We start from the raw sequence: 53444 nt of genomic DNA, 5'->3' as shown, positions 1-53444 counted from the left end.
AAAGGTCAGATACTCTCGCAGGGAGACGGGAATGCGGGCGGCGCGCAGGTTTTCGAAGAAGGGCAGAAACATCGACAGGCTCAGATCAGGAAACGGTCGAGCGCTATGGTAAGGATCAGCCCAAGGATGGCAAAGGCGATTCCGTAGCCGACGGCATATTGCGCTACGTCAGCTTTCGATCCATTGCGTTTTGCGGCGGTCCTGCCGCCCAGAAAGGCTCCGATCAGAGCCAATACGATTACGATCATGCCGGTTTACCCGCCCAGTTGCTGCCTTGGGTTCAGCGCTGCAACCTCCTGCATTCTGGCGCGCACCGCCCAATCCGAGCCGAACCCGTATCGCGCCCAACCCAGACTGTCCAGCCTGACATCGGCGGCCTTGTCGCGCTGGCCCTGCAGGTCCAGCGCCTCGGCGTCGAGCAGCATCAGGGTCGAGAGCAGGGCGGCGTTCTCGGCCCGTCGGGCCACCTGCAATTGTGGGCGGATCTGCTGGCGGGCCTCATCGGGTTGGCCGTTGGCCAGCGCATAGGCCGCCGTCTGGGTCACCACATAGGCGGCCTGCAAATCGGTCCCCGGCGTTTGCGACAGATAATAGAGCGCGCTGCGGTAATGTTGCTGGGCGGTCTCGGGGTCGCCGGATTGCACCATACGCCCAAGAATGTAATGGCTGAAGGCGCGGCGATGATCGGTCCAGCCCTGTTGCTGCGCGATGCGAGTCGCCTCTTTCGCGGCTTTGCGGCGTTGGGTCTGGGTTGCGCCCGGACCAAGGGCGGTCTGGGTCGCGTTGATCCAGCTACGCGGGGTCTTCGAGACCGGGCGCGCGGCCACGCGCACACCGCGCGGGTTCTGCCGCGCCAGGATGCCGGGCAGGGCCTTGGCAACCTCGTCCCGGGTCATGCCATTGCGCAACGCCGGGTCATAGCCGGTACGCAGGATCAGCATGTCGAACCCGGTCAGCACCGTATGCACATTGTCGTCGTTGAAGACCGAGTCGGGCAACCGATAGAGGTCATTGAGCGGACCGATGGCTTGCGCCAGTTCCTCATGCAGGCAGTCGCGCACTTCTTGCGGGCTGACATCATTGGGGATGAAAATGCCCAGTTCGCGGCGCTCGCTCAGCAGCGCCCAGTTGGTTTCCGGCTTGCGGCGCTTGTGGCGGAAATCGGCCAGGCTGGAGACATTGGGCACCACGAAACAGGCGGCTTGGGGCAGGGCGCGGCGAATCTCGTCGCGGCTGACCGCCTCGATGGTGATGTTCGCGTTACTGTCAGTGACCTGACGGATGTTGATCCCGGCCTCGCTTCGCAACCGTCCCAGCAACTGCGACAGGTCGTTCTGTAGATTTGGAGGTGGCGCGCCGGTCACGCGCAGGGTGATCGGCTGTTCGAAGCGGGTGAAGGCGGGCAATTCGCGCCCGCTTTCCAGCTCGAAATGCAGCGCCAGAAAATCGGCCGCGATATTGGCGTTGGAGCGGACCGGCGCACGGGCGCTGGTCGCGGCGAAGGATTTCATCGGCGGCAGCGGGCTTTGCGACAGCTGCGCCCGGGTCGGCATGTCCCGGACCGAGGATGCGGCGCATCCGGCCAGAACCATAACAACGGGAAACATAAAACGATTGAACATAATTACCTTTGGTACTTGATAAATGGCGTCACGTCGCCAATCCGATCATACAACCTTCTTGCAGTTTCGTTAAAGTCTTGTGTCAGCCAGTAGACCGACGGGCATCCGCGCGCGTCAGCCGCGGCATAAACCGCCTCGATCAGGGCGCGGCCGATGCCGGTTCCGCGGGTCTCGGGGCGCGCATAAAGATCCTGTAGGTAACAGACCTCTTCGATCTTCCAAGCATGGCGATGAAACAGGTAATGGGTCAGCCCGACCAGCCGCCCGTCCTGCTCGGCCACCAGGCACGAGAAATCTGCGGGGTCATCCCCCAGCAGACGGTCGAACGTGACCTCATAGACCTCGGGCGCAACCGAGGACTCGTAAAACTCCAGATAGGCTGTCCACAGGTCAGCCCATTCCGGCTTGTCGCCGGGCCGCAAGGCACGGATCGCCATTGTTGACGCCATCTTACTTCTGCCCCCACTCAGAAGTTAACGATTGAACCAGTTGACCCTCAATCTGACGCAAGGTCAATCGGCGCGAAGGGAGATTCGCGCCTGACGGGAGTTTGCCGAAAACTAGGGAAACAATCGCTTAAAATCCGGGCATTCGTTTCCCAAAAAGGACGCGGGCGCAGGAATTATCGCTGCCCGCGCGCCATGAAGGCCAGCCGCTCGAACAGATGCACATCCTGCTCGTTCTTCAGCAGTGCGCCATGCAGCTTTGGCAGGGCATTGGCACTGTCGCGCTTGAGGTCCTCGGGCGTCAGGTCTTCGGCGAGCAGCAGCTTGAGCCAGTCCAGCACCTCGGAGGTCGACGGTTTCTTCTTCAGCCCGGCGGTGTCACGGATTTCGTAGAACTGGGTCAGCGCGGTGGTCAGCAGCGCCTCTTTGATGCCGGGGTGATGGACCTCGACGATCTTGCGCATCGTGGTCTCGTCCGGGAAGCGGATGTAGTGGAAGAAGCAGCGGCGCAGGAAAGCGTCGGGCAATTCCTTTTCATTGTTCGATGTGATGATGACGATCGGACGCTGACGCGCCTTGATGGTCGCGCCGGTCTCGTAGACATGGAACTCCATCTTGTCGAGTTCCTGGAGCAGGTCGTTGGGAAACTCGATGTCGGCCTTGTCGATCTCGTCGATCAACAGAACGGTTTTCTGTTCCGTTTCAAACGCCTGCCAGAGCTTGCCCTTCTTGATGTAGTTGCCCACGTCATGCACGCGCTCGTCGCCCAGTTGGCTGTCGCGCAACCGGCTGACCGCGTCATATTCATACAGTCCCTGCTGCGCACGGGTGGTGGATTTGACATTCCATTCGATCATGTCGAGCCCCAGCGCACCGGCCACCTGCCGGGCCAGTTCGGTCTTGCCGGTGCCCGGCTCGCCCTTGACCAGCAGCGGGCGTTCCAGCGTCACGGCGGCATTCACCGCGATGGTCAGATCGTCGGTCGCGACATATTCGGCTGTCCCTTCGAAACGTGTGGTCATCGCTGTGGCCTCCAGACCGGGAAAGATGTTGAACTGGCATGCGCAGAAAAACGCCCCTTGGCCCTAGCGAGGCAAAGGGCGATTTGCAAGCAGCGGCGCGGATTTGCTACGCTGCGTGACACGGTTCGAGGCACCCGTCGGCGGGGGTGTCGAACCGTCGCGAACCGCTCACCAACCTTTCGCCTGTCCGCGCCTCGGGGATTGGTCGCCGTCCAGTGTTTTTTTGTCCCGGATTGTGACTAATTTCACAGAAAAACAACGCTTTGAAATGTATCATTTCGAATACAACACGTCCCAAGAATTGGGGGCGTTGAAACAGCTTTGACTAGTGACAATCTTCTGCGTGTCGGATAAACGCTGCGTCAGAAGGGGCGCCAATGGTCTTGGATAGAAATACATGACGGACATAGTTGGCCACACCGAGGGAGCCAAGATGAAACAGGAAGTGTTTCTGCCGGAGGATTACCGTCCGGCGGAGGATGAACCATTTATGAATGAGCGCCAGCTCGAGTACTTCCGCCGCAAGCTGAACAACTGGAAAAATGAACTGCTGGCGGGCAGCCGCGACACTATTGAGGGACTGCAGGACAATACCCGCAACATCCCCGATGTCGCAGACAGGGCAAGCGAAGAAACCGACCGTGCGCTGGAGCTGCGCACCCGTGACAGGCAGCGCAAGCTGGTCGCCAAGATCGATTCGGCGCTGCGCCGCATCGACGAGGGGGAATACGGATATTGCGAAGTCACCGGCGATCCGATCTCGCTGCGCCGTCTGGACGCGCGCCCGATCGCCACGATGAGCCTTGAGTCGCAGGAACGTCACGAGCGGCGCGAAAAGGTCCACCGCGACGACTAACCGCGCCTGACACGACCACTATCCAAGCGCCGGGGCCTGTCGCCCCGGCGTTTTTGCGTTAAACGGTCGACATGAGTATTTGCGATAAGAAAATCGTCGTTGTGGGCGCCGGGATTGGCGGGCTTGCCGCCGCGCTGGCGCTGCGGCAGCGCGGTGCGGATGTGACGGTGCTGGAACAGGCTGCCGCAATATCCGAAGTGGGCGCGGGCCTGCAAATCTCGCCCAATGGTGTGGCGGTGCTGAACGCGCTCGGTCTGGCTGACGCCCTGAGCGCGGCGGCGGTCCGGGCGCACGCGGTGTCGCTGCGGGATTATCGCAGACCGGGTGAGGTCTTGCGGCTGGACCTCGGCACATACGCGCCAGATCTGAACTATTGTTTCTTGCACCGCGCGGATCTGGTTTCGCTGCTGGCCGATGCGGTGCGGGCCAGCGGTGTGCCCATCCGCTTGCTGCAACAGGTCGATTCGGCTGACCTGAACAGACCCGCGACCCTGCATATGAGCAACGGGTCCCGCGTTCGCGCAGATCTTGTGGTTGGGGCAGACGGGTTGCACTCGCGTCTTCGCAGCCAACTCAACCGGTCCGATCAGCCGTTCTTTACCGGCCAGGTGGCCTGGCGCGCCACGGTTCCCAACAGCATTGATCTGCCGCCCGAGGCGCAGCTTTACATGGGGCCGGGGAGACATCTGGTCTGCTATCCCCTGCGCGATGGCTGTCTCGTCAATATCGTCGCGGTGCAGGAGCGCAAGAACTGGACCGCCGAAGGCTGGCACCATCAGGACCGGCCCGAGAACCTCCGGCGCGCCTTCGCGGATTTCCGGGGCATCCCCAGCGCGCTGCTCGATCAGGTCTCCGAGGTCAATCTCTGGGGGCTGTTCCGGCACAAGGTTGCGCAGCACTGGCATGGTCCCAACGCGGCCCTCCTTGGCGACGCGGCACATCCGACCCTGCCATTTCTGGCGCAGGGGGCCAATATGGCGCTCGAAGACGCCTGGGTTCTGGGCGCTGAACTGGCGCGCGCGGACAGTATCGAAAGCGGGCTGGCGCGTTATCAGGCGCGGCGGCATGCGCGGGCAACCCGGGTGATCGCAGCGGCCAGTGGCAATGCGTGGAAATACCACCTGCGCTTTCCGCCATTGCGCGGGGCGGCGCATCTGGCGCTGCGCCTGTCAGGCCGGGTCGCGCCGGCGCGCATGGTGGGGCAGTTCGACTGGCTCTACCGCCACGACGTGACGCAAGAGCCTGCCGCCTGAGCGGCCTCAATTGTCGAGCGTCACCCAGACCGGAACGTGATCCGAGGGCTTTTCATGGCCCCGGATCGCCGCATCGATCTGGCAATCACTCATCAGGTCCGCCGCCTGCGGGCTGAGCAGGAAATGGTCGATGCGAATGCCGTCATTGCGGTTCCAGGCACCGGCCTGATAATCCCAGAAGGAATAGTGCTCCGGCCCGCGCGTGCGCGCACGGAACGCCTCGGTAAAGCCCAGATTCAGGATGCGCCGATACGCAGCCCTGCTTTCGGGACGAAACAGCGCATCCTCGCGCCAGGCGTCCGGTCTCCTGGCATCCTCGGCCTGCGGGATGATGTTGTAATCACCCGCCATCAGCGCCGGAATTTCCTCGGCCAGCAAGGCCTGCGCCCTGGCATGAAACCGCTCCATCCAGGCCAGCTTGTAGTCGTATTTCGGCCCCGGCACCGGGTTGCCATTGGGCAGGTATAGCCCGCAGATGCGCAGCGCCTGTTTGCCCACCACCGTGGCCTCGATCCAGCGCGCCTGTTCGTCACTGTCATCGCCGGGCAGGCCCCGGCTGACATCCTCAAGCGGCAGTTTCGACAGGATCGCCACGCCGTTGAAGCTTTTCTGCCCATGGGTTTCGACGTTGTAGCCCCGCTCTTCGAATAACTCGCGCGGGAAGTTTTCGTCGATCGACTTGATCTCCTGCAACAATACGACATCGGGTTGAGCGTCATCCAGCCATCGGGGCAGAGCCTCGGCCCGCGCCTTGATGCCGTTGATATTGAACGTGGCGATTTTCATGGGCGGCACTCCGGATCATTTCCCGATCTATCGCCCAGAACCGAGAGCGTCGCAAGGCGAACAACCCCCGTCCTTCTTCTGTTCAAAAATACCTCGGGGGAGTCGCGGCATGCCGCGACGGGGGCAGCGCCCCCGAATCTTCTACATCGAAAAACTGGTGCCGCATCCGCAGGAGGCGGTTGCATTGGGGTTTTCGATCACGAAGCGCGCACCGATCAGTTCTTCGGAGAAGTCGATCACCGCGTTTTCCAGAAACGGCAGTGAAACGGAATCCACCACAACTTTCTCGCCGCGCCCTTCCAGCACCAGATCGTCATCCGCTGGCGCGTCCAGGGCGATGTCGTATTGAAATCCCGAGCATCCTCCGCCTTCGACCGCGACGCGCAGCGCTTGGCCCTGATCGGCGGCACCGATCTCGGCGAGGCGCGCAAAGGCGCGGTCAGTGACTTTGGGCGGCAGGTTCATCAGGCCAACTCCGGCGGTTTTCTTCTTGGGCGATCACCAATATAGAAAGCCTTGACGCAGGCGACAAGGACAGGACGCATGGAACGGGCAGGTTTCGCCTCGGACCCGGCAAAGGCGCGGGGCAGGCTGGTTGCGGAAGAGGAAAGCAGTTTTCGCTCGTGCTTCCAGCGTGATCGCGACCGGATCATCCACGCCAGCGCCTTTCGGCGGCTGAAACACAAGACACAGGTCTTTGTCGAACATGAGGGCGACAATTACCGCACGCGGCTGACCCATACGATTGAAGTGGCGCAGGTGGCGCGCACCATTGCCGGAACGCTCGGGCTGAATACGGAACTGACCGAGGCGGTGGCGTTGGCCCATGATCTGGGCCACACACCCTTTGGCCACACCGGAGAGGACGCGCTGCACGCGCTGATGGCGCCTTATGGCGGGTTCGACCACAACGCGCAGGCGATCCGGATCGTGACCCGGCTGGAACGGCATTATGCGGCGTTTGACGGGTTGAACCTGACCTGGGAAACCCTTGAAGCCATTGCGAAACATAACGGTCCTGTGTTGGGCGAACTCCCTTGGGCGCTGGCCGAATGCAACGCGGCGTTCGATCTGGAGCTTCACACACATGCCAGCGCCGAGGCGCAGGTGGCGGCCTTGGCCGACGATGTCGCGTATAACAATCACGACCTGCATGACGGGCTGCGCGCCGGGCTCTTTGCGGATGCAGACATTGCATCGCTTCCGATCATAGGGGCCTGTTACGCCGAGGTGGACCAGCTTTGGCCGGGGTTGGAGGCCAAGCGCCGCCGCCATGAGGCGCTGCGCCGGGTGTTTGGGGTGATGGTATCGGATGTGATCGAAACCTCGCAGACGCTGCTGGCAGCGAGCGGTGCTGCTTGCGTCGAGGATATTCGCGCGCTGGATCATCCCGTGATTGCCTTTTCCGATGCGTTGTGGCGCGATCTGAAAGAGATCCGGGCCTTCCTGTTCACGCGGATGTACCGCGCACCCAGCGTCATGAAGAAACGCGCGGAAGTCTCGGAAATCGTGGAGGAACTCTTTCCGATCTATCTGAATGATCCGCATCAGATGCCCAAGGGTTGGCACGCGGAGATCGACGCTGCGCCGAATGAGACGGCACTGGCGCGGATCGTGTCGGATTATGTCTCGGGCATGACCGACCGTTTTGCGGTACAGGATCACGCACGACTGACCGGGGCTGATCCGGCGCGACTGTAACCTATTCGATCCCGATATAGGACACGGCCCAGACCTGCAGGTTGCCCAGTTCTTCTGCCATTGCCGGGTCTTCGACAGCGGGAAAGATCACCACCGATGGGCCGTATCCGCCCAGAGCCAGCGGTTTCTGGTCAGCATGGGTGGCCAGGATCGGCTCGAACCGTTCGATCTGTTGCCAAGGGATTTCAGCGCGATACCCATCCAGCGCGACGGGAACGGCGGTTTTTCCGGTTGCCCCGGCCTGTGCCATGACATCAGCCAGACGCGGGCCGCTCATGGCGCGGTCGACCTCCTGACCGGGAGGACCAAAGGGCACGGTCAGCTCCTTTTGCTGTAGCGCACCAAGGGCTGCGGCGTCAAAGCCCATGCCGTTGGCATAGGTGATCTCAAGATAGCCGAAGAGACCGCCGTCTTTTTCACCGCGCGCGGGTAGATTGGATGTGCCCAGATCGCCGCCCAGCGTCACCAGAACCGGCCCCTGCGCCTGTGCCATCAAGGGCAGGCAGAGCGCCAGAGCCAGTATGATCATGCGTTTCATCGCAAAACTCCCTGTGGTATTTCGGCAGGCTACAGGGTTGCAGGGCGAATCCAAGCGGGGATCGCCCGCATTGACCTTGGCGGCTTGCGTGGTAAACCGCCCGCAACCAAGAGGACGCCCGTCATGAACCTATTCTCCGAAATCCGCAGCCTTGTGCTGGACGCGCTGACGCAGATGCAGGCCGAGGGCGCGCTGCCCGGCGATCTGAGCTTTGACAACGTGGCGGTTGAACCACCGCGCGATGCGGCGCATGGCGACATGGCGACCAACGCGGCGATGGTTCTGGCGAAACCGGCCAGGATGAAGCCACGCGACATTGCCGAAGCGCTTGCCGCAAAACTGGCGGCGGACGCGCGGATCACCAGCGCCGAGGTGGCCGGGCCGGGGTTCCTTAACATGCGGCTGGCGCCCGTCGTCTGGCAGTCGGTGCTGGCGGCGGTTCTGCAAGGCGGCACCGATTTTGGCAAATCCGCCATGGGGCAGGGCCAAAAGATCAATGTGGAATATGTTTCGGCCAACCCGACCGGACCGCTGCATGTGGGCCATACCCGGGGCGCGGTGTTTGGCGATGCGCTGGCCGGTTTGCTGGATTACGCAGGCTATGACGTCACCCGCGAATATTACATCAACGATGGCGGCGCGCAGGTCGATGTGCTGGCCCGGTCGGTTTACCTGCGCTACCTCGAAGCACATGGCGAAGCGGTTGAATTTCCCGATGGCACCTATCCGGGCGAGTATCTGGTCGAGGTCGGCCAGGCGCTGAAGGAAAAGGTGGGCGACGCTTATGTTGGCAAGGACGAGCAATTCTGGCTCGCTGAAATCCGCGAATATGCCACCGAAGCGATGATGGACCTGATCCGCGCCGATCTGGCGCAGCTTGGTGTTGTAATGGACCGGTTTTTCTCGGAAAAATCGCTCTATGGCACGGGGCGGATCGAAGAGGCGCTGGCCAGTCTCGACGCCAAGGGGTTGATCTATGAAGGCGTGCTGGAGCCGCCCAAGGGAAAGAAGCCCGAGGACTGGGAGCCGCGCGAACAGACGCTGTTCAAATCGACCGAACATGGCGATGACGTGGACCGGCCGGTCAAGAAATCGGACGGTAGCTGGACCTATTTTGCGCCCGATATCGCCTATCACTATGACAAGGTGACACGCGGATATGACGCGTTGATCGACGTGTTCGGCGCCGACCATGGCGGCTATGTCAAACGGATGAAGGCGGCTGTGTCGGCGCTGAGCGAGGGGCAGGTGTCGCTCGATATCAAGCTGTGCCAACTGGTGAAACTGTGGAAGAATGGCGAGCCGTTCAAGATGTCCAAGCGGGCCGGGAATTTTGTCACCCTGCGCGATGTGGTCGATCAGGTCGGACCGGATGTGACCCGCTTCGTGATGCTGACCCGCAAGAACGACGCGCCGCTGGATTTCGATTTCGACAAGGTGCTGGAGCAGAGCCGCGAGAACCCGGTTTTCTACGTGCAATACGCCCATGCCCGTGTGATGAGCGTGCTGCGCCGCGCCGCCGAGGCGGGTGTGGCGGCCGATGATGCGACCCTGACGGGGGCGGATCTGAGCAAGATCTCGCATGAGGCTGAACTGACGGTTGCCAGGAAACTGGCCGAATGGCCACGGCTGGTCGAGATCGCCGCGCGCACCAATGAGCCGCACAGGATCGCCTTCTATCTCTATGAATTGGCCGGGGATTTCCATGCGCTCTGGAATCGCGGAAACGAATTGCACGAGCTGCGGTTCCTCCAGGATGGCGATGTTGCCACAAGCCAGTCCAAAATCGCGCTGGCGCGCGCTGTTTCCGTTGTGATTTCAGCGGGTCTCGGTATTCTTGGCGTCACACCGGTGCAGGAGATGCGGTAACTCAAGCCGCCCGAACCGCCGGCCAAAGACGACCTGAGGCAGAAACAAGATATCCTTGAACGCAAAAGGCTATGCGTGACGGGCAGTGAGGCGGAAATGGCGAGTTTTGATGGTGGCGGGCAGTATGACCCGCAGGGCCCCCGGTATGACCAATATGGTCAGGAAATCCACTATGACGACTATCCCGAGACCGGCATGGATACGGTCGGGCCGACGCTGGGTGGCAGGCTGAGCTGGATGGCCAGCATGCTGGGGGCGGTTGGGTCGCTGGCGCTGGTTGTGGGGATCGGCGTCTGGGGCGTGAAACTGGTGGTGCGCGATGTGAGCGGGGTGCCGGTGGTGCGCGCCATCGAAGGGCCGATGCGCATTCAGCCTGAGAACCCCGGCGGACAACGTGCAGATCATCAGGGACTGGCGGTGAACAACGTGGCCGCACGTGGCACCGCCGCGCCGCCGCCCGACCGTCTGGTTCTGGCCCCGCGCCCGGTCGATCTGGCCGAAGAGGATGGCCCGATGGGCGAGATCAATCCGAGCCAGGAAGAAGTTGAAACAGCCAGGCCGGTGACCGACGGCGCCGTTGCCGCCTTCAAGCAGGGCAGCGTTGACGCGCTGGTGGCCGAATTGACCAAGGATGTGCAGCCGATGGTGCATAACGCGGTTCTGACCGGCGATGCGCCCAACGAACAACTGGCGGCTATCACGCAGCCCGATCCGCTGCCTGCCATTGACCCCGCCGATCTGGTGGCGCAACTGCCTGATCCGGACCTGCTTGAGGCACCGGGCGTCAGGCGCTCGCCACGACCCATCATGCGGCCCGCGCGCGCGGTCCCCTCGGGCAAAGTGATCAAGGCCAGCCTCAACGATGCGATCAACGCTGCGGTAGAAAGCGCTGCCGGGCTGGAGGTTAACGCCTCTGAAATTCCCGCCGGGACGCGGCTGGCGCAGCTTGGGGCCTTTGAATCACCTGAAATCGCGCGGTCCGAATGGGATCGGCTGTCGGGGCAGTTCTCGGATTACATGTCGGACAAACAGCGTGTGGTGCAGAAGGCGACCAGCAACGGGCGCACCTTCTATCGGTTGCGCGCCATGGGCTTCAGCGACATGAGCGATGCGCGCCGGTTCTGTGCCACTCTGGGCGCGGAACGGGTCGATTGCATCCCGGTCACCATCAGGTGAGGTTCGGCGCCACCATTCAGGATGCCGAAGGGCTGCGGCTGACGGCGGAGGAAAAGGCGCTGTTCCGGGATACAAACCCGTTTGGGTTTATCCTGTTTGGGCGCAACATCGACAGCGCCGGTCAGGTCCGCGCGCTCTGCGGTGATTTTCGCGAGGCGGTGGGGCGCGATTGCCTTATCACAATCGATCAGGAGGGCGGCCGCGTGCAGCGGCTGCGCCCGCCTTTGGCGCGCGACTGGCTGCCGCCGCTGGACGAGGTGGCGCAGGCGGGTGCGCAGGCGGACCGCGCGATGTATCTGCGCTATCGCCTGATTGCGCAGGAGTTGCGCGCGCTTGGCATTGACAGCAACTGCGCACCGACGCTGGATCTGGCCTTTTCGGACACCCATCCGTTTCTGCGCAACCGGCTCTATGATGGCGACCCGGCGCAGGTGGCGCGCATCGGGCGCGCGGTGGCAAACGGGTTGCTGGAGGGCGGCGTCTTGCCGGTGATGAAACATATGCCGGGGCATGGCCGCGCCACGCTGGATACCCATCACGAATTGCCGACGGTGTCGATTGATACCGATCTGTTGGACGATAGCGATTTTGCACCGTTCCGGGCGCTGAACGATCTGCCGATGGGGATGACCGCGCATCTGGTCTTTGACCGGGTCGGGCCGGACCCGGCCACCGTGTCCGCGCCGCTGGTCACGTTGATCCGCTCGCAGATCGGCTTTGACGGGCTGTTGATGACCGATGATATCTCGATGAAGGCGCTTAGCGGCAGCGTGGCTGACAAGGCCACAAGCGCCATCGCCGCCGGATGTGATGTGGTTCTGCATTGCAACGGAACGTTTGAGGACCGCGCCGCCGTGGCCGAGGCCGCTGGCGAGATGAGTTCCGTGGCGCAAACCCGCGCCGAGCGGGCCATGGCGCAGCGCCACGATCCGCAGCCGCTTGACATCGAGGCCGCCGAGGCGGAACACTCCCGCCTCATTGGCGGGCAGGGCTATGGTGGATAATCTCAGTTCCGAAGATCCGATTTCAGTTGCCGAACGGCTGGCCGCCGAGGCGCTGATCATTGATGTGGACGGGTTCGAAGGCCCGCTCGATGTGCTGCTGACCCTGTCGCGCACGCAAAAGGTCGATTTGCGTAAAATTTCGGTGCTGGAACTGGCGCGTCAATATCTGACGTTTGTTGAGCGCGCCAAGGAGCTGCGCATCGAACTGGCGGCCGATTATCTGGTCATGGCGGCCTGGCTGGCCTTCCTCAAATCCCGCCTGCTGTTACCCCCCGACCCTGAGGATGAGGGGCCATCGGGCGAGGAACTGGCCGCGCATCTGGCGTTTCAGTTGGAACGCTTGCAGGCGATGCGCGATGTGGCCGCGCGGCTGATGGCGCGCGATCAGCTGGGGCGCGATTTCTTCCGGCGCGGGCAGGGCGAGGATGTGACGCGGCTCAGGACCGTGACCTATTCGGCGACGCTGCTGGACCTGATGCAGGGTTATGCCCGCATCCGCACCCGTGACGAATTCCGCCCCTTTGTAATGGACCGCGAGTCGGTCTTTACCATGGAACAGGCGCTGGACCGGATGCGCGGGTTGATCGGGTTCGCCGGTAGCTGGACCGAGATGGCCAGCTATCTGCCTGAGGGCTGGGAAATGGACCCGATGCGCCGCCGCTCTGCCACCGCCTCGACCTTTGCCGCCTCTCTGGAACTGGTAAAGGAAGGCCATCTGGAAATTCGCCAGAGTGACACATTCGCGCCGATCCATCTGCGCAAGAGGACTGAGACACGTGACTGACGACCCCCGGGACGCCCCCGCCGAGAGCCTGTTTGACGCGCCGCCCATGGCGGAACAGGAACGCATGGTCGAGGCGGTGCTATTTGCCAGCCCCGATCCGGTCAGCGTGCGCGATCTGGAAACCCGCATGCCCCATGGCAGCGACGCCGCCCAGGCGCTGGAGCTGCTGCGCAAACGCTATGAGGGGCGCGGCGTGCGCGTGGTGCAGGTGGGCGAGGCCTGGGTCATTCGCACCGCGCCCGATCTGGGTTTTCTGATGCAGAAGGAAACGGTCGAGACCCGCAAACTCAGCCGGGCCGCGATCGAGACATTGGCGATCATCGCCTATCACCAGCCCTGCACCCGGGCCGAGATCGAGGAAATCCGCGGCGTGTCGGTGTCGCGTGGGACCATCGACCAGTTGCTGGAGATGGAGTGGATTCGTCTGGGCCGCCGCCGCATGACGCCGGGCCGCCCGGTGACCTTTGTGGTCACGCCGGAATTCCTTGATCATTTCGGGCTGGAAAGCGCCCGCGATCTGCCGGGTCTGAAGGAACTGCGCGCCGCCGGCCTGCTTGAAAACCGACCGCCGCCGGGTGCAATGCCGGTTGGCGAGGGAGCCGACGAGAGCGAGACCGACGAGGATCAGTCCGAGCTGTTCGAGGAAGAGTGATGGCTCAGGCCCTCAAAACGGCGCAATTCCGGGCTATCTATCCGGATGAGGCAAGGTGAGGAGGCAGTGACAATGAAAGTCGAGAGATTGCTGAACATGATCATCCGCAGAGTGATGCAGCGGGTGGTGTTCCGGGGCGTGGATGCCGGGATTGATGCGATGGCAAAAAAGGGCAAACGCCCCGGCGCGCAAGAAGATGGACCGCCCAATGCGCAAGCCACGCGGCAGCAAAAACAAACGGCCCGCAAGGCACAGCGCGCGGCGCGCATGGCGTCGCGTATCTCAAAGCTGTGATTTGTTAATGGCTTAGGCGGTGGGTTTGAAGTGTTTCGACAGTTTCAGACCCTGACCCTGATAATTCGAACTGATGCCCGCGCCATAGAGTTGCGAGGGCGTCTCACCCATGCGCTCATAAACCAGCCGTCCGACGACCTGCCCGTGCTCCAGCACGAAGGGCGCCTCGTGACAGCGCACTTCCAGCACCCCGCGCGAGCCTGATCCGCCTGCGGCAGCATGGCCGAAACCGGGATCGAAAAACCCGGCATAATGCACCCGGAACTCGCCCACCATCGCAAGATAAGGCGCCATTTCGGCGGCGTAGTCGGGCGGGATATGCACCGCCTCGCGACTCACCAGAATGTAGAACGCGCCGGGGTCGAGGATGATGCGGCCATCGCTGCTGCGCACTTCCTCCCAATACTCCGCAGGGTCATAAAAGCCGATCCGGTCCAGATCGATGACCCCGGTATGGGGCTTGGCGCGGTAGCCGACCAGATCGGTGTCGGGCAGCCGCAGATCGACCGAAAAGCCCAACCCGTCCTGAATCACCACCTCGCCATCGACCAGAGGGGAGTCGGCGTGCAGGGATTTGAGCTGTTCATCGCTCAGGACCGCCTGTCCGGTGCGAAAGCGAATCTGGTTGAGCCGCATGCCGGGCCGGACCAGTACCGAAAACGAACGCGGGCAGATCTCGGCATAAAGCGGGCCGCTATAGCCTGCGGGCACCCGGTCGAACTCGGCCCCGCCATCGGTGATGGTGCGGGTCAGCAAATCGAGCCGCCCCGTCGAGCTTTTGGCGTTGGCCACGGCGCTGATATCGGCGGGCAGGGCCAGCGATTCCATCAGCGGTACCAGATAGACGCAGCCCTTTTCCAGCACTGCACCGTGGCTCAGGTCGATCCGGTGCATCTCAAACTCGCTCAGACGCTCTGCCACGGAACGTCCCTCGCCAGCGAGGAACGAGGCGCGGACGCGGTAAGCCACTGTTCCCAGTCGCAGATCAAGGCTGGCTGGCTGAATCTGCCCTTCGGGCATCGGCGTGGGCGCGATGATTTCGCCTGCGGCGATCATGGCTTCGATTTGTTGGTTCGGGCAAACACCGGTCATGCAAAACTGCTCCATTCCCATTGGGGCCGGAGTGCAGTCTTGCAGCGAGGGTATGAATTGGTCGGGCTAGCAGGACTCGAACCTGCGACCTTCCGTCCCCCAGACGGACGCGCTACCAGGCTGCGCCATAGCCCGACTTTGGAGTGTTCATATAGGTTTTGCGGGCAGGGGCAAGGGGAAATCATTGCCTTTTTCTTATCCGTCTCAGCGCGACGCCTGCCGGTCGATCCAGCCTTGCAAATCCCGTGCGATCGCCGCTGCGGCGGGCAAGTGAACGGGGTTGATCCGGGCGACGCGCGCAAGGCGCGACAACGGTCCCGGCGCACAGGACAGCGCGTCTTCAAGGGACGGGTCGGGGCGGTCGATGATCCGTGGTGCGGGGGCAGGGGTGGCGGCAGCGGGATGCGATTCGCGGCTTTCCGACACCGGGCTCTCTGGCACCACCTCCGGAGCGGGGGTCGGCGGCAGGTCCATGTCGATCTGGGCCGGGTGCTGCGCCTCGGGCGCAGGTTTCTCGAACCGGATCACATTCGCGCTGTCGCCCACATCGTCTGCCGCAGCTTCGTCGAGGCCTTGCGAGAACCCCTGCACATGGGCGACACCCTGTTCGCGCAGCAGTTTCTGAACGCCCTTGATGGTCATTCCATCATCATGCAACAGATGCTTGATCCCGCCCAGCAGAAGCATGTCGGCGGGCCTGTAGTAGCGCCGTCCACCGGCGCGTTTGACCGGTTTCACATGGGTGAACTTGCTTTCCCAAAATCGCAGCACATGGGCTTGCACGCCCAACCAGTCCGCAACTTCACTGATGGTGCGAAACGCGTCACGAGACTTTGCCATAAGCAGGGGGTCCTAGGTTGAGCGGTTGCCGTTGGCGACCCGGTCTTTCATCAGATGCGAGGGGCGGAAGGTCAGCACGCGGCGCGGCTGGATCGGAACCTCTTCGCCGGTCTTCGGATTGCGGCCGATCCGGGCTGACTTGTCCCGAACGCTGAACGTGCCGAAGGACGAGATTTTGACCTGCTCACCGCGCACCAGTGCGTCCGACATGTGATTGAGAAGGCTCTCGACCAATTGCGCGCTTTCGTTGCGCGACAGCCCGACTTCGCGGAAAACGGCTTCGCTCAGGTCCATTCTTGTCAGAGTCTTGTCGCCCATGTTGATCCCCTTGTTGTTGCGCGAGCATAGGGTGCAGGGATTTTCCCTGTCAATATCAATGAATTTCAATCGTTTGGCTTGGCTGGTTTGTGCCGGATCACCAGCGCAGGACAACAGCCCCCCAGGCCAGACCGCCGCCGATGGCCTCGGTCACGATCAGATCGCCCTCTTTGATCTGACCACGGGCCTTGCCCACGGACATGGCCAGCGGGATCGAGGCGGCGGATGTGTTGCCGTGATCCTTCAGGGTGACGATCACATTCTCCATCGGCACGCCCATCTTCTTGGCTGTTCCTTGGATGATGCGGATATTGGCCTGATGCGGCACGATCCAGTCCACATCCTTGCCCTCGAATCCGGCCTTCTCAAGCGCGGTTTCCGCAGCAGAGGTCAGCTTTTCGATGGCGTGGCGGAAGACCTGGTTGCCCTGCATGCGCAGATGGCCGGTTGATTGGGTCGACACGCCGCCATCCACGTAAAGCAGGTCCTTGAAACGGCCATCCGAATTCAGATCAACCGCGTGAATGCCCCGGTCGCTCGTGCCGCCGGGCTGGTCCTGATACTCCAGCACGATGGCACCGGCCCCGTCTCCGAACAGCACGCAGGTCGAGCGGTCGGTCCAGTCCATGATCCGCGAGAATGTCTCGGCGCCGATCACCAGCACGCGCTTGGCCTGACCGGCCTGGATCAGCGCGGTGGCATTGCAGAGCGCATAGATGAAACCGGCACAGACCGCCTGCAGATCAAAGGCAAAGCCGTGGCGCATCCCAAGCTTGGACTGCACCATTGTGGCGGCAGACGGAAAGGTCAGGTCCGGGGTCGAGGTGGCGACGATGATCGCGTCGATATCGTCTGGGGTGAGGCCGGCATCGTCCAGAGCCGCGCGGGCGGCGGCGGTTGCCAGATCCGAGGTGTTCTCGCCCTCGGCGGCAAAGTGACGCCGCTCGATGCCGGAGCGGGCGCGGATCCACTCATCCGAGGTGTCCAGCGTCGCTTCGAATTCGGCGTTGGGCACGATGCGCTCGGGCAAATAGTGTCCGATGCCTTTGACGACTGCACGGCCTGTCATGGGTCACCTGTTGTTTGTTGTTATGAGTCTGGCGCCTCGTTGGCGTGAGCGACATCTTGAGTAAGCTCGCCAGTGGATGCAACCCGTGCCGCCAGTTTTTCCGTAAACCCGGACTGCGCCAGGGTGAACGCCAGCTTGATCGCCGCTGAAACGCCGGTGTCATCGGCCGAGCCGTGCGATTTGATGACCGTGCCGTTCAGCCCGAGGAACACGCCACCGTTCACGCGGCGCGGATCGATGCGTTTTTTCAGGCGGTTGAGCGAGGTGATCGCCAGAACCGAGGCCAGCCGCGACAGCATCGAGTATTTGAACGCCTCGCGCAGCAGCCCGCCCACCATGCTGGCGGTGCCTTCGCCGGTCTTGATCGCCACATTGCCGGTGAACCCGTCGGTCACGATCACATCTGCGGCATTGCCGGTGATGTCGCTGCCTTCGACAAAGCCGGCGAAGTCGAAATTGGACCGCTCGGCAAATTCGGAAATCAGCGCATGCGCCTCTTTCAGTTCGGCGCGGCCTTTATGTTCTTCGGTGCCCACGTTCAGCAAGCCGATGCGCGGGCGAGGAAGCTCCATGCCGTTGCGGGCATAAGAAGCACCCATCAACGCATATTGCAGCAGATCGCGGGCATCGGCACGAATATCTGCCCCCACATCCAGCATCACGTTGAACCCCTGCGGGTTGCTGGAGGGGAAGAGGATCGCGATCGCCGGCCGGTTCACGCCCGGCAGCTTGCGCAGCCGAATCATGCTGAGCGCCATCAGCGCGCCGGTATTGCCGCAGGACACCGCCCCGGCAGCCTCGCCATTGCGTACCGATTCCAGCGCCGACCACATCGAGGTCTGCTTGCCGCTGCGGACAACCTGGCTGGGCTTGTCGTCCATGGTGACCACATCGCGGGCATCACGAAATTCGACGCGACCGTCCAGGCCGCGCCGTTTCGCAACTAACTTGCGTAATGTGTCTTCCGGGCCGTGCAGGATGAACCCGATTTCGGGGTTCTTTTCCGCAGACTTGGCGATTCCCGCCACAACGACCGAAGGACCGGCATCGCCGCCCATCGCATCAACCGAGATGATGATCCGCCCCGTTGCTGGTCCAGGGGGTGATCCGGTTTGATCGGGCTGTGCCGTCATGCCTCAGTCAGCGACCATTCAGGCCGCGTCTTCGTCCAGATCGATCTCGTCGGCCTGAGCGACAACCTCGCGGTCGTCATAGTGGCCGCAGGACGGGCACACGTGATGCGGACGGCGCAATTCGCCGCAATTGCCACATTCGTTGGGGTTTGCAGCAACCAGCGCATCATGCGCGCGGCGATTGTTGCGGCGCGATTTGGATACTTTGTTCTGTTGGACAGCCATTGTCTCAACCTTTGTCTCGCTAAGGGCCGCGGTCAATGCCGGAGGGCCGGTTATAGTCTACGTTTCTTGTGGCGTGACGCGCGTTTAGGGCGTTGCCCCCGCATTGTCCAACCATAAATCCGATGAGCGCGCGAAAATACTGCGAATCTCGCCATGTTCAAGCGGTTTTTCTGGTCGCCTCCTATGACATGTCAAAGCTGCATTGTCATTGGTCTTTTTTCAGCGCGTCACGTAATTCGGCCAGCCCGGAAAAGGGTTTGACATCCGCGTCGGTCAGAGGTGCCTTGCCCGGTTCGGTAAAGACCATTTCACCGGTTTCGGCACCTTTGCTGCGCGGGTAAAGCGGCAGCGCCAGCGCCAGCGACTCGATCATGATCCGCTGCAGGTCCAATTCGGCGGGCAATGGCTCGGTTTCGTCATCTTCGGGCATCTCCACTTCCGAGGCGTCGGGTTCCTGCCAGTCGGTCAGGAACATCCGGCGCACAGGTGTATCGATGCGGGTGGTCACCGGCTCCAGCGTGGCGATGCAGGGCTGCACCACCGTTGCACCCAGCTTGGCCGTGAGGCGCCAGTCCTTGTGACCTTGCGCGGCAATTTCGCCCGAGAATTCCAGCTTGCGCAGGCCCAGCAGATCCAGATCCGCCGCGATCCGGGACAGGTCCGGCGCGGGTGGGCGCAGCTTGAATTGGGTCGGGCTGTTCTGGGGCAGGTCGGCGACCCGCAACACATCCTCTTTCGACATAACGGGACTTTCGTTGGTTGAACCACTTGGCCGGTTTATGTAATCGGGATAGAAGGCGCGCACAGCCAAGGCAAGGGGGCCGGGATGATTGAAGCTGCAAAGCTGCCAGGACAGAGCATGTCCCGCATCGCAATGATGGGGGTTTTCGTGCTGTGCCTGTCCGCCTGTGCCGAGATCTATCGCAATCATGGCTATGTCCCGCCTGCCGAAGACCTGTCGAAGGTGACTGTTGGCGTCGACACGCGCGACAGCGTGATCGAAGCGATCGGCGCACCGACCGCATCCGGCGTGCTGGAGGACAGCGGCTATTATTACGTGCAGACCCGATTCCGTCATTACGGCGCGCGCGCGCCTCAGATCGTCTCGCGCGAGTTGGTGGCGATCAGTTTCGACCGGTCCGGCGTGGTGCGAAACATCGAGCGCTTTGGCCTTGAGAAGGGCCAGGTCGTGACATTGCAGCGCCGGGTGACCGAATCGAGCCTTGAGGACAAGACGTTCCTGCGGCAGCTGCTGGGCAATCTGGGCAATTTCGATCCGGGCACGCTTCTTCCGACAGAGGAATAGTCTGGCACCCGTCAAACTGCCGTCATACTCTGTATGCTAGTGAGCCACCGAACAGGATATCGTGCAGCACGACGGAGGGCGCGTTCATGGCGCAGGTGATGCTGAGCAACGGGCGCTACCGGGCGCGGCTTGCGACGGGCGAGGACGATATCGCCGCTGCGCAGCTGCTGCGGACACAGGCCTTTGCCACCGAAACCACCGATTGCGATGTTTTTGATGGTCTCTGCCAGCACGTACTGGTCGAGGACATGCGCGCCGGAAATCATCTGGTCTGCTGTTTCCGGCTCTTCGACATGCAGGGCGGGAGTGAGATCGGGCGCAGCTATTCGGCGCAGTTCTACGATTTGGCGGCGCTGACCGCGTTCGAGGGGCGGATGGTCGAAATGGGCCGGTTCTGTGTCGACCCGGACTACAATGACCCCGATATCCTGCGCACCGCCTGGGGCGCGATGACCGCTTATGTGGACACACACAGCGTCGAGATGCTGTTTGGTTGCTCGTCCTTCGCGGGCACCGAGACCGAAGCCTATCTGGATGCTTTCGCGGTGTTGAAACACCGTCATCTGGCCCCCAAACGCTGGTTGCCGCGAGTCAAGGCGCCCGATGTGTTCCGCTTTGCCGCCCGGCTGCGCCGCAAACCCGATTCGAAAAAGGCGATGCTGCGCATGCCGCCTTTGCTGCGCACCTATCTGGCGATGGGGGGGTGGGTCAGCGATCATGCGGTGGTGGACCGGCAGATGAACACGCTGCATGTGTTCACCGGGCTTGAGATCGGTGCGATCCCCCCGGCACGCAAACGGTTGCTGCGGATGATTGTTGGCTGAACCTGCTTAAATGGCACAACAGGACGCAGGCCGTTGACGCGCTGAGCCAGCCGGTTTAGCTGGCGGGTCATGGCACGTATCCCTTTATTGCAGATGTCCGGTATCTCGCTGACTTTCGGTGGCGATCCGGTGTTTTCCGGCCTCGATCTTGTGGTGCAGCCGGGCGACCGGGTGGCGCTGGTCGGGCGCAACGGCTCGGGCAAATCCACCCTGATGAAGGTGATGGCCGGGCTGGTCGAGGCCGATGCGGGCGAGATCACCATCCCGCCCGGCAAATCCGTAGGTTATATGGAGCAGGACCCGGACATGGCTGGGTTCGCGACGCTGGGCGATTATGCCTCAAGCGGTCTGGAGCCGGGCGAGCTCTACAAGGTCGAGCGTGCGGGCGAGGGCCTGAAGTTCGACCCCGACCGCCCCGTCGAGACCGCCTCAGGCGGCGAGCGGCGTCGTGCGGCACTGGCCAAGCTGATGGCCGAGGCCCCCGACCTGATGCTGCTGGACGAGCCGACCAACCATCTCGACATTCAGGCCATTGGCTGGCTGGAACGGGAGTTGTCCAGCACTCGCGCGGGCTTTGTCCTGATCTCGCATGACCGGGCGTTTTTGCGTGCACTGACCCGCGCAACCCTCTGGATTGACAGGGGAATGGTGCGGCGGCAGGAAAAGGGATTCGAGGCGTTTGAGGTCTGGCGCGACAAGGTCTGGGAAGAAGAGGACAGCGCGCGCCACAAGATGGACCGGCTGATCAAATCCGAAGCCCGCTGGGCGGTTGAAGGCATTAGCGCACGGCGCACGCGCAATCAGGGCCGGGTGCGCGCTCTGCAGGCCCTACGCGCGGAACGTTCGGCGCAGATACGCCGTCAGGGCGCGGCGGCGATGGCGCTGGAGGCCGGGCCGAAATCGGGCCGCAAGGTGATCGAGGCGCAGGGCATCGCCAAAAGCTTCGATGGTCAGCCCATTCTGCGTGACTTCGACCTGCTGGTGCAGCGCGGCGATCGGGTTGCCTTTGTCGGCCCCAACGGGGTGGGCAAGACCACGCTGCTGAACATGCTGCTGAGGCAGGTCGCGCCCGATGCGGGACAGGTCAGGCTGGGCACCAATCTCGAGGTCGCCGTCTTCGACCAGACCCGCGCCCAACTCGATCCTGACATGACGCTCTGGGACAGCTTGACCGGTGATCCGTCGATGCGGGTCTCGGGCAAGGCCGACCAGGTGATGGTGCGCGGCACGCCGAAACATGTGGTGGGCTACCTGAAAGAGTTTCTTTTTGACGACCGTCAGGCCCGCGCGCCGGTGCGTTCGCTGTCGGGAGGGGAAAAGGCGCGGCTGTTGCTGGCCAAGCTGATGGCGCAAAGCTCGAATGTGCTGGTGCTGGACGAGCCGACCAACGATCTGGATGTGGAAACGCTCGATCTGCTGCAGGAACTGCTGGATGATTATGACGGCACCGTGCTGCTGGTCAGCCATGATCGCGACTTTCTGGACCGGGTCGCCACCACCACCATCGCCATGGAGGGAGACGGGCGCGCCACCGCTTATGCGGGCGGGTGGAGCGATTATCAGGCCCAGCGCGCACCCGACGTGCCTTCCGCCGGTGACGCACCCAAAAGCGCGAAACCCAAGCCCAAGGCGGCACCGAAACCCAAATCGGGTCTGTCCTTTGCGGAAAAACACCGGCTGGAAAACCTGCCCGCCGAGATCGAGCGACTGGAGGCCGAGATCGGCAAGCTGGAAGAACTGTTAGCGGACCCCGAGCTATACACCCGCGAGCCGGTCAAGTTTCAAAAAGCCACGCAAGCCCTTGTGGAACGTCAGGAAAAGCTCTCTGCCGCCGAAGAGGAATGGCTGTTGTTGGAGGAAAAGGCTGAAGCCGGTTAAAGCGGATTCGCCGGGTTGCCGACCACGGTTGTGCCGGGCGCCACGTCTTTGGTGACCACGCTGCCCGCGCCGACGATGGCGTTTTCGCCAATGGTTACGCCGGGTATGATGATTGCGCCACCACCGATCCAGACATTGTCGCCCAGCGTGACGGGCAGGGCGATCTCCATCCCCTTGGCCCGCTCGACCGGGTCTTTTGCATGTTGTGCGCAATAGATCTGTACCGCCGGTCCCAGCATCGTGCCCGCTCCGATGGTCACCGGTGCCGAATCGAGGATGACGCAACCCGCGTTCAGATAAGACAGATCGCCCAGCGACAGGTTGATCCCGTAGGAACAGTGAAACGGCGCCTCGATCAGGCAATTCTGCCCGATATGACCAAGCAAATCAGCCAGTTGCGGACCCATGTGCCCTCGGGCATCGGGTGGCATGGTGTTGTGCTGATGCACCGCGTTGCGGGCGCGCTGGCGCATCACCTCCAACGCGTCATCGAGGCAGCTATACCAGTCTCCTGCAAGCATCTTGTCTTTCTGGGACAGTTCTTTCCGGGACATGAGCTCAGCGTTAGCGCATCCGCAAGGCTCCGTCGAGGCGGATGACCTCGCCGTTGAGATAGCCCATCTCGACGATGAACCCCGCCATCCGACCGAACTCTGCCGGATCGCCCAGCCGGGCCGGATTGGGAACATCCGCGGCCAGTTGCTGCTGCACGTCTTCCGGCAGGCCTGCCAGCATCGGCGTCATGAAAATGCCCGGCGCAATGGCCATCACCCGGATGCCCGAAGGCGCCAGATCACGCGCCATCGGCAGGGTCATCCCCACAATCCCGCCCTTTGACGCCGCATAAGCCGCTTGCCCCTTCTGCCCGTCAAAGGCGGCAATCGAGGCGGTGTTGATGATCACCCCGCGCGCGCCGTCGGGTTCGGGGTCGTTCCGGGCCATTTCGGCGGCGGCCAGGCGAGACACGTTGAATGAGCCGACGAGGTTGATATCGATGGTCTGCTGGAACGCATCCAACCCATGCGGGCCGTCCTTGCCTACGGTTTTCATGCCCACCGCGATGCCCGCGCAGTTCACGCAGGCGGTGATCTGTCCCATCTGCTCCATTGCGTGGGCGACCGCCGCCGCCACCGAGGCCTCGTCCGTCACATCGGTCTGTACGAAATGCCCGCCGATCTCTTCTGCGACGCGCGGACCGCGTTCGCCATCCCGGTCAAGAAGCGTGACCTGCGCGCCGTGCTTGGCGAAGTGGCGCGCGGTGGCCTCTCCCAATCCCGAGGCACCTCCGGTCACGATCGCGGCTGTATCGGTGATTTGCATGGCAACGCTCCATTATTTGAACACGTGTTCAAATAGCCGGGACACCGGTGTTCTGTCCAGTGTTGGATCGTGCCTGTTTCAGACGACCGACAGGCAGGAACATTTGGACAGCTTCCCGATCCGCTGCGTGGTGCTGCCCTGAACCAGCGCCTGCAAGTTGCCCAGCCCGCGCCGACCGGTGATGATCAGGTCCGCCCCCGCGCGTTCGGCACATTTCACGATCTGCTCGGCCGGATCACCGCGATTGGCATGGGTCTCGACGATCTCGATGCCATTTTCTGCGGCGATCGCCTTGCCCGCATTCATGATCTTGTCTGCGGCTTGTTTGACCTCACCCTCGGTCGGCATGGTTGTCACCGCGTGATAGCCCATCGTCGCCCCAAGGGCGAAGGCGACTGTCTGTGGCTGCGGGGTGTGGACCAGAATGATCCGGGCACTGAATTTTTCGGCAAGCTCGCAGGCCACGCGCATGGCGCGCTCCGATGGGTCCGATCCGTCGAGGCCGACAACGATTTTCTCAAACATGGGCTCCCTCCGATTGTATCCGTGTCACGATGATGGGGCAGGCGCGTCGCCCGCCCCATGACATGGATCAACAGAAAGGGGCGCTGCGCCGCGTCAGCCGTCCAATTGCACCAATGCGTGGCGTTTCTTGCCCGCGCTCAGTTTGATCGGCGCGGCCAGAGCGCCCGCGTCGATCATCAGCCCGGCATCGGTCAGCGGCGCATCGTCCAGCTTGGCGCCGTTTTCGGCAATCAGGCGCTTGGCCTCTTTGCCGGATTTGGCCAGACCGGATTTCACGATCAACTGCACGATCGACATGCCGTCGCCCAGATCAGCCGCGCTCAGCGTCAGTGTGGGCAGGTCGCCGCCGACGCCGCCCTTTTCGAACACCTCGCGGGCGGTGGCTTCGGCCTTGGTTGCGGCCTCGGAACCGTGCAGCAGCGTGGTGATTTCATTGGCCAGACGGATCTTGGCCTCATTGATCTCGGACCCTGCCAGCGCGCCCAGCCGGTTGCACTCGTCAACGGGCAACTCGGTATAAAGCTTCAGGAACCGGCCCACATCGGCGTCGGTGGTGTTGCGCCAGAACTGCCAGAACTCGTAAGACGACAGCATGTCGCCATTCAGCCAGATCGCGCCCGATTGCGATTTGCCCATCTTCTTGCCGTCGCTGGTGGTCAGCAGCGGTGAGGTCAGGCCGAACACCTCGCCCTCGATCACCCGGCGGGTCAGGTCGATGCCGTTGACAATATTGCCCCACTGATCGCTGCCGCCCATCTGCAACACGCAGCCATAGCGCCGGTTCAGTTCCAGAAAGTCATAGGCCTGCAGGATCATGTAGTTGAATTCGAGGAAAGAGAGCGACTGCTCGCGATCGAGCCGCGATTTCACCGATTCGAAGCTGAGCATCCGGTTGACCGAGAAATGCCGCCCGATATCGCGCAGGAAATCGAGATAGTTCAGATCGTCCAGCCATTCCTCGTTGTTCAGCATCAACGCCGCGTTTTCGGCGCCGCTGTCATAGTCGATATAGGCCGAGAATACTTTTTTGATCCCGGCGATATTGGCGTCGATCTGTTCGGGGCCCAGCAGCGGGCGTTCATCGGAGCGGAAAGACGGATCGCCCACCTTGGTGGTACCGCCGCCCATCAGCGTGATCGGCTTGTGCCCGGTCTTTTGCAGCCAGCGCAGCATCATGATCTGGATCAGCGAGCCCACATGCAGGGACTTGGCGGTGGCGTCAAAGCCGATATACCCGGGCTGGCACCCTTTGCTCAGTGCCTCATCAAGGCCCTGATAATCGGTGCAGTCGGCGAGAAAGCCGCGCTCCATCATCGTGGCGATGAAATCCGATTTGGGGTGATAGGTCATGGCTTGCCTCGGGGTTGAATTGCGAGGCAGGTTATAGGCGGCAGGAATGAGAAGGAAAAGGCCATGAATAGGGCCATTGCGCAGGCAGGCACGGTAAAGGCGCTGGGGGCGATGTCGGGAACCTCGCTGGACGGGGTGGATACCGCCGTGATCGAAACCGACGGGCTGACGATCTCGGGCTTTGGTGAGACCGGGTATCGGGCCTATTGTGATGCCGACCGCGCGGTGTTGCGCGCCGGGCTGGGCCAGTGGCACGGCGCAGAGGTCGAGGCGGCTGGCGATCTGGTGACCGAAGCGCATCGTGCGGCCCTGTCGGGGCATGAGGGGATCGATCTGATCGGCTTTCATGGCCAGACGCTCAGCCACGAGCCGCATGGTCGCGGCACCTTGCAGGTGGGCGATGGCGCGGTGCTGGCGCAGGCGCTGGGAACGCCCGTGGTCTGGGATTTCCGCTCGGACGACATCCGCCTTGGTGGCGAGGGCGCACCGCTGGCGCCGTTTTTCCATTTCGCCTGCGCCAAATGGGCCGGTCTGAGCGAGCCGCTGTGTTTTCTCAATCTGGGCGGGGTGGGCAACCTGACCTATATCGATCCCGGTTTCGACCGCCCCGAGGCCCCCGGCGCATTGCTGGCCTTTGATACAGGTCCGGCCAACGCGCCGATTGATGATCTGGTACAGGCGCGGCTGGGACTGTCGATGGATCGCGATGGTGCCCTTGCGCGCAAGGGCAGTGTGGAAACCGGCGCGCTGGAGCTGTTCCTGGCCGAGCCGTATTTTGCAAAGATGCCACCCAAATCTCTGGACCGGAATGATTTTTCCGAGATGATCGAACTGGTGCGCGAGTTGAGCGATGCCGATGCGGTGGCCACGCTGACCGGCATGTGCGCCGCCGGTGTTGCGCAAGGGGTCGAGCATTGCCCGGTGCCTCCGTCGCGGCTTCTGGTCACTGGCGGTGGGCGGAACAATCCGGTGCTGATGCAGATGCTGCAGGTCTCGCTCGATTGTCCGGTGGAGCCGGTTGAAACCATCGGTCTGAACGGTGACATGCTCGAGGCGCAGGCCTTTGGTTATCTCGCCGTTCGCGTCGCGCGCGGCCTGCCGACCAGTTGTCCGGGCACCACCGGCGTCAGCGCGCTTGTGGGCGGCGGGGTTGTGAGCATTCCCGTGCCCGCATGATTGGGGCCGGGGGAGCGCTGCCTCCATCGCCTTTGGGGTATGTTCAGCCTGATGAAGGATGGATCGGGTCGTGGTTCATCGCGCGCGCATAGGTGGTGGCGAACCCGGAGTAGCCCTCAGAGGTCGATTTCAGATATGCCCGTGTCAGGGTGTGGAATTCCGGCAGTTTGTGGAAGGGCACGTTGGGAAAGGCGTGATGTTCGGCGTGGTAGGGCATGTTCCAGGCCAGGAATCGCACGGCGCGGGTGGTGAAAGTTGTGCGCGAGTTTTCCAGCATATCGGCAACCGGCGGGCACAGCCCGTGTTCGGCCAAAAGATAGAGCCGCAGGAAAGGCTGGCCGATCAGCACAGGAAGGATCCAGACCCAGAACAGGGCAGGCGTGACCAGCAGGCTGAGCGCGGCCAGTGCGTAAATCCCCAGCAGAAAGCGCGCCTCGCGCTGCATCACGGCGTATTGGCGTTGCGGCAGGTAAGGCGCGTCGAAGCGACCAAAGGCGTTCCGGACCAGCACCTGCGCCATCGCGCGCCAGTAGAACCAGCCGCTCAGATAGGCCAGCAGGCTTGGCCAGCTATCGGGGCGCGGTTTGCCTGCAAGCTCGGGGTCGCGTTTGGGGTCATTGGTCCATTTGTGATGGGCGAGGTGAAAATAGCGGAACCAGATGAAGGGCAGGGCGATCGGCAGCGCGCAGGCATGGCCCACGACCTCGTTGAGCCAGCGGGTTTTGAACGGAGTCTGGTGGGTGCATTCATGGCTGAGCGTGAACAGGAACACCAAAAACAGCCCCTGCGGCAGGATCAGCAGCGGCCAGAGCGGTACCAGCAGAAGGATGCCGATGGTGCCGACGGCAAGCGCCAACCCGTAGACCCCCAGATGCCGCAGCCCGGCACTGTCGGATCGCGCCATTAGGGCGAATTTTGTCTCGGCCGGGAGGGCGGCGATCAGGGTGCGGTGATCCATGTGATCAGCCTATCCGAGGCGTCACCTGCGTCAAGCGCGCGGGATATCGAAACCGGGCGCGGCCAGTTCGAATCCTTCGAACTGGAATCCGGGCGAGACGGTGCAACTGACCAAAGTGTAATCACCGGTCGAGCGCGCTGCCTGCCAATGGCCCTTGGGCACGATCAGCTGTGGCTGGCCTGTGCTCAGATCGGGCGAGAGCAGGTGCTCGGTGGCCGGGCCCGTCTCATCCGGGCTGAGCGACAGGATCAGCGGCGCTCCGCCGTGGTAGAGCCAGATCTCGGTGGCATCGACCCGGTGCCAGTGGCTGCGCTCATCTGCCTTGAGCAGGAAATAGATGCAGGTGCCGGTGGCGCGTCCGGGGTTGGCTGCGCGCCAGGTCTCGCGGAACCAGCCGCCCTCGGGATGGTGCTGCAACCCCAGATGGGCGATGATCTCGTCTGCGGTCATGATGGGTCCTCCGATTTGCGCTGCCCTGCGTATGGGGCAGGGCAGAAGCCTCTGGCAATCCCCGGGCGCGCGCATATGTTCAGCCCATGACATTCACAATCCCGTTCGACAACAGCTATGCCCGCCTGCCAGAGGCGTTTTTTACACGGCAGGACCCGCAACCGGTGGCGGCGCCGCATCTGTTGGCGTTCAACGAGGATCTGGCCCGGCTGATGGCGATCACCCCGGGCGAAGTGGACGAGATGGCGCAGGTTTTTGCCGGCAACGACATCCCCGACGGGGCCACACCGCTGTCGCAGCTCTATTCCGGCCACCAGTTCGGCACTTACAACCCGCAGCTGGGCGACGGGCGCGCCGTATTGCTGGGCGAGACGGTGGGCACGGACGGGGTGCGGCGGGACATCCAGCTCAAGGGATCGGGGCGCACGCCTTATTCGCGGGGCGGTGACGGGCGCGCGTGGCTGGGCCCGGTGTTGCGGGAATATGTGGTCTCGGAGGCGATGCATGCGCTTGGCATCCCCACCACACGGGCACTGGCTGCGGTCGAGACCGGCGAGCAGGTGTTTCGTGAAAGCCCCTTGCCCGGCGCGGTTCTGACGCGCGTGGCGTCAAGCCATCTGCGGGTGGGCACGTTTCAGGTCTTTGCCGCGCGCGGCCAGACCGAAAACCTCAGGCAGCTGACCCGGTATGCAATCGAGCGCCACTACCCGCAGGCCGACGGGCCGATGGGCCTGTTGCGGGCCGTCAGCGAGGCTCAGGCGCGGCTGATCGCGCAGTGGATGTCGGTGGGTTTCATCCATGGGGTGATGAACACCGACAATTGCTCGATCGCCGGAGAGACCATCGACTATGGACCTTGCGCCTTCATGGACAGCTACCATCCCAACACGGTCTACAGCTCGATTGACCGGATGGGGCGCTATGCCTATGCGAATCAGGCCGACATCGCGGTCTGGAACATGGCGCAATTCGCCACCGCGCTGATCCAGCAGATGACCAGCCGCGACGCAGGCGTCGAAGAGGCGACCGAGATCGTGCATGCCATGCCCGGCCTGATCCAGACCGCGTGGCTGACCCGGTTCGGCGCCAAGCTGGGGCTGGCGCAGGCCGAAGAGGGCGATCAGGCCCTGATCGGCGATCTGCTGACCTGCATGGTCGAGGGGCAGGCCGATTTCACCAACACATTCCGGGCGCTTGGAACCGTTGCCGCGCGCGACCAGTTTCTAGACCCGCAGGCCTTCGATGCGTGGGAGGCTGGCTGGAAGGACCGCGCCGCGCGGGAGGAGGATGCCTTGGCAACGCTGCACGCCGCCAACCCCTCCGTCATTCCCCGAAACCATCGCATCGAACAGTTGATCGAGGCTGCCGTGACAGGTGATTATGCGCCGTTCCATCGCCTCAATGCGGTCCTGTCGACGCCGTATGCCGATCACCCTGACGCCACCGACCTGACCCGCCCTCCGACAGAGAGCGAAGTGGTTCAGGCCACCTTCTGCGGTACCTGAGCCACCTTGCATCCGCAGCGACGCCATCGCAAATAGAACACGCCCCGCTGAACCGGACCCCTCATGAGCCTGACCCCGACGCTGCGCCTTGCCAGCTACAACATCCAGAAATGCGTCGGGCTCGACCTGCGACGACAGCCGCGCAGAATCCTGCAAGTGCTGGATCGTCTGGGCGCGCAGATCGTGGTGCTGCAGGAGGCGGACAAGCGCCTGCCGCCGCGCCCGGCAGCCTTGCCGCATTTTGTGTTGAACGAGGCGGGCTGGCAGATCGCTGATCTGGGCGGCGCGGGGTCTCTGGGCTGGCACGGCAATGCGGTGATCTGGAAGGGCGCGGACATCACCGTCGATACCCTGGCCCATCACGATCTGCCGGGATTTGAGCCGCGCGGCGCGGTGCGGGTGGAACTGACGACGCCCATAGGACCGCTCAGGGTGGTCGGGCTGCATCTGGGTCTGCTGGCGCAGTCACGGCGACGCCAGATCACCCATCTGGCGCAGGACATCGCCGCGTTGCCGTCAATGCCGACGGTCTGGGCCGGGGATTTCAACGACTGGTCGCGACAGCCCATCCTTGACCGTCTGGCACCCAGGATGCGCTTCTTGCGGCCGTTGCCCAGCTTTCCCGCCCTGCGCCCTCTCGGCCCGCTGGACCGGATCGCGCTGGGGCCCGAGCTAGAGGCGGTGCGCCATGAGGTACATTCCGACCAGCCCGCCCATATCGCCTCGGACCATCTGCCAGTCTGGGCCGATCTGCGGCGTCGCGATTGAACGAGGGTTCACCGCGAAACCCGGTGGCGCTGGCGCGCGCAAGGCATTAAACCAAGCACCCAGACGAAGCAGGGGGCACGTCATGTCCAGTACGATCATAACCAGATGCGAGGCCAAGGGGCTGCGGCTGACCGGACAGCGCCGCGTCATCGCGAAGGTGCTGGAGGAAAGCGCCGATCACCCCGATGTCGAAGAGCTTTATTCCCGCGCCATCGCCATTGATCCGGGCATCTCCATCGCCACCGTCTACCGCACCGTCAAACTGTTTGACGAGGCGGGCATATTGGACCGTTTGGAATTCGGCGACGGGCGCGCCCGCTACGAGGATGCCGAGCGCGACCATCACGACCACCTGATCGACATGAATTCGGGCGAGGTGATCGAATTTGTCGACCCCGAGATCGAGGCACTGCAGGAAAAGATCGCCGCCAAGCTGGGCTATGAACTGCGCGGTCACAAGCTGGAACTTTATGGCGTCCCGCTGCGCAAACGCTGACGCCCGGACTCACACATCACAGCCTTGCACATTCCGGCCAAAGGCTGCACTGGGGGTCAGAACACACCCGCAGGAGATCCGGTATGAGCGACACAAGCCAGAACCTGCGGGGCGCGATTCTGATGTCACTGGCGATGCTGGGCTTCGCGCTGGAGGACATGTTCATCAAGCTGATGGCCGATCTGCTGCCCACCTGGCAGATATTGGCGATTCTGGGTGGTGGCGGGGCGCTGGTCTTTGCGGCGATGACCGTGGCCAGCGGCCAGCCGCTTTGGACCCGCGCCTATCTCAAGGGGTCGATCCTGCTGCGCAACGTGGCAGAAATTGTCGGCACGGTTGGGTTTGTCACGGCCATTGCACTCACCCCGATTTCGCAGGCCTCGGCGATCCTGCAGGCTACGCCGCTGGTGGTGACCATCGGAGCGGCGCTGTTTTTGGGCGAACAGGTCGGCCCGCGCCGCTGGAGCGCGGTGATGATCGGGTTTCTGGGCGTGCTGCTGGTGATCCGCCCCGGCACCGAAGGCTTTGACGCCAAATCGCTTTTTGCCGTACAGGGCGTGATCGGGTTGGCGGTGCGAGACGTGGTGACCCGGCGCGTGGGGGACGAAACCTCGTCGCTGCAGCTCAGCTTTCTGGCCTTTCTGACCCTGATCCCCTCGGCGGTCATTCTGGCCTGTTTCAGCGATCAGGTCTATGTTTCGACGTCCATCGGGCAATGGGCGCTGTTTGCAGGCTTCGTCCTGGTGGCGGCGGCGGCCTATCTGGCTATCGTCGCGTCGATGCGGGTTGGCGAGGTCTCGTTCGTGACCCCGTTTCGCTATTCGCGCATCGTTTTTGCTCTGATCATCGGCACCACCGTGTTCGGCGAACGGCCCGATCTGATGATGTTGACCGGTGTCGCCGTGATTGTCGGCGCGGGCATCTATGTGGTCTGGCGCGAGCGGGTCGTGGGCGTGCGGATGGAAAAAGATGAAATTCCCGGCACTTGATGTCGCTAACAGGTGTGGTTTCCCGCTGTCGTTCTCTGTTAAGACCCCGGCAATCAGGAACCAGCCGGGAACAGAACATCATGAGCACGATAATCGACATCTTTGGTCGTGAGGTATTGGACAGCCGGGGCAATCCGACGGTTGAGGTTGATGTTGTGCTGGAGGATGGCACGATAGGCCGGGCTGCGGTGCCGTCGGGGGCCTCGACCGGCGCCTATGAGGCGGTGGAGAAGCGCGATGGCGACAAGACGCGCTATCTGGGCAAAGGCGTGCTGGAGGCCGTCGCCGCCGTCAATGGCGAGATCGCCGAGGCGCTGGTCGGCTTTGACGCCACCGAACAAGAGGCCCTCGACGCCACCATGATCGAGCTGGACGGTACGCCCAACAAGGCGCGTCTGGGCGCCAATGCGATCCTCGGCGTCAGCCTGGCGGTGGCCAAGGCGGCGGCCGATTTCACCACCCAGCCGCTTTATCGGTATGTGGGCGGCACCCAGGCGCGGATGCTGCCGGTGCCGATGATGAACATCATCAATGGCGGTGAACATGCCGACAACCCGATCGACATTCAGGAATTCATGATCATGCCGGTCGCGGCGGAAAACATCCGCGACGCGGTGCGCATGGGGTCCGAAGTGTTCCATACGCTGAAAAAGGAACTCTCGGCGGCGGGTCTGGCCACCGGGATCGGTGATGAGGGCGGCTTTGCGCCCAATCTTTCCAGCACCCGCGACGCGCTGGACTTCATTCTGAAGTCGATCGAGACGGCCGGTTACCGGCCCGGAGAAGATATCTACCTCGCTTTGGACTGTGCCGCGACAGAATATTTCCGCGATGGTAAATATATCCTTTCCGGCGAAGGCAAAACCCTGAGCCCGGCGGAGAATGTCGCCTATCTCGAGGCGCTGGTGAATGATTACCCGATCATCTCGATCGAGGACGGCATGTCCGAGGATGACTGGGACGGCTGGGCGGCGTTAACCGAATCTTTGGGCGATCGGGTGCAGCTTGTGGGTGACGACCTGTTTGTGACCAACCCCGCGCGTCTGGCGCTGGGGATCGAACGGGGTTGCGCCAATTCGATGCTGGTGAAGGTGAACCAGATCGGCACGCTGAGCGAGACCTTGCGCGCCGTGGACATGGCGCACCGGGCGGGCATGACCAATGTGATGAGCCACCGTTCGGGCGAGACCGAGGATGCCACCATCGCCGATCTGGCGGTGGCGACCAATTGCGGTCAGATCAAGACCGGCTCGCTGGCGCGGTCCGACCGGCTGGCCAAGTACAACCAGCTGATTCGCATCGAGGAAACGCTGGGCGAAACCGCCCAATACGCCGGAACCTCTATCCTGCGCGGGTAACAACCGGACCGGCAGAACACCAAAACCTCCGGCAAAAAACCGGGGGTTTTCTTTTGCCTTGATGCTGTCGCGCAATGCGTTTTGTGGGTGAAATTCCAGTTGCACGGGGCACGCTCAGCGTGCCGTTACGTCACTGAAAAACTTGATCAGGATCAAGGACCGGAACGGATCTTAAGGGGCAGGTATCGCGCATAACTTTTGAAGAAAGGAAGCGCAAATGACCCCCTTTGCAAAAACCCTGCTTGCCGCAGTTGCAACCCTCGCACTCTTGGGTGCCTGCACCAAGGAAGACACCTATCCGGTCACCGGCGAACAATGCGGTCCCGACGATCCGGTCAAGAAAATCGACGTGGCGGATTGCTACGTCCCCTCCGTCGGAGTCTGATCCGATGAATGATGGGCGCGGTCCTTCGGGTCGCGCCTGTCAGCCGAGCATGCGGCTCATCAGCATGTAGCGCTCGCGCGGTTTGAACCCGCTGCGCAGGTAAAGTTTCTGCGCGGCGGCGTCCTCGCGGTCGACCTCCAGATGGACCGCCTTGATCCCCCCGGTTGCCAGCGCCTTGGGCAGTTCCAGAAGCGTTTCACCGGCGATGCCACGCCGCCGGACCGCTGGTCGGACATAAATCTCGTCCACAAACGCATCCATGCCACCGAATTCCACCGACCATCCGAAGGTCAGGATGATATAGCCCAGCGGCGCGCGCGCCGGGCCGATCAGATAGATGCAGCCATGGGGAATACCCTCCAGCAGCGGCAGCAGCGCCGACTGGCGCAGTTCCTCGTCCTGTTCGATGCCCATTTCGGCGTGAAAGGCCGCGACCAGGCCCATCAGCCGGGTCAGATCCTCGGGCTGGGCGAGGCGGAGTTGCGCGCTCATGTCAGTCGCTCCAATGCTGTGTGTGCCTTGCTGCGGTGTTGCCTCGCAATACCGTCGAGGAGGGCGTTCTGACCCGGTAAAGCGCGGAAGGCAAGACGGGACTGCACGCTCATAGCCGGGACAGGCGGTCGGTCAGCAGATCAAAGAACCTGTCCGCGTCGATATCGCCCATGAACAGCGCGTTGGGCGGGCGATCGGTGACACCCCACCAATCCGCCACCGTCATGCCCAGGGTCAGTTCGGACTGTGTTTCGATCTCCACATTGATGTGGCGGCCGGTGAACAGATCGGGCCGGATCAAATAGGCGGTCACGCAGGGATCGTGCAGCGGTGCGCCTTCCGAGCCGTATTTTTCTTTGTCGAACCGTTCGAAAAAGTCAGTCATTTCGGCGACGGCGTGCCCGATTTTGCTGTCCAGCGCGCGGAAGGCGTCGTTACGGTGTTTCGTGACCAGAGCGTCATGGGTGACATCCAGTGGCATCACCACGATGTGGATGCTGGATTTGAACACGATATCAGCGGCTTCTGGGTCGACATAGATGTTGAACTCGGCGGTGGGCGTGATGTTGCCTACCTCAAAATACGCGCCGCCCATCAGGACGATCTCTTGCACACGGGGAATGATGTCGGGGGCCTTTTGAAAGGCTGTGGCGATATTGGTCAGCGGGCCAAGCGGGCAGAGTGTGACCGTGCCCGCGGGCTCGCGGCGCAGCGTGTCGATGATGAACTCCACCGCGTGACCCTCGGAGAGCGGCATCGCCGGGTCTGGCAGGACCGGACCATCGAGGCCGGTCTTGCCATGCACATGCTCGGCAGTGACCAGCTTGCGTGTCAGCGGTGCGTCGCAGCCCGCATAGACCGGCACATCGGGACGGCCCGCCAACTCACAGACAATGCGGGCGTTTTTGGCGGTCAGGTGAAGCGGAACGTTGCCTGCCACGGCGGTGATGCCCAGCACGTCGATTTCGTCGGGGCTGGCCAGCGCCAGCAGGATCGCAACCGCGTCGTCCTGACCGGGATCGGTGTCGATGATGATCTTGCGGGCGGTCATTGGCGGCTCCTGTCAGGTGCGGCAGGACAGTCGCATCCGGGCTGTGCCCTGTCCAGAGGGTGTCAGCGCGGATCAGCCGGGAACCGCCATCAGGCGCTGCGTTTCGCGGCCTGTTTCTCCTGTTGTTTGACCTCGTCCCAGAGCGCGTCCATCTCGGCCAGATCGCTTTCCGACGGGGTCCTGCCGCGCTGCGCCAGCCGCTCTTCGACGGCGGCGAAGCGGCGGGTGAACTTGGCGTTGGTGCGGCGCAGGGCGGCCTCGGGCTCGATGCCCAGATGGCGTCCCAGATTGACCATCACAAACAAGAGATCGCCGAACTCGTCCTCCAGCGCGTCCGCGTCCCTGGCATCGCGGGCCTCTTCCAACTCGGTGGCCTCTTCGGTGATCTTGGCCAGCACGTGGCTGGCATCGGGCCAGTCGAACCCCACGCGGGCGGCACGTTGCTGCAGCTTATGCGCACGCAGCAGGGCGGGCAGGTTGGCCGCCACCCCGTCCAGAGCGCCTTTCTGTGCCTTGCCAGCACGCTCAGCGGCTTTGATCGCCTCCCAATCCAGGGTCTGTTGTTCGGCGGACTTGTCGCGGGATTCGTCGCCAAAGACATGTGGATGGCGCGCCACCATCTTGTCGGACATGGTGCGCACCACGTCCTGAAAGGCGAAATGACCCGCCTCGCTGGCCATCTGCGCGTGAAAGACCGACTGGAACAGCAGATCGCCCAACTCGCCCTTCAACTCGTCCCAGGCCTCGCGTTCGATGGCGTCGGCGACCTCATAGGCCTCTTCAATCGTGTAGGGGGCGATACTGGCGAAATCCTGTTCGATATCCCAGGGGCAGCCATGGGCCGGGTCGCGCAGGCGGCGCATGATTTCCAGCAGGCGCTCGATCCCGGCCTCGCTGTTGTTGATCAATGTGTTTTCTGTCATTGCGACCGCCCCCGTTCCGGTGTCTGATGCATCAATTCCCGACGTTGACGCAGGAGTCCACCCCATGCCCGTTGTAAACCGCATCGCCGATTATGCGCGTGACATGACGGCGTGGCGTCAGCATCTGCACCGTATCCCGGAACTGGGGCTGGACTGCCCCAAGACCTCGGGTTTTGTGGCAGAGAAGCTGCGCGCGTTTGGGGTGGATGAGCTGCATGAGGGGATCGCGCGCACCGGGATCGTCGCGATCATCAACGGGCGCGGCGATGGGCCGACCATCGGCCTGCGCGCCGATATGGACGGGTTGCCGATCCGCGAGGCGACCGGGCTGGACTATGCCTCGGACCATGAGGGGTGCATGCATGCCTGCGGCCATGACGGCCACACCACCATGTTGCTGGGCGCGGCCCGCTATCTGGCCGAAACCCGCAATTTCGCAGGCCGCGTTGCGCTGATTTTTCAGCCCGCCGAAGAGGCGGGCGGCGGGGCTGAAGTCATGGTGCAGGAGGGCATCATGGACCGGTTCGATATCAGCGAAGTCTATGCGCTGCACAACGCGCCGGGGTTTGGCGAAGGTGGGTTTTATACCACGCCTGGCCCGATCATGGCGGCCGTCGATACGTTTCACGTTCATATTCAGGGCGTTGGCGGTCATGGCGCGATGCCGCATGAGACCCGAGACCCGGTGATGGCCGCCTGCGGCATCGCCCAGGCGTTCCAGACCATTGTCAGCCGCAATCACTATGCGCTGGATGATCTTGTGGTCTCGGTCACGCAGATCCATGCCGGGACAGTGGACAACGTGATCCCCGACACCGCCTATCTGAACGGCACCATTCGCACCTTCGACCCGGCAGTTCAGAAGATGGTGATGGGTCGGATGGAACAAATCGTGGCAGGGCAGGCGGCCAGCTATGGGGTCGAGGCCAGGCTGGACTATGACATCGGCTATCCCGCCACCATCAACGATCCTGACAGGACGCGCTTTGCGGCGGCTGTTGCGGCTGAGATCTCGGGCGAGCATCGGGTGGTCCGGGAGGCCGGCCGCGAGATGGGGGCGGAGGATTTCTCTTACATGCTGCAGGCCCGGCCCGGCGCTTATCTGTTCCTGGGCCAGGGCGAGAGCGCGGGGCTGCACCATCCGGAATACAATTTCAACGATCAGGTGGCACCGATAGGGGCGTCGTTCTTTGCCCGACTGGTCGAAACGGCGCAGCCGGCGGCGTAATGCACAGAACGTCGACATAATACAGAAGGGCGTCCGGGAATGGCACTGGAAGATGCAAAAAATCAGGTGGATGAGGCCTTTACCCGCACCGATCTGCGCGGGCCGTCCTTCGAGAACACCTTTGGCGGGGCGACCTCGTTCCTGCGCCGCAAATACACCAAGGACCTGCGCGGCGTCGATATCGCGGTCACCGGCGTGCCCTTCGATCAGGCGGCCACCAACCGGCCCGGCACGCGGCTGGGCCCGCGCGCGATCCGCGAGGCCAGCGCGTTGCAGTCACCAGATGCGCCTTATGGCTGGCCGTTTGATGCGCTAAGCGAGATGGCTATCGTCGATTACGGTGATGTTGCCTTTGACTATGCCAATGTGCCCGCCTTTCCCGACACCGTAAGCGACCATATCCGGGGCATTCTGGAGGCCGATGTGGCCTCGGTCACGCTGGGGGGCGATCACTATATCAGCTTCCCGATCCTCAAGGCTTATGCCGAGCGATACGGCCCGATGTCGCTGCTGCAATTTGATGCCCATACCGACACCTGGGCCGATGACGATATGGCGCGCGTGGATCATGGCACCATGTTCTACAAGGCGGTGAAATCCGGGCTGGTGGACCCGGCGCGCTCGGTTCAGGTGGGGATCAGAACCACCAATGACGACACGCTGGGCGTGAACATCATCGACGCGCGCGAGGTGTATGAGGCCGGACCAGCGGCCACAGCGGTAAAGATCCGGGAAATTCTGGGCAACCACCCTGTCTATCTGAGCTTTGATATCGACGGGCTCGACCCGGCCTTTGCGCCGGGCACCGGCACGCCGGTCTGGGGTGGCCTGACCTCAATCCAGGCCTCGATCATCCTGCGCGATATTGCCGGGATCAACATCAAGGGCGGCGACGTGGTCGAAGTCAGCCCGCCCTTTGACACCACAGGGGCCACGGCCATCGCTGGTGCCCATATCGCCACCGAGATCATCTGTCTGCTGGGATGGAACAAGTTCAGATGAAGACCCTTCTGACGCTGACGGAAGCAGGGATGCTGCTTTATTGGGCACTGGCACTTGCGGCCCTTGCAGGCTGGCAAATCATCCCACCCGATCAGATGTACTCCGATTACGAAGACCCGCTGATCATTGCGTGGAACTGGTCGTTCTTTCCTCTGGATGTGACCTTTGCGGTGCTGGGCCTGACGGGTCGGTTTGCGATCTCGGACCCGGCCAGAAAAGCGCAGGTCGGGCTGGTTGCGTTGACGTTGATGTTTTGCGCGGGGCTGATGGCGCTGTCGTTCTGGTCGATACGCCTGTGGTTCGATCCGCTTTGGTGGGGCCTTAATCTTTGGTTAGTCATACTTCCGGTATTCGCTGTATTCAGCGGGCAGTCCGGGTGGGAGAAACAGAGATCATGAGTGAATTCAATCAACCGATCAGCGGCAACGATCTGGCCCGGTTTTCCGGGCCGAACACCTTCATGCGCCTGCCGCAGGCGGCCAGCCTGGACGGGCTGGATGTGGCGGTGCTGGGCATTCCGATGGATATCGGCACCTCGTGGCGGTCGGGTACACGGTTCGGACCCAAGCAGATCAGGGCGGAAAGCGCGATGATCCGGCCCTATAACATGGCCACCGGAGCGGCACCTTTCGACAGCCTGCAGATTGCTGATATCGGTGATCTGGCGATCAATACGTTTTCGCTGGCAGACAGTCTGCGGATCATCCGGGACAGCTATGCCGGGATATTGACCAATGACGTGATCCCGGTGGCGATGGGGGGCGATCATTCGATCACGCTGCCGATCCTGCGGGCGATTGCCGCCAAACATGGCCCCGTGGCGCTGGTGCATGTGGATGCGCATGCGGATGTGAATGACGATATGTTCGGCGAGCGCGAGACCCACGGCACGGTCTTCCGCCGCGCCTATGAAGAGGGGCTGATCCAGCCCGACCGCACCTATCAGATCGGCATTCGCGGCACAGGCTATGCCGCAACGGATTTCACCGAAGCGCAGGGCTGGGGGTTCCGGCAGTTTCCGGCCTGGGACCTCTGGCACAAGAGCCTGGCACCGCTGGGGGCCGAGATCCGCCGCGAGATCGGCGACCGGCCCGTCTATGTCACCTATGACATCGACAGCCTGGACCCGGCTTATGCGCCCGGCACCGGCACGCCCGAGATCGGTGGGCTGACCACCCCGCAGGCGCTGGAACTGATCCATGCGTTGCGCGGCGCGAACATCGTCGGCTGCGATCTGGTCGAGGTGTCTCCGCCCTATGATCCATCGGGCAATACCGCGCTGACTGCGTCAAATCTTCTCTATGAGCTGATTTGCGTTCTGCCCGGTGTTGCCGCGCGCTAGGTTGGGTTTGACCAAAAAGGTCAAAACCAAAGGGAACCGGATTTGGGACGGATTGCGATGTTGATTTGGGTGCTGCTGATCGCGGTTGTGGTGGTTCTGGGCTATGTGCGCCTCGCGCCGTCGGAGGTGACAGAATGGCATGTCGCGCCGGTTGGCGACAGCGATGTCAACGGCAAAGGCAGCGTGCTGCGGGTTCTGCGGACGGGGCCGGATGCGCTCAAGCAGTTCGACGCGGTGGCACGCGCCGGTGCGGGCACCAAAGTGCTGGCCGGATCACTTGATGAGGGCATGATCACCTATATCACCCGCACCAAGGTGTTCGGTTTTCCCGATTACACCACGGCACAACAACAGGGCGAGATATTGCGCATCCATGCCAGGCTGCGCTTTGGCAGATCGGATTTCGGCGTGAACCGCAAGCGGGTCGAGGCGTGGATCGCGCAGATGCCGTCAGGAGGATAGGCAGCCCTTCTGAACCTCGCGCCACATCGGCACGTTCAGCGACATCTGGCATTGTGCCATGAACATGCGCCCATCGACCTGCATGCAGATGGTCTGGCCCAGCTCGATCCGCGACCCGCTCTTGTCGGTGCAATAGCAGTCCTGAACCTTGCCGCCGGGGCCAGTGACGTCACCCAGAACCGGGCTCGCGATCAGCAGAAAAACAAGTAGGTGTCGTGTCATGCCCCAAAGCCTAGCACAGTCTAGGCTCTTGACCAAAGCCCCGCGATATCGGACACCGCCCGGATGGTTCCTGAAGAACGACTAGAACAGATTACCCAGAGGTTTCAGTACCTCGAGGCGGCGATGGCCGATGGCGCGGCGGGCGGCGATATCGCGCGGCTGGCCAAGGAATATTCCGACCTGAGACCGGTGGTGGAACAGATCGCCGCCTGGCGTCAGATCCTCGCTGATCTGGGTGAGGCTGAAGCGATGCTCTCGGACCCCGACATGAAGGAACTGGCCGAAGAAGAGCTGCCGCTGCTGCGTGAAAAGCTGCCCGAGGCCGAACACGCGCTGCAACTGGCGCTGCTGCCGCGCGACGAGGCTGACGCGCGTGCCGCGATGCTGGAAATCCGCCCCGGCACTGGCGGGGACGAAGCGGCTTTGTTCGCGGGGGATCTGTTGCGCATGTATCAGCGCTACTCTGAATCGCGCGGCTGGAAATTCGAGATTGTCGAGGAACAGGCCACAGAACTGGGCGGCATCAAGGATGTCGTGGTGCATATCAAGGGCGAGAATGTCTTTGCCCGGATGAAATACGAATCCGGTGTGCATAGGGTCCAACGGGTGCCCAGCACCGAAAGCGGCGGGCGCATCCATACGTCGGCGGCCACCGTGGCGGTGCTGCCCGAGGCCGAGGATGTGGATGTTCAGATCGACGCGAATGATCTGCGGATCGACACGATGCGCAGCTCGGGGGCAGGGGGGCAGCACGTGAACACCACCGATTCCGCGGTGCGGATCACCCATATCCCCAGCGGCATTGTGGTCACCAGCTCTGAAAAATCCCAGCATCGCAACCGCGAGATCGCGATGCAGGTGCTCAAGACCCGGCTTTATGATCTGGAACGGCAGCGGATCGACAGCGAGCGCTCAGCCGATCGTGCCAGCCAGGTCGGCTCGGGCGATCGCTCGGAACGCATCCGCACTTACAATTTCCCGCAGGGCCGCATGACCGATCACCGGATCAACCTGACACTCTACAAGCTGGATCAGGTGGTGCAGGGCGATCTGGACGAGGTGATCGACGCGCTGACCGCCGATGATCAGGCCCGGCTGCTGGCCGAGATGGGCCAATGAGCACGGCCCAGACAGCCGCCCAGGCGATGGTTGCGGCCACAGCGCGGCTGCGAGCCGCAGGCGTTCCCGACCCGGCCCGCGATGCGCGCGTGCTGCTGGCCCATGCCGCCCGGATCGAGGCCAGCCGCGTCACGCTGATCGCGCCCGAAGACCTCGCCCCGGAAATTGCCGAGCGCTACGACCATCTGATCGCTCTGCGTGCCATCCGGGTGCCGGTCTCGCATCTGTTGGGCGAGCGGGAATTCTATGGCCGCCGCTTCAAGCTGAGCCGTGATGTGCTGGACCCACGCCCCGAGACTGAAACCCTGATCGAAGTGGCGCTGTCGCTGCCCTTTGAGCGGGTGCTGGATCTGGGTGTGGGCTCGGGTTGTATTCTGGTGACTCTGCTTGCCGAACGCCCCAGCGCCACCGGGATCGGCGTTGATCTGAGCGAAGCCGCCTGTCTGCAGGCCAGCGCCAATGCGGTGTTGCACCGGGTCGAGGATCGCGCCGATATCTGCCGCTCGGACTGGTTCGGCGCGGTCGAGGGCAAGTACGACCTGATCGTCGCCAACCCACCATACATTGCGCTCGACGAGATGCCCGGCCTCGCCGCCGAAGTGCGCGAGCATGAGCCGGAAATGGCACTGACCGATGGCAGCGACGGGCTTGAGGCCTATCGCCGGATCGCCGCTTCGGCGTGCGATTTTCTGCACCCGCAGGGCCGCCTGATCCTGGAGATCGGGTCGACGCAGGCAGAGGCGGTCAGCGCGCTGGTGCAAGCCGCGGGGCTGGCGCAGGTGCAGGTGATCCGCGACCTGTCCGGCCATGACCGCGTCATTCTGGCGCAGAATCCCGCATGAACCCGTCTCTCTTCAGCGTCAATTGGCCATATGCTTTGCAAAATGCCGTTTTTTTCGGTCTGCCCTCTTGTTTGTGGCGACAGGACGTGTTTACTCAGACGTGTCGCAGCGGATGAGGCATTAGGCTCGCCCGCGACATTAAGCCCAAAAAGTCGATACCCGGCGTATGTGGTCGCATGAAGCGGAGAACAGGGTGATCGACATTCGAAAGACAAGGCTGACTAAAACAAAATGAGATCGTCCAAATCCCGTTCGCGGTCGAAGAACAACCGTAACCGGCCCTCTGGTGGCAACGTCGTCAATCGCGTGTTTGACAGCTCCGGCCCCGAAGGCAAGGTGCGCGGTACACCGCAACAGATCATTGACAAGTACAACCAGCTGGCTCGCGACGCGCAGCTTGCGAATGATCGCGTCGCCACCGAGAATTTTCAGCAGCATGCGGAACACTACCTGCGTCTGCTAAGCGAGGCGCAGCGCGAAATGGATGCGCGGCGCGAAGAGCAGGAACGCCAGAACCGCGAACGTCAGGCCGAACGCGACCGGGAACGTGCCGAGCGTCAGGAACGCGAATCGGCGACACCCGCGCCCGCAGCGCCTGCGTCTGATCCGGCCGAAGCGCCACAGCCCGATGTTCTGGATATTGCAGGTGATGACGAGAGCAGCGAAAGCGGTCTGGTCGAAACGCCGGAAAGCAAGCCCAAGAAACCGGCGCGCCGGCCCCGCGCCCGCAAGCCGAAAGCCACCGACAGCACCGATGCCACTCCCGCCGCCGATTCCGGCGACGCACCCGAAGCGGCAGAATAACGGTCAGGCAAACGACATTGGACGCCCGCACGGTGGGCGTTCTGTTCGTCTCGTGCTCCCGGTCACAATGGGATCAGGACAGGAAAAATGCAGCCAGCGCGCCGGTCACCCCGAATGCGCAGGCAAAGATCACCAATTCAAGGACGGGAAAGATCGCCCCGGTGTCGTCGGGTTTGCGCGTAGACGCGCCGCGCGCTGCCGAAAATGGGTTGTTTGGGTGATGAATGGTTTTCAAAACGGGCCTCACACACACAGAAACTGACCAACAGGTCTGTGAGCCTAGCCGATCAGCGCCGTTTGGACTGTGATTTTGTTCACTCCGCTGGATTTGACTTCCCAAAACCCGGATTTGCTGAACAATGGATAGCCTGCAGGGTTCATTGTTTCGATCGTGACACCAAAACAATTGGATTGGTGTGTTCTTTCCGCCTGTGCGGCGCCGCTCAAGCCTCAGATATCTGGCGGGCCAGGCTGCAGAATGCCTCAAGCGAGACCTGTTCGGCGCGCTCGGTGGGCTTGATTCCCGCCGCCAGCAGGCGGTCTTCGATATCGGGGCTAACGCCCTTAAGCGCGGCACGCAGCATTTTGCGGCGCTGGTTGAAGGCGGCGGCGACCACGCGGCTCAGCACTTTTGCATCGGCCGGATAGCGCGGCGCGGGCAGGGCGGTCAGGTGGACCACCGCGCTCGAGACTTTCGGCGGCGGGGTGAAAGCGCCGGGCGGCAGCGATAGCACGATCCGCGCCTCGGCGCGCCATTGGGCAAGAATGGCAAGCCGCCCATAAGCCTTGCTGCCGGGCTGGGCCACGATGCGTTCGGCCACTTCGCGCTGGAACATCAGCGTCAGGCTCTGCCAGAAGGGTGGCCAGTCGCTGGGTGTCAGCCAGCGCACCAGCAATTCGGTGCCGATATTATAGGGCAGGTTGGCCGCGACCCGAATCGGCGGTGTCAGATGGGCCAGCGGATCGATCTCGAGCGCGTCGCCATTGAGGATGTCCAGCCGTCCGGGATAGGCGGCGGCGATCTCTTGCAGCGCGGGAATGCAGCGCGTGTCCTTTTCCACCGCCAGCACCCGGCGCGCGCCCTCAGACAGCAGGCCGCGTGTCAGGCCACCGGGACCGGGGCCGATCTCAAGCACGTCACATTGCGACAGGTCCCCCGCTTGCCGGGCGATCTTGGCGGTCAGGTTCAAATCCAGCAGAAAGTTCTGGCCCAGCGATTTGCGCGCTGACAGTTGATGACTCGCGATGACCTCGCGCAGCGGGGGCAGGGTGTCGATGGCGCTCATTGCGGGCCTTGGCGTGTCTGGGCCATGCGCTGCGCCAATTTCAGCGCCTCGATCAGGCTGGCGGGATTGGCGATGCCTTTCCCGGCGATGTCGAAGGCGGTGCCGTGATCGGGCGAGGTGCGCAGGAAGGGCAGACCGAGGGTGACATTCACGCCCCGGTCGAAATCCAGCGTCTTGATCGGGATCAGGGCCTGATCGTGATACATCGCGATGGCGGCGTCATAGCGCGCCCGAGCGGCGGCGTGAAACATCGTATCGGCCGGATGCGGGCCGGTGACGCGCAGACCTTCGTCCTGCATCTGCGCGATCAGCGGCGCGATCCAGTCCAGTTCCTCGGTCCCCATCGCGCCGCCTTCGCCCGCATGCGGGTTGAGACCGGCGATGGCGATCCTCGGCTGCGCGATGGCGAACTGATCCTTCAGCCCCTGCGCGGTGATCGTGACAGTGTCACGCAGCAGGCCGGGGGTCAGGGCCGTGGGCACCTGCGAAAGCGGGATGTGGATCGTGGCCGGGACCACGCGAAGCGCCTCGCTGGCCAGCATCATCACCACCCGGTCGACCCCGCCGAGGGCGGCCAGAAACTCGGTATGGCCGGGATAGGCGAACCCGGCGCCGTCGATCAATGCCTTCTTGTGGATTGGTGCGGTACACAGCACCGAGGCATGCCCCGAGCGGACCAGATCAACACCGGTCTCAATGGCCGAGATGACGCCTTTGGCGTTGCGCGGGTCGGGCTGGCCGGGGATGGCGTCGCCCGCAAAGGACAGCGGCAGAACCGGCAGAGCGGAGGCCGAGATCGCCCCGGCGGTGGCCGGGTCGGCGACGGTCACCACAGGCGCACCGGCAGGCAGGTGGCGCGGATCGCCGATCCAGACAAAGGGGCAGGTGTCGCGCAGGGCTTGCCATGCGCTCAACGCGATCTCCGGGCCGATCCCGGCCGGTTCGCCGCAACTGAGCGCGATCGGCAGTCTGCTCATTGCTCGACGATCACCGCGTCGGCGCGCAGCTGTGCCAGCAGGCTGGCGGCAAAGGCGTTCAGGCGCTGTTCGGTCAGGGCGCGGGCCACATCCTCGCGCGAGGCATCATCGCCCAGATCGCGGGTCCGGCTGCACAGCATGAGCAGCACCAGCGTCTGTCCGTTGTTGCGCGTCAGCGTGGTCGAAACCTCGTCCGGGTCGAGCTTGGCCAGTTCCAGCGCGATATCCTTGGGGATTTCCGAGGGCTTTGCGTTCTTGCGGTCCAGCACGGTTTCGGGCTGGCCCTTGGCGATGCCATAAAGATCATCACAAGTGTCGATCCGTTCCGCGATTTCGGCTGCCTTCGACAGTGCCTCGGGCGTGCGGCCGCCGGGAATGAAATAGGTGGCATAGTCGATCGTTGCGTAGCGCGGGGTGCCGGCTGCGACCTCCTGAATGCCGCGCATCTGGAACAGGGCGATGGCGTTGGGAAGCGGGATCGGAGACGTAATCTCGCCCGGCGCCAGAGCAAGGATCGCAGGCTGAAGAGCCGGTGGGATCTGGGTGATCGGCAACCAGTCAAGGCGACCGCCATTGGTGCGGGTGTCCGATGCCGAATATTGCGCCGCGGCGGCTGAAAAGGCGTCATAGCCTTCAACCCGCGAAATCTCCGCCGCCAGGGCTTCTGCCTGGGCAAGGGTTTGCGGCGTAATCGGAATGATCACCTCGGACATCAGCACCCGCAGCCCACCGCTGCCACCAGCCTGACCCAGGGCGCGGTCGATCTCCTGCTGAGTGGGGCGGGCCTGTGACAGGTAGCGCGCCTGAACATAGTCGCGCCAGGCCAGTTGGTTGCGGACGAAATCGCGCAGCGTTTCCTGCGAGATACCGGCATCGTTCAGCGCTTTGACGAACTCTTCGCCGGTCATGTCGGCCCGGTTGGCAAAGTCGTCGATCGCAACTTGCACGTCCTCGGGCGCCACCTCCATTCCGGCTTCGCTGATCACCTGCTGCCGCAGGCGGTCGTCGATCAGCGCTTCGCGCGCGTCTTTCTCGGGATCGCCGGGCAGGTTGAGGATGTCCATGAACTTGATGCGCTGCTCAAGTTCGAATGTTGTGATGATCTCCTGATTGACGCGGATCGCGGGCGAGAACAGGCCCTGCGCCTGTGCCGCACCCTGCGTCAGGATCACGCTCAGCGCCAGGCCCGTGCCAAGCGCAAGAGGTCTTGTCAGCCGTGTCAGGATTTTCTGCATGATCGCCTGTATTCTTTGCTTGCGCCTTCGACGGCAAACCCGTCCAGTGAAAGCGAGATTCCGAAATCCGTGGAAGGTTCCACGCTGGTTGAGGATGTATAGCGGCGGCTCAGGGAAATGTTAATGGTCAGGCATTCGTTCTTGTAGATCGCGCCGATCCCGGTCCGCACCGCGCGCGAGTCCTGAATGTCATAGCGCAGATCCGCCAGTGCCCGCCAGTTCGGATCGACCTGATAGCCGCCATCGAACCAGACCTCGGACACCGCCATGTCGCGGTCTTCCTGTTCGTCGCGACCCAGCCAGAGATAGGTGCTGCTGAAGTTCAGCCGATCGCTGAACCAGTCCGCCCGCACCTCGGCCTTGTCGAAATTGAGTTCCCCGCTCAGGATTCCGCGCGTGGTCAGGGCCAGACCATTATTCATGCGGATCTGCCCGGCCAGCAGGATATCCGACGATTTGCCCTGCAGCCCTGACGTCTTGGTGAAGTTCGGGTTCGCGTCTTGCCGGAACACCTGACCGATTGTGGCATAGGCCTGCCAGCCGGCCGGATCGTAGCGGGCCCAGTTCAAGCCATAGACGAAGGTTGCGCCATCCTCGCGCACATCCGGTGCCGGAAAGCGCGACAGGCGCAGCAGGTCGCCCTGGTCGAACTCGACGAAGCCGCTTTCGTCATTGGGAACGTCCGAGTTGGTCACATGGGTCCAGCCCAGCTGCGCAATCGGCTCGAGATATTGCGTGGCCCCCGCCGCCTCGCGCCGGGTCATCGGATAGCGCAAGGTAAGGGCGGCGCGGGGTGTCGCGCGCAGGATGCTGTCGGGATAGGTGTCATCGTCGCTAATCTGGAACCCGTCCACCGACGTGCCCAGATGCAACTCGGTGCGCAGCCCCGAGCCCAGAATCCAGTGGCGGTCCCAGCCCGCGTCCGCCGTTGCGCGGGCCAGGTCGCGTCCGACCACATTCTGGTCTGAATCAAGGCGGTGGGCATGCCCCTCGAAGCTCAGGCGGAATTCGCCACCTATCAAACTGGGAAAATAGCGCCGTTGATAGTCGAGGTCGAAGACCTGCGAGGCTGTTTCATCGTCCACCTCGTCATCTCGTAGCGACTTGTAGTGGATAAACCGGGCCAGAAATGCCTCATCGCGGGTGGCACGCTCCAGCGCGATCTGGCTGCGCAGGCGGTCGAAATCGGGCAGGCCGTAATCCAGCAGATAGCCGTCATCGGACACGGTTTTCAGATCGAAGCTGAGGCGATAGCCGTTTTTCAGCGCAAAGGTCCCGTCGGCAAAGAGATAGCCCCGGTCTTCGCCCTTCAGGATGTCGTCGCGGGTATAGGCGCCGTTGATGTTGATGCGGCCGCGCCGGAACGCCTGCCGATAGCGGAAACCCAGCGTCTTGGTCTTTGACGACAGGTAGGGCGTCAGTGTCAGATCGCGGTGATCGCCAATCTTGAAGAAATAGGGCACCTGCACCCCGACGCCCAATTGCGAGGTAGACCGGATCGACGGCACCAGAAACCCGTTTGCGCGTTTCAGGGTCGGGTCGGGCAGGCGCAGCGCCGGAAAATAGAATATCGGCACATCCAGAACCCGGAACTGCGCGCCTTCGAAATAAAGCTGCCGCTCGGCCTCGTCATGGGTCACTTTCTGCGCCCGGATCTGCCAGAGCGGCGGGCGGCCATCCTCGCAGACATGGCACGAGGTCACCGCGGTCTTGTAAAGCTGCGTATAGCGGCCTCCGACGCGGGTCATCTGCAGCGAGGCCAGTTGCACCTGCTGTTCGAACACCATGCGGGCACCGCGCAGCAGACCGTTCTGCAGCCCCTGATCCATCTCGGCGGCATCGGCCAGAATGGTGATCTCGCCGCCCTGATCGATGCGGATCGGGCCTTCGATGGACAAGGTGCCGCTTTCTCGGTCAAAGGTGATCTTTTGCGCTCGCAGGCGCACCTCACCCTGATAGGCCTCGACATTGCCTTCGGCGATCAGCTGGCGCTCCGGCGTGATGAAGACCTGGTCGGCAACCAGCAGCGCGGGGGTCTGGTCCTGCGTTTCGGACCCGGGCGCCAGGGAGGTGCTCTGCGCCTGCGCAGCGGGGGCAGCGGCCAGGCAGGCGAGCAACAGGGCAAGGGGCAGTCGGGTCATTATCCGTCCTCTGCATGCAGCAGCAGACCCAGCGCCAGCATGATTGCGGCGGCTGGCGGGGCCCAGGCGGCCAGTGCCGCGGGAATCTGCCCGTTTTCACCCAGCACCTGGGCGAAGTTGCGAATGAAGTAGAGCGTGAAGCCCAGCAGCACCGAGGCCAGAACCGCGACGCCGGTGCCGCCAAAGCGCGTGTGCCGCATGGTGAAGGCGGCACCGATCAGGACCATCGAAATCAGGAAAAGCGGCCGGGCAAGTTCGACCTGGAACCAAACCTCGTGCCGTTTGGTCGAGAACCCGGCGTCGCGCAACTGTCGGATCATCTCGGGCAGATCGTAGATCGAGATGCTCTGTCGCCGTCCGATACTGTCGCGGATGCGTTCTTCGGTCAGGGTTGTGCCGATCTCGAGCGTTTCATGCAAAACGGCGTTGGATTCGGGGTTGAGCCCCGGGGTCAGCGGCCAGACTTTGGCGTTGCGCAGAATCCATTCCTCACCGACCAGTTGGGCCGTTTCAGCGTCGATCTGCCGCAGCGGTCCGCCGTCGGGGGCATAGGACAGGATGGTCACGCCAAGCAAGGTGCGGCTGTCCTCTTCGAAACCGGTTGCGTGGATGACGGACTGGCCCCGATCGTCGCCCTGACGCAGCCACAGGCCCTCACCGCTCAGCGACAGAACAGAGGGACCGCCATTGCGATAGGTGTCGCCCAGAATCCGCACCCGTTCGGAGGTCGCCGCCACCATCGGGTTGAGGGTTGAAACGGCAAGCCCACCGATACAGGCCGCAACCAGCACCGGCGCGACCAGCACCCGCAGCCCCGACCGCCCGGTCGCGCGTGTCACCACCAGTTCGGAACTGCGCGCCAGACCGACAAACAGAACGATGGTCGACAGGATCATCAGCAAGGGCAGGATCTCGCTGATCGCGGCGGGGACGCTCAACAGGGTCAGGGTGAGTATCTGGCCGAAGCCAACTCCGTCACCTTCGAAACGTCGCAGCTGTTCGATCAGGTCGATCAGCAGGATAAGCGTCACGAAGACCATGCCGATCACCACGAATCCCTGCACGAAGCGGCGGGCGAAATAGCGGTCCAGAATCATGTTGGCTGGCCTCCGCCTTGGCGCGATCCACGCAGGATGACCGAGAGCGGCCGCGAACCGAATTGCAGGAACAGGCAGGCAATGGCGATCCCCAGCACGGTGGGCAGATAGATCAGCGGCCAGAGGCTGGCATCCTGCAGCACTGCATCCGACACCACCCCGCGCAGCACCTCAAGACACACAAGGATCAGAAACGCCAACAGCGCCTGCTGCCACACGCCGAATCGCGAAAACCCGCCCAGCATCAGCGTGGCGTAGCCGATCATGGTTACTGCGATGCACACCAGCGCCCGGGCAAAGCGCAGATGCAACTCTTCGGCGATCTTGCCGGGGCTGAGCCCGTCCTTGTCCTCGATCCCTGCGGGATCGCGAATCATCTCGGTCGTCGGGATGGCGCGGATGCTGCGGCGCTGGTCCTCGCTGCGGCGGATCAGGCTGGTGATGTCATAGGAGAAATCGGAGAATGCGGTCGAGGACAGAGTATTGCCCGCGCGGTCGCGCCGCAACGCCAGCCCGTCGACCATGATCAGATTGGCACTGTCGCCGTCGCGCACCAGAAACGCCTTGGCCCCGGTGTAGATGGTGCTTTCCGCCGGATCGCGGCGATCGGACAGGAACACGTCGTTCAGCGTGCCGTCCGGGTCGATCTGCCGGATATAGAAGGTGACGCCATCGGCGGGATGCAGGAAGCTGCCCTCGGTCAGCAGGCGCGCGGTGACATTGCGGGCCACCTCGGATTGGCGCATCTCAAGCTGCTTGACCGAGGACGGTAGCAGCAGATGGGTCAGCAGGCTCATCATCAGGGCGGTCACCACGCCAAAGGCGATGGCGGGCCGTGCCAGCCGCCACGGGCCGGAGCCGGTGGCCTGCATCACCGTCAGCTCGCTGTCATTCTTGAGCCGGTTGGTGACATAGACCGCCGCCGCGAAGGCCGCCAGCGGCAGCACCATGCGGATCAGGTTGGGCAGGGCAAGGGCGGTGAACTCCAGGAACACCAGCGCCGACTGGCCGTCGCTGATCAGCTTGTCGAACAGCGATACCGCCCGGTTGATCCAGAAGACGGCAACCAGAATCAGGGCGAAAAACCCGAAGAAGAGCAGAAATTGCGACAGCACATATCTGTCGTATCGTGTCACTGCGGTCCCCTCGATCCTGCCAATCGTTTCTTTTCGCGCGACATTAGATCAAATGGAGCGCCGGGAAAACTGCTATCTGGTCAAGGGGGGGGCATCGCGTTACCTCTTGGGGCAAATGACACCAAGGAGCCGCAGATGAGCAGCCTGATCCCGATCCGTTTCCAGCCCACCGATCTCGACACCATCGCCGGGGCCACGGGCCGGGTTGTCATAATCGTACCACCCGAGGGCAAGCTGGACCCGGCGGCACGGCGCGCCAACCGGCTGACCAAGGGGGCGGTGGCGCGTCTGGTAGACAGCGAGAAATTCGAAAAAGCCAAACCCGGGCAAGTGATCACGCTGGCCTGGCCCGCTGGCATGGCTGCCGAGGCGCTGGATGTGCTGGTCCTGCCGCGCCGACCGTCGGTGGTCGAGGCGCGCAAGGCTGGCGCCGCACTTGCCAAGGCCAAAGGCGCTGCGGTGATGCAGCTTATGGCGGGCGGCCAGAACAAGGCCGAGGAACTGGCGCTTGGCATCGCCCTGCGCGGCTACAGCTTTGACGCGCACAAGACCGCTGACAGCGACGAGCGGGGCGAGGTGGTGATCGCGCACACCAAATCCGACGAGGTTGCCGAGGCCGCAGAATCGCTGCTGGCGGTGGCCGAGGGCGTGCACATGACCCGCGATCTGGTCAACGAACCCGCCAATGTGCTGACCACCACGGAATTCGCCAACCGTGTCAGCGCGTTGTGCGAACTGGGCGTCGAGGTCGAGATTCTTGACGAGGACAAGCTGGCCGAGTTGGGCATGCGCACGCTGCTGAGCGTCGGGCAGGGCTCGGACAGCCCGTCGAAAGTGGCGGTGATGCAGTGGAAAGGCGGCGCTGAGGGCGACGCGCCGCTGGCGCTGGTCGGCAAGGGCGTGGTCTTTGACACTGGCGGCATCTCGCTGAAACCGGCGGGTGGCATGGAAGACATGACCATGGATATGGGCGGCGCGGGCGTGGTCGCGGGCACCATGAAGGCGCTGGCCCTGCGCAAGGCCAAGGCCAATGTGGTCGGCCTGATCGGTCTGGTGGAAAACATGCCCTCGGGTAATGCCACGCGACCCGGCGACGTGGTGACCTCGATGAAAGGTGACACGGTCGAGATCATCAACACCGACGCCGAGGGCCGCCTCGTGCTGTGCGACGTGATGTGGTACGCGCAGGAGCGGTTCAAACCGGCGGGCATGATCGATCTGGCCACGCTGACCGGCGCGGTCATCATCGGGCTGGGGCATGAGAATGCCGGGGTGTTTTCGAACAATGACGAGTTGTGCAATGGCTTCCTCAAATCGGCGGGCGCCGAGGATGAGGGCGCCTGGCGGTTGCCGCTGGGCAAGGCCTATGACGACCAGCTGAAATCCCGGATCGCCGACATGAAGAACGTGGGCGGCCGCCCGGCGGGCTCGATCACCGCCGCGCAGTTTCTGGCCCGGTTCGTGAAAGAGGAAACGCCATGGATTCACCTCGACATCGCCGGGGTCGCCTCAGTCAAGGCTGAGACCTCTTATGCTCCCAAGGGCGCGACCGGCTGGGGGGTGATGGCGCTCAACCGTCTGGTGCAGGACAAGTTCGAGCAGGGCTGAGATGGGGGCCGCCTATTTCTACCACCTGACCCGGCACCCGCTGGAACAGACCCTGCCGGTGCTGCTGGACAAGGCGCGCGGCGCGGGCTGGCGGGTTGCGGTGCGGGGGACGGATGCGGGGCGGCTCGACTGGCTGGACGAAAGGCTGTGGCTGGGGCCGGAAGAGGGGTTTCTGCCGCATGGCCGCGCAGGCGGGCCGCATGACGCTGCCCAGCCCATCCTGCTGACCGACAGCGCCGAGGCGGCAAATGATCCGGCCTGCGTCATGGCGATCGACGGGGCTGAGGTCACGCCCGAGGAAATCGCGGCACTGGACCGGGTCTGCATCCTGTTCGACGGCAACGATCCCGAGGCGACGGACCGGGCGCGAGGGCAGTGGAAATTCCTGACCAGCGCGGGTTGCGCCGCCCAATACTGGTCCGAGGAATCGGGCCGCTGGGAGAAGAAGGCTGAGAGCGCAGGTTAGTTGGTTCTGCGAGCAGTTTTCAGGGTAGTTAGATGTCTGCTCA

60 protein-coding genes and 1 tRNA gene (1 of these 61 running past the window's edge) are annotated in these 53444 nt (G+C 63.0%); 29 read left to right on the top strand and 32 right to left on the bottom strand.

The genetic code is table 11. The annotated features are described in order from the left end of the window. The 5 genes from M3P21_RS05730 to M3P21_RS05710 all read right to left on the bottom strand — a co-directional run. A protein-coding gene (locus tag M3P21_RS05730; protein ID WP_249707607.1) for a vWA domain-containing protein crosses the window boundary here: on the bottom strand, positions 1–72 show its 5' end (the start). It extends 1113 nt beyond the left edge of the window; 72 of the gene's 1185 nt are visible here — the first part of the coding sequence; it begins with the start codon at positions 70–72; the stop codon falls past the left edge of the window. 8 nt (positions 73–80) lie between these two features. Further along, the gene (locus M3P21_RS05725) at positions 81–248 is read right to left on the bottom strand and encodes an apolipoprotein acyltransferase (RefSeq protein ID WP_249707605.1); all 168 of its coding nucleotides are present in this window, start codon (positions 246–248) and stop codon (positions 81–83) included. A gap of 6 nt (positions 249–254) precedes the next feature. Beyond that, positions 255–1622: a DUF2927 domain-containing protein gene (locus M3P21_RS05720; RefSeq protein ID WP_249707604.1), complete on the bottom strand. Its 1368-nt coding sequence runs from the start codon at positions 1620–1622 to the stop codon at positions 255–257. Positions 1623–1624: 2 nt separating this feature from the next. Continuing rightward, positions 1625–2059 (bottom strand): GNAT family N-acetyltransferase, encoded by a 435-nt coding sequence (locus tag M3P21_RS05715; RefSeq protein ID WP_373319954.1) that lies wholly within the window; start codon positions 2057–2059, stop codon positions 1625–1627. A gap of 185 nt (positions 2060–2244) precedes the next feature. Then, entirely contained in the window at positions 2245–3090 is an 846-nt protein-coding gene (locus tag M3P21_RS05710) for an AAA family ATPase (protein ID WP_249707602.1), read from the bottom strand. 433 nt (positions 3091–3523) lie between these two features. On the opposite strand from M3P21_RS05710, the gene dksA reads away from it, so the two are divergent. Next, a complete protein-coding gene (gene dksA, locus M3P21_RS05705) occupies positions 3524–3946 on the top strand; it encodes an RNA polymerase-binding protein DksA (protein ID WP_249707601.1) in 423 nt (140 codons plus the stop codon). 71 nt (positions 3947–4017) lie between these two features. Continuing rightward, a complete protein-coding gene (locus M3P21_RS05700) occupies positions 4018–5199 on the top strand; it encodes an FAD-dependent monooxygenase (RefSeq protein WP_249707600.1) in 1182 nt (393 codons plus the stop codon). A 6-nt stretch (positions 5200–5205) separates the two neighbouring features. Here the strand turns inward: M3P21_RS05700 and xth are convergent, their stop codons facing one another. Both xth and M3P21_RS05690 read right to left on the bottom strand, forming a co-directional pair. Then, a complete protein-coding gene (xth, locus tag M3P21_RS05695) occupies positions 5206–5985 on the bottom strand; it encodes an exodeoxyribonuclease III (protein ID WP_249707599.1) in 780 nt (259 codons plus the stop codon). 141 nt (positions 5986–6126) lie between these two features. Further along, entirely contained in the window at positions 6127–6450 is a 324-nt protein-coding gene (locus M3P21_RS05690) for a HesB/IscA family protein (protein ID WP_249707598.1), read from the bottom strand. Between the two features lie 51 nt (positions 6451–6501). Between M3P21_RS05690 and M3P21_RS05685 the strand changes: the two genes are divergently transcribed. Further along, a complete protein-coding gene (locus M3P21_RS05685) occupies positions 6502–7686 on the top strand; it encodes a deoxyguanosinetriphosphate triphosphohydrolase (protein WP_308445918.1) in 1185 nt (394 codons plus the stop codon). Position 7687: 1 nt separating this feature from the next. Here M3P21_RS05685 and M3P21_RS05680 read toward each other — a convergent pair whose 3' ends face one another. Continuing rightward, on the bottom strand, positions 7688–8224 hold the full coding sequence (locus M3P21_RS05680) for a hypothetical protein (protein ID WP_249707594.1): 537 nt from the start codon (positions 8222–8224) through the stop codon (positions 7688–7690). A gap of 123 nt (positions 8225–8347) precedes the next feature. On the opposite strand from M3P21_RS05680, the gene argS reads away from it, so the two are divergent. The 6 genes from argS to M3P21_RS05650 all read left to right on the top strand — a co-directional run bounded on the left by argS (position 8348) and on the right by M3P21_RS05650 (position 14003). After that, positions 8348–10093, top strand: coding sequence for an arginine--tRNA ligase (gene argS / locus M3P21_RS05675; RefSeq protein ID WP_249707592.1), 1746 nt, complete (start codon positions 8348–8350; stop codon positions 10091–10093). 96 nt (positions 10094–10189) lie between these two features. After that, positions 10190–11269, top strand: coding sequence for an SPOR domain-containing protein (locus M3P21_RS05670; RefSeq protein WP_249707590.1), 1080 nt, complete (start codon positions 10190–10192; stop codon positions 11267–11269). Further along, positions 11266–12273 carry a beta-N-acetylhexosaminidase gene (gene nagZ, locus M3P21_RS05665; protein ID WP_249707588.1) on the top strand — a complete coding sequence of 336 codons (1008 nt, stop codon included), beginning with the start codon at positions 11266–11268 and terminating at the stop codon, positions 12271–12273. Before M3P21_RS05670 ends, nagZ begins: the two co-directional genes overlap by 4 nt. After that, complete coding sequence (locus tag M3P21_RS05660; protein WP_249707587.1) at positions 12263–13057, top strand: segregation and condensation protein A; 795 nt, start codon at positions 12263–12265, stop codon at positions 13055–13057. The genes nagZ and M3P21_RS05660 overlap by 11 nt, the downstream gene beginning before the upstream one ends. Before the next feature lie 46 nt (positions 13058–13103). After that, positions 13104–13709 carry an SMC-Scp complex subunit ScpB gene (gene scpB, locus M3P21_RS05655; RefSeq protein ID WP_249707753.1) on the top strand — a complete coding sequence of 202 codons (606 nt, stop codon included), beginning with the start codon at positions 13104–13106 and terminating at the stop codon, positions 13707–13709. 72 nt (positions 13710–13781) lie between these two features. After that, a complete protein-coding gene (locus M3P21_RS05650) occupies positions 13782–14003 on the top strand; it encodes a hypothetical protein (RefSeq protein ID WP_249707586.1) in 222 nt (73 codons plus the stop codon). A gap of 12 nt (positions 14004–14015) precedes the next feature. Here the strand turns inward: M3P21_RS05650 and M3P21_RS05645 are convergent, their stop codons facing one another. From M3P21_RS05645 to M3P21_RS05610, 8 genes are all read right to left on the bottom strand, one after another. Further along, positions 14016–15095, bottom strand: coding sequence for a 2'-deoxycytidine 5'-triphosphate deaminase (locus tag M3P21_RS05645; protein ID WP_249707585.1), 1080 nt, complete (start codon positions 15093–15095; stop codon positions 14016–14018). 58 nt (positions 15096–15153) lie between these two features. Continuing rightward, positions 15154–15230, bottom strand: a tRNA-Pro gene (locus M3P21_RS05640). Positions 15231–15299: 69 nt separating this feature from the next. Then, on the bottom strand, positions 15300–15935 hold the full coding sequence (locus M3P21_RS05635; protein ID WP_249707584.1) for a MerR family transcriptional regulator: 636 nt from the start codon (positions 15933–15935) through the stop codon (positions 15300–15302). A 12-nt stretch (positions 15936–15947) separates the two neighbouring features. Next, entirely contained in the window at positions 15948–16253 is a 306-nt protein-coding gene (ihfA, locus tag M3P21_RS05630) for an integration host factor subunit alpha (RefSeq protein WP_249707583.1), read from the bottom strand. A 97-nt stretch (positions 16254–16350) separates the two neighbouring features. Next, entirely contained in the window at positions 16351–17322 is a 972-nt protein-coding gene (locus M3P21_RS05625; protein ID WP_249707582.1) for a beta-ketoacyl-ACP synthase III, read from the bottom strand. Between the two features lie 20 nt (positions 17323–17342). Continuing rightward, positions 17343–18455 (bottom strand): phosphate acyltransferase PlsX, encoded by a 1113-nt coding sequence (gene plsX / locus M3P21_RS05620; RefSeq protein WP_249707581.1) that lies wholly within the window; start codon positions 18453–18455, stop codon positions 17343–17345. Between the two features lie 18 nt (positions 18456–18473). Continuing rightward, positions 18474–18680: a 50S ribosomal protein L32 gene (rpmF, locus tag M3P21_RS05615; RefSeq protein WP_249707580.1), complete on the bottom strand. Its 207-nt coding sequence runs from the start codon at positions 18678–18680 to the stop codon at positions 18474–18476. 205 nt (positions 18681–18885) lie between these two features. Further along, positions 18886–19422 carry a YceD family protein gene (locus tag M3P21_RS05610; RefSeq protein ID WP_249707578.1) on the bottom strand — a complete coding sequence of 179 codons (537 nt, stop codon included), beginning with the start codon at positions 19420–19422 and terminating at the stop codon, positions 18886–18888. Between the two features lie 117 nt (positions 19423–19539). On the opposite strand from M3P21_RS05610, the gene M3P21_RS05605 reads away from it, so the two are divergent. The 3 genes from M3P21_RS05605 (at position 19540) to M3P21_RS05595 (ending at position 22688) form a co-directional block, all read left to right on the top strand. Beyond that, positions 19540–19986, top strand: a complete 447-nt coding sequence (locus M3P21_RS05605; RefSeq protein WP_249707576.1) for an outer membrane protein assembly factor BamE — start codon at positions 19540–19542, stop codon at positions 19984–19986. Positions 19987–20072: 86 nt separating this feature from the next. After that, complete coding sequence (locus M3P21_RS05600) at positions 20073–20810, top strand: GNAT family N-acetyltransferase (protein ID WP_249707575.1); 738 nt, start codon at positions 20073–20075, stop codon at positions 20808–20810. A 69-nt stretch (positions 20811–20879) separates the two neighbouring features. Further along, complete coding sequence (locus tag M3P21_RS05595; protein ID WP_249707574.1) at positions 20880–22688, top strand: ABC-F family ATP-binding cassette domain-containing protein; 1809 nt, start codon at positions 20880–20882, stop codon at positions 22686–22688. Here M3P21_RS05595 and M3P21_RS05590 read toward each other — a convergent pair. From M3P21_RS05590 to tyrS, 4 genes are all read right to left on the bottom strand, one after another. Next, the gene (locus tag M3P21_RS05590) at positions 22685–23242 is read right to left on the bottom strand and encodes a sugar O-acetyltransferase (RefSeq protein WP_249707572.1); all 558 of its coding nucleotides are present in this window, start codon (positions 23240–23242) and stop codon (positions 22685–22687) included. The two genes, M3P21_RS05595 and M3P21_RS05590, sit on opposite strands and share 4 nt — an antisense overlap. 10 nt (positions 23243–23252) lie before the next feature. Beyond that, positions 23253–24008, bottom strand: a complete 756-nt coding sequence (locus tag M3P21_RS05585) for an SDR family NAD(P)-dependent oxidoreductase (RefSeq protein ID WP_249707569.1) — start codon at positions 24006–24008, stop codon at positions 23253–23255. Between the two features lie 78 nt (positions 24009–24086). Further along, the gene (locus tag M3P21_RS05580) at positions 24087–24533 is read right to left on the bottom strand and encodes a universal stress protein (RefSeq protein ID WP_249707567.1); all 447 of its coding nucleotides are present in this window, start codon (positions 24531–24533) and stop codon (positions 24087–24089) included. Between the two features lie 93 nt (positions 24534–24626). Further along, positions 24627–25883, bottom strand: a complete 1257-nt coding sequence (gene tyrS, locus M3P21_RS05575; protein ID WP_249707565.1) for a tyrosine--tRNA ligase — start codon at positions 25881–25883, stop codon at positions 24627–24629. Positions 25884–25946: 63 nt separating this feature from the next. On the opposite strand from tyrS, the gene M3P21_RS05570 reads away from it, so the two are divergent. Further along, positions 25947–27059, top strand: coding sequence for an anhydro-N-acetylmuramic acid kinase (locus tag M3P21_RS05570; protein ID WP_249707563.1), 1113 nt, complete (start codon positions 25947–25949; stop codon positions 27057–27059). Positions 27060–27102: 43 nt separating this feature from the next. Here the strand turns inward: M3P21_RS05570 and M3P21_RS05565 are convergent, their stop codons facing one another. Together M3P21_RS05565 and M3P21_RS05560 are read right to left on the bottom strand one after the other, a co-directional pair. Next, the gene (locus M3P21_RS05565) at positions 27103–28017 is read right to left on the bottom strand and encodes a fatty acid desaturase (RefSeq protein WP_249707561.1); all 915 of its coding nucleotides are present in this window, start codon (positions 28015–28017) and stop codon (positions 27103–27105) included. Between the two features lie 30 nt (positions 28018–28047). Next, positions 28048–28467, bottom strand: a complete 420-nt coding sequence (locus tag M3P21_RS05560) for a cupin domain-containing protein (protein WP_249707560.1) — start codon at positions 28465–28467, stop codon at positions 28048–28050. An 86-nt stretch (positions 28468–28553) separates the two neighbouring features. Between M3P21_RS05560 and M3P21_RS05555 the strand changes: the two genes are divergently transcribed. The 6 genes from M3P21_RS05555 (at position 28554) to M3P21_RS05530 (ending at position 33968) form a co-directional block, all read left to right on the top strand. Beyond that, positions 28554–29972: a protein adenylyltransferase SelO gene (locus tag M3P21_RS05555; protein ID WP_249707558.1), complete on the top strand. Its 1419-nt coding sequence runs from the start codon at positions 28554–28556 to the stop codon at positions 29970–29972. A 63-nt stretch (positions 29973–30035) separates the two neighbouring features. After that, positions 30036–30740: an endonuclease/exonuclease/phosphatase family protein gene (locus M3P21_RS05550; protein WP_249707556.1), complete on the top strand. Its 705-nt coding sequence runs from the start codon at positions 30036–30038 to the stop codon at positions 30738–30740. 82 nt (positions 30741–30822) lie between these two features. Then, positions 30823–31236, top strand: a complete 414-nt coding sequence (locus M3P21_RS05545) for a Fur family transcriptional regulator (protein WP_249707554.1) — start codon at positions 30823–30825, stop codon at positions 31234–31236. A gap of 83 nt (positions 31237–31319) precedes the next feature. Next, a complete protein-coding gene (locus M3P21_RS05540; protein ID WP_249707552.1) occupies positions 31320–32225 on the top strand; it encodes a DMT family transporter in 906 nt (301 codons plus the stop codon). Between the two features lie 80 nt (positions 32226–32305). Beyond that, positions 32306–33583: a phosphopyruvate hydratase gene (eno, locus tag M3P21_RS05535; protein WP_249707550.1), complete on the top strand. Its 1278-nt coding sequence runs from the start codon at positions 32306–32308 to the stop codon at positions 33581–33583. Between the two features lie 217 nt (positions 33584–33800). After that, positions 33801–33968, top strand: coding sequence for a hypothetical protein (locus M3P21_RS05530; RefSeq protein WP_249707549.1), 168 nt, complete (start codon positions 33801–33803; stop codon positions 33966–33968). A gap of 39 nt (positions 33969–34007) precedes the next feature. Here M3P21_RS05530 and M3P21_RS05525 read toward each other — a convergent pair whose 3' ends face one another. The 3 genes from M3P21_RS05525 to mazG all read right to left on the bottom strand — a co-directional run bounded on the left by M3P21_RS05525 (position 34008) and on the right by mazG (position 36434). Continuing rightward, positions 34008–34460, bottom strand: a complete 453-nt coding sequence (locus tag M3P21_RS05525) for a GNAT family N-acetyltransferase (protein WP_249707548.1) — start codon at positions 34458–34460, stop codon at positions 34008–34010. A 109-nt stretch (positions 34461–34569) separates the two neighbouring features. Further along, positions 34570–35511: a nucleoside hydrolase gene (locus tag M3P21_RS05520; RefSeq protein WP_249707547.1), complete on the bottom strand. Its 942-nt coding sequence runs from the start codon at positions 35509–35511 to the stop codon at positions 34570–34572. 89 nt (positions 35512–35600) lie between these two features. Beyond that, positions 35601–36434, bottom strand: coding sequence for a nucleoside triphosphate pyrophosphohydrolase (gene mazG / locus M3P21_RS05515; RefSeq protein WP_249707546.1), 834 nt, complete (start codon positions 36432–36434; stop codon positions 35601–35603). 64 nt (positions 36435–36498) lie between these two features. On the opposite strand from mazG, the gene M3P21_RS05510 reads away from it, so the two are divergent. Genes M3P21_RS05510 through M3P21_RS05490 form a run of 5 tightly spaced genes read left to right on the top strand, consistent with a single transcriptional unit; the run spans position 36499 to position 40468 of the window. Further along, positions 36499–37662, top strand: coding sequence for a M20 aminoacylase family protein (locus M3P21_RS05510; RefSeq protein WP_249707545.1), 1164 nt, complete (start codon positions 36499–36501; stop codon positions 37660–37662). A gap of 39 nt (positions 37663–37701) precedes the next feature. After that, on the top strand, positions 37702–38664 hold the full coding sequence (gene speB, locus M3P21_RS05505) for an agmatinase (protein ID WP_249707544.1): 963 nt from the start codon (positions 37702–37704) through the stop codon (positions 38662–38664). Then, on the top strand, positions 38661–39062 hold the full coding sequence (locus M3P21_RS05500; protein ID WP_249707543.1) for a DUF5360 family protein: 402 nt from the start codon (positions 38661–38663) through the stop codon (positions 39060–39062). Before speB (M3P21_RS05505) ends, M3P21_RS05500 begins: the two co-directional genes overlap by 4 nt. Further along, a complete protein-coding gene (gene speB, locus M3P21_RS05495; RefSeq protein ID WP_249707541.1) occupies positions 39059–40006 on the top strand; it encodes an agmatinase in 948 nt (315 codons plus the stop codon). Before M3P21_RS05500 ends, speB (M3P21_RS05495) begins: the two co-directional genes overlap by 4 nt. Positions 40007–40063: 57 nt before the next feature. After that, on the top strand, positions 40064–40468 hold the full coding sequence (locus M3P21_RS05490; RefSeq protein ID WP_249707539.1) for a DUF1499 domain-containing protein: 405 nt from the start codon (positions 40064–40066) through the stop codon (positions 40466–40468). Here M3P21_RS05490 and M3P21_RS05485 read toward each other — a convergent pair. Further along, positions 40457–40690 carry a hypothetical protein gene (locus M3P21_RS05485; RefSeq protein WP_249707537.1) on the bottom strand — a complete coding sequence of 78 codons (234 nt, stop codon included), beginning with the start codon at positions 40688–40690 and terminating at the stop codon, positions 40457–40459. The genes M3P21_RS05490 and M3P21_RS05485 overlap by 12 nt on opposite strands. Before the next feature lie 63 nt (positions 40691–40753). Here M3P21_RS05485 and prfA point away from each other — a divergent pair, with 63 nt between their 5' ends. From prfA to M3P21_RS05470, 3 genes are all read left to right on the top strand, one after another. Then, complete coding sequence (prfA, locus tag M3P21_RS05480) at positions 40754–41809, top strand: peptide chain release factor 1 (protein WP_249707535.1); 1056 nt, start codon at positions 40754–40756, stop codon at positions 41807–41809. Continuing rightward, positions 41806–42651 carry a peptide chain release factor N(5)-glutamine methyltransferase gene (prmC, locus tag M3P21_RS05475; RefSeq protein WP_249707533.1) on the top strand — a complete coding sequence of 282 codons (846 nt, stop codon included), beginning with the start codon at positions 41806–41808 and terminating at the stop codon, positions 42649–42651. Before prfA ends, prmC begins: the two co-directional genes overlap by 4 nt. 231 nt (positions 42652–42882) lie before the next feature. Next, a complete protein-coding gene (locus M3P21_RS05470; RefSeq protein WP_249707531.1) occupies positions 42883–43455 on the top strand; it encodes a DUF4167 domain-containing protein in 573 nt (190 codons plus the stop codon). 443 nt (positions 43456–43898) lie between these two features. Here M3P21_RS05470 and rsmA read toward each other — a convergent pair whose 3' ends face one another. From rsmA to lptF, 6 genes are read right to left on the bottom strand one after another with little or no spacing between them, the layout of a single operon-like run. Then, positions 43899–44741 (bottom strand): 16S rRNA (adenine(1518)-N(6)/adenine(1519)-N(6))-dimethyltransferase RsmA, encoded by an 843-nt coding sequence (rsmA, locus tag M3P21_RS05465; protein WP_249707529.1) that lies wholly within the window; start codon positions 44739–44741, stop codon positions 43899–43901. Continuing rightward, on the bottom strand, positions 44738–45718 hold the full coding sequence (pdxA, locus tag M3P21_RS05460; RefSeq protein ID WP_249707527.1) for a 4-hydroxythreonine-4-phosphate dehydrogenase PdxA: 981 nt from the start codon (positions 45716–45718) through the stop codon (positions 44738–44740). The genes rsmA and pdxA overlap by 4 nt, the downstream gene beginning before the upstream one ends. Beyond that, entirely contained in the window at positions 45715–46953 is a 1239-nt protein-coding gene (locus M3P21_RS05455) for a peptidylprolyl isomerase (protein ID WP_249707525.1), read from the bottom strand. Before M3P21_RS05455 ends, pdxA begins: the two co-directional genes overlap by 4 nt. Beyond that, positions 46938–49094 (bottom strand): LPS-assembly protein LptD, encoded by a 2157-nt coding sequence (locus M3P21_RS05450; RefSeq protein ID WP_249707523.1) that lies wholly within the window; start codon positions 49092–49094, stop codon positions 46938–46940. Before M3P21_RS05450 ends, M3P21_RS05455 begins: the two co-directional genes overlap by 16 nt. After that, the gene (gene lptG / locus M3P21_RS05445; RefSeq protein WP_249707521.1) at positions 49094–50191 is read right to left on the bottom strand and encodes an LPS export ABC transporter permease LptG; all 1098 of its coding nucleotides are present in this window, start codon (positions 50189–50191) and stop codon (positions 49094–49096) included. The genes M3P21_RS05450 and lptG overlap by 1 nt, the downstream gene beginning before the upstream one ends. Then, positions 50188–51327, bottom strand: coding sequence for an LPS export ABC transporter permease LptF (lptF, locus tag M3P21_RS05440; protein ID WP_249707519.1), 1140 nt, complete (start codon positions 51325–51327; stop codon positions 50188–50190). The genes lptG and lptF overlap by 4 nt, the downstream gene beginning before the upstream one ends. A 135-nt stretch (positions 51328–51462) precedes the next feature. Here lptF and M3P21_RS05435 point away from each other — a divergent pair, with 135 nt between their 5' ends. Both M3P21_RS05435 and M3P21_RS05430 read left to right on the top strand, forming a co-directional pair. Further along, on the top strand, positions 51463–52935 hold the full coding sequence (locus M3P21_RS05435) for a leucyl aminopeptidase (protein WP_249707517.1): 1473 nt from the start codon (positions 51463–51465) through the stop codon (positions 52933–52935). 1 nt (position 52936) lies between these two features. Continuing rightward, positions 52937–53401: a DNA polymerase III subunit chi gene (locus tag M3P21_RS05430; protein ID WP_249707515.1), complete on the top strand. Its 465-nt coding sequence runs from the start codon at positions 52937–52939 to the stop codon at positions 53399–53401. Positions 53402–53444: the final 43 nt, after the last annotated feature.

Origin of the sequence: Ruegeria spongiae (assembly GCF_023502395.1) — a bacterium.
GTDB classification, from domain to species: domain Bacteria; phylum Pseudomonadota; class Alphaproteobacteria; order Rhodobacterales; family Rhodobacteraceae; genus Ruegeria_C; species Ruegeria_C spongiae.
The sequence above is the reverse complement of the archived record's forward strand: the minus strand, read 5'-3'. Positions and strand labels throughout refer to the sequence as shown.

What these genes read in the sequence shown, in the direction of transcription:
- scpB (WP_249707753.1), top strand. Translation starts at nt 13,104, where the DNA reads ATGGCGGAACAGGAACGCATGGTCGAGGCGGTGCTATTTGCCAGCCCC.
- M3P21_RS05595 (WP_249707574.1), top strand. Translation starts at nt 20,880, where the DNA reads ATGGCACGTATCCCTTTATTGCAGATGTCCGGTATCTCGCTGACTTTC.
- M3P21_RS05555 (WP_249707558.1), top strand. Translation starts at nt 28,554, where the DNA reads ATGACATTCACAATCCCGTTCGACAACAGCTATGCCCGCCTGCCAGAG.
- plsX (WP_249707581.1), bottom strand. Translation starts at nt 18,455, where the DNA reads ATGACGGCACAGCCCGATCAAACCGGATCACCCCCTGGACCAGCAACG.
- M3P21_RS05455 (WP_249707525.1), bottom strand. Translation starts at nt 46,953, where the DNA reads ATGCAGAAAATCCTGACACGGCTGACAAGACCTCTTGCGCTTGGCACG.
- tyrS (WP_249707565.1), bottom strand. Translation starts at nt 25,883, where the DNA reads ATGACCTATCACCCCAAATCGGATTTCATCGCCACGATGATGGAGCGC.
- M3P21_RS05525 (WP_249707548.1), bottom strand. Translation starts at nt 34,460, where the DNA reads ATGAGCGCGCAACTCCGCCTCGCCCAGCCCGAGGATCTGACCCGGCTG.
- M3P21_RS05660 (WP_249707587.1), top strand. Translation starts at nt 12,263, where the DNA reads ATGGTGGATAATCTCAGTTCCGAAGATCCGATTTCAGTTGCCGAACGG.
- M3P21_RS05520 (WP_249707547.1), bottom strand. Translation starts at nt 35,511, where the DNA reads ATGACCGCCCGCAAGATCATCATCGACACCGATCCCGGTCAGGACGAC.
- M3P21_RS05645 (WP_249707585.1), bottom strand. Translation starts at nt 15,095, where the DNA reads ATGACCGGTGTTTGCCCGAACCAACAAATCGAAGCCATGATCGCCGCA.
- argS (WP_249707592.1), top strand. Translation starts at nt 8,348, where the DNA reads ATGAACCTATTCTCCGAAATCCGCAGCCTTGTGCTGGACGCGCTGACG.
- M3P21_RS05670 (WP_249707590.1), top strand. Translation starts at nt 10,190, where the DNA reads ATGGCGAGTTTTGATGGTGGCGGGCAGTATGACCCGCAGGGCCCCCGG.
- prmC (WP_249707533.1), top strand. Translation starts at nt 41,806, where the DNA reads ATGAGCACGGCCCAGACAGCCGCCCAGGCGATGGTTGCGGCCACAGCG.
- M3P21_RS05490 (WP_249707539.1), top strand. Translation starts at nt 40,064, where the DNA reads ATGTTGATTTGGGTGCTGCTGATCGCGGTTGTGGTGGTTCTGGGCTAT.
- dksA (WP_249707601.1), top strand. Translation starts at nt 3,524, where the DNA reads ATGAAACAGGAAGTGTTTCTGCCGGAGGATTACCGTCCGGCGGAGGAT.
- speB (WP_249707541.1), top strand. Translation starts at nt 39,059, where the DNA reads ATGAGTGAATTCAATCAACCGATCAGCGGCAACGATCTGGCCCGGTTT.
- rsmA (WP_249707529.1), bottom strand. Translation starts at nt 44,741, where the DNA reads ATGAGCGCCATCGACACCCTGCCCCCGCTGCGCGAGGTCATCGCGAGT.
- prfA (WP_249707535.1), top strand. Translation starts at nt 40,754, where the DNA reads ATGGTTCCTGAAGAACGACTAGAACAGATTACCCAGAGGTTTCAGTAC.
- lptG (WP_249707521.1), bottom strand. Translation starts at nt 50,191, where the DNA reads ATGATTCTGGACCGCTATTTCGCCCGCCGCTTCGTGCAGGGATTCGTG.
- M3P21_RS05450 (WP_249707523.1), bottom strand. Translation starts at nt 49,094, where the DNA reads ATGACCCGACTGCCCCTTGCCCTGTTGCTCGCCTGCCTGGCCGCTGCC.
- M3P21_RS05500 (WP_249707543.1), top strand. Translation starts at nt 38,661, where the DNA reads ATGAAGACCCTTCTGACGCTGACGGAAGCAGGGATGCTGCTTTATTGG.
- pdxA (WP_249707527.1), bottom strand. Translation starts at nt 45,718, where the DNA reads ATGAGCAGACTGCCGATCGCGCTCAGTTGCGGCGAACCGGCCGGGATC.
- M3P21_RS05650 (WP_249707586.1), top strand. Translation starts at nt 13,782, where the DNA reads ATGAAAGTCGAGAGATTGCTGAACATGATCATCCGCAGAGTGATGCAG.
- speB (WP_249707544.1), top strand. Translation starts at nt 37,702, where the DNA reads ATGGCACTGGAAGATGCAAAAAATCAGGTGGATGAGGCCTTTACCCGC.
- M3P21_RS05485 (WP_249707537.1), bottom strand. Translation starts at nt 40,690, where the DNA reads ATGACACGACACCTACTTGTTTTTCTGCTGATCGCGAGCCCGGTTCTG.
- mazG (WP_249707546.1), bottom strand. Translation starts at nt 36,434, where the DNA reads ATGACAGAAAACACATTGATCAACAACAGCGAGGCCGGGATCGAGCGC.
- M3P21_RS05680 (WP_249707594.1), bottom strand. Translation starts at nt 8,224, where the DNA reads ATGAAACGCATGATCATACTGGCTCTGGCGCTCTGCCTGCCCTTGATG.
- eno (WP_249707550.1), top strand. Translation starts at nt 32,306, where the DNA reads ATGAGCACGATAATCGACATCTTTGGTCGTGAGGTATTGGACAGCCGG.
- M3P21_RS05530 (WP_249707549.1), top strand. Translation starts at nt 33,801, where the DNA reads ATGACCCCCTTTGCAAAAACCCTGCTTGCCGCAGTTGCAACCCTCGCA.
- M3P21_RS05510 (WP_249707545.1), top strand. Translation starts at nt 36,499, where the DNA reads ATGCCCGTTGTAAACCGCATCGCCGATTATGCGCGTGACATGACGGCG.
- M3P21_RS05720 (WP_249707604.1), bottom strand. Translation starts at nt 1,622, where the DNA reads ATGTTCAATCGTTTTATGTTTCCCGTTGTTATGGTTCTGGCCGGATGC.
- M3P21_RS05710 (WP_249707602.1), bottom strand. Translation starts at nt 3,090, where the DNA reads ATGACCACACGTTTCGAAGGGACAGCCGAATATGTCGCGACCGACGAT.
- M3P21_RS05560 (WP_249707560.1), bottom strand. Translation starts at nt 28,467, where the DNA reads ATGACCGCAGACGAGATCATCGCCCATCTGGGGTTGCAGCACCATCCC.
- M3P21_RS05635 (WP_249707584.1), bottom strand. Translation starts at nt 15,935, where the DNA reads ATGGCAAAGTCTCGTGACGCGTTTCGCACCATCAGTGAAGTTGCGGAC.
- xth (WP_249707599.1), bottom strand. Translation starts at nt 5,985, where the DNA reads ATGAAAATCGCCACGTTCAATATCAACGGCATCAAGGCGCGGGCCGAG.
- M3P21_RS05430 (WP_249707515.1), top strand. Translation starts at nt 52,937, where the DNA reads ATGGGGGCCGCCTATTTCTACCACCTGACCCGGCACCCGCTGGAACAG.
- M3P21_RS05570 (WP_249707563.1), top strand. Translation starts at nt 25,947, where the DNA reads ATGAATAGGGCCATTGCGCAGGCAGGCACGGTAAAGGCGCTGGGGGCG.
- M3P21_RS05540 (WP_249707552.1), top strand. Translation starts at nt 31,320, where the DNA reads ATGAGCGACACAAGCCAGAACCTGCGGGGCGCGATTCTGATGTCACTG.
- M3P21_RS05580 (WP_249707567.1), bottom strand. Translation starts at nt 24,533, where the DNA reads ATGTTTGAGAAAATCGTTGTCGGCCTCGACGGATCGGACCCATCGGAG.
- M3P21_RS05545 (WP_249707554.1), top strand. Translation starts at nt 30,823, where the DNA reads ATGTCCAGTACGATCATAACCAGATGCGAGGCCAAGGGGCTGCGGCTG.
- rpmF (WP_249707580.1), bottom strand. Translation starts at nt 18,680, where the DNA reads ATGGCTGTCCAACAGAACAAAGTATCCAAATCGCGCCGCAACAATCGC.
- M3P21_RS05610 (WP_249707578.1), bottom strand. Translation starts at nt 19,422, where the DNA reads ATGTCGAAAGAGGATGTGTTGCGGGTCGCCGACCTGCCCCAGAACAGC.
- M3P21_RS05550 (WP_249707556.1), top strand. Translation starts at nt 30,036, where the DNA reads ATGAGCCTGACCCCGACGCTGCGCCTTGCCAGCTACAACATCCAGAAA.
- M3P21_RS05600 (WP_249707575.1), top strand. Translation starts at nt 20,073, where the DNA reads ATGGCGCAGGTGATGCTGAGCAACGGGCGCTACCGGGCGCGGCTTGCG.
- M3P21_RS05725 (WP_249707605.1), bottom strand. Translation starts at nt 248, where the DNA reads ATGATCGTAATCGTATTGGCTCTGATCGGAGCCTTTCTGGGCGGCAGG.
- ihfA (WP_249707583.1), bottom strand. Translation starts at nt 16,253, where the DNA reads ATGGGCGACAAGACTCTGACAAGAATGGACCTGAGCGAAGCCGTTTTC.
- M3P21_RS05585 (WP_249707569.1), bottom strand. Translation starts at nt 24,008, where the DNA reads ATGCAAATCACCGATACAGCCGCGATCGTGACCGGAGGTGCCTCGGGA.
- M3P21_RS05715 (WP_373319954.1), bottom strand. Translation starts at nt 2,059, where the DNA reads ATGGCGATCCGTGCCTTGCGGCCCGGCGACAAGCCGGAATGGGCTGAC.
- M3P21_RS05700 (WP_249707600.1), top strand. Translation starts at nt 4,018, where the DNA reads ATGAGTATTTGCGATAAGAAAATCGTCGTTGTGGGCGCCGGGATTGGC.
- M3P21_RS05690 (WP_249707598.1), bottom strand. Translation starts at nt 6,450, where the DNA reads ATGAACCTGCCGCCCAAAGTCACTGACCGCGCCTTTGCGCGCCTCGCC.
- M3P21_RS05590 (WP_249707572.1), bottom strand. Translation starts at nt 23,242, where the DNA reads ATGTCCCGGAAAGAACTGTCCCAGAAAGACAAGATGCTTGCAGGAGAC.
- M3P21_RS05605 (WP_249707576.1), top strand. Translation starts at nt 19,540, where the DNA reads ATGTCCCGCATCGCAATGATGGGGGTTTTCGTGCTGTGCCTGTCCGCC.
- M3P21_RS05435 (WP_249707517.1), top strand. Translation starts at nt 51,463, where the DNA reads ATGAGCAGCCTGATCCCGATCCGTTTCCAGCCCACCGATCTCGACACC.
- M3P21_RS05565 (WP_249707561.1), bottom strand. Translation starts at nt 28,017, where the DNA reads ATGGATCACCGCACCCTGATCGCCGCCCTCCCGGCCGAGACAAAATTC.
- M3P21_RS05470 (WP_249707531.1), top strand. Translation starts at nt 42,883, where the DNA reads ATGAGATCGTCCAAATCCCGTTCGCGGTCGAAGAACAACCGTAACCGG.
- M3P21_RS05625 (WP_249707582.1), bottom strand. Translation starts at nt 17,322, where the DNA reads ATGACAGGCCGTGCAGTCGTCAAAGGCATCGGACACTATTTGCCCGAG.